The 54,427-nt window shown below is 71.6% G+C and carries 53 protein-coding genes, 1 tRNA gene, 1 pseudogene and 1 riboswitch (2 of these 56 running past the window's edge); of the genes and pseudogenes, 27 read left to right on the top strand and 28 right to left on the bottom strand.

The window, feature by feature from the left end:
- Positions 1-260, top strand: partial view of a DUF2516 family protein gene (locus ACIO3P_RS22290; protein ID WP_329824785.1) — the 3' portion only. It extends 79 nt beyond the left edge of the window; the window shows 260 of its 339 coding nt (coding positions 80-339); its start codon lies off the left edge, out of view; it ends in the stop codon at positions 258-260.
- A 31-nt stretch (positions 261-291) separates the two neighbouring features.
- Here the strand turns inward: ACIO3P_RS22290 and ACIO3P_RS22285 are convergent, their stop codons facing one another.
- The 3 genes from ACIO3P_RS22285 to ACIO3P_RS22275 all read right to left on the bottom strand — a co-directional run bounded on the left by ACIO3P_RS22285 (position 292) and on the right by ACIO3P_RS22275 (position 4,059).
- Complete coding sequence (locus tag ACIO3P_RS22285; RefSeq protein WP_401789433.1) at positions 292-1,761, bottom strand: PP2C family protein-serine/threonine phosphatase; 1,470 nt, start codon at positions 1,759-1,761, stop codon at positions 292-294.
- A gap of 201 nt (positions 1,762-1,962) precedes the next feature.
- Entirely contained in the window at positions 1,963-3,120 is a 1,158-nt protein-coding gene (locus tag ACIO3P_RS22280; protein WP_329824787.1) for an NlpC/P60 family protein, read from the bottom strand.
- Between the two features lie 198 nt (positions 3,121-3,318).
- Positions 3,319-4,059, bottom strand: coding sequence for a class I SAM-dependent methyltransferase (locus ACIO3P_RS22275; RefSeq protein WP_329825107.1), 741 nt, complete (start codon positions 4,057-4,059; stop codon positions 3,319-3,321).
- Between the two features lie 292 nt (positions 4,060-4,351).
- Here ACIO3P_RS22275 and mshA point away from each other — a divergent pair, with 292 nt between their 5' ends.
- Together mshA and ACIO3P_RS22265 are read left to right on the top strand one after the other, a co-directional pair.
- Positions 4,352-5,710: a D-inositol-3-phosphate glycosyltransferase gene (gene mshA / locus ACIO3P_RS22270; RefSeq protein WP_329825108.1), complete on the top strand. Its 1,359-nt coding sequence runs from the start codon at positions 4,352-4,354 to the stop codon at positions 5,708-5,710.
- A gap of 94 nt (positions 5,711-5,804) precedes the next feature.
- Positions 5,805-6,335, top strand: coding sequence for a YbjN domain-containing protein (locus tag ACIO3P_RS22265; protein WP_329824788.1), 531 nt, complete (start codon positions 5,805-5,807; stop codon positions 6,333-6,335).
- 23 nt (positions 6,336-6,358) lie between these two features.
- Here ACIO3P_RS22265 and ACIO3P_RS22260 read toward each other — a convergent pair whose 3' ends face one another.
- Together ACIO3P_RS22260 and ACIO3P_RS22255 are read right to left on the bottom strand one after the other, a co-directional pair.
- Positions 6,359-6,961: a CatB-related O-acetyltransferase gene (locus ACIO3P_RS22260; RefSeq protein WP_329824790.1), complete on the bottom strand. Its 603-nt coding sequence runs from the start codon at positions 6,959-6,961 to the stop codon at positions 6,359-6,361.
- A gap of 123 nt (positions 6,962-7,084) precedes the next feature.
- Positions 7,085-8,545, bottom strand: coding sequence for an MDR family MFS transporter (locus tag ACIO3P_RS22255; protein ID WP_401853214.1), 1,461 nt, complete (start codon positions 8,543-8,545; stop codon positions 7,085-7,087).
- Between the two features lie 225 nt (positions 8,546-8,770).
- Here ACIO3P_RS22255 and ACIO3P_RS22250 point away from each other — a divergent pair, with 225 nt between their 5' ends.
- Positions 8,771-9,532 (top strand): phosphoglyceromutase, encoded by a 762-nt coding sequence (locus ACIO3P_RS22250; protein WP_329824793.1) that lies wholly within the window; start codon positions 8,771-8,773, stop codon positions 9,530-9,532.
- A 225-nt stretch (positions 9,533-9,757) separates the two neighbouring features.
- Entirely contained in the window at positions 9,758-12,010 is a 2,253-nt protein-coding gene (locus tag ACIO3P_RS22245; RefSeq protein ID WP_401853213.1) for an MMPL family transporter, read from the top strand.
- 124 nt (positions 12,011-12,134) lie between these two features.
- On the opposite strand, the gene ACIO3P_RS22240 is transcribed toward ACIO3P_RS22245, so the two are convergent.
- Together ACIO3P_RS22240 and phoU are read right to left on the bottom strand one after the other, a co-directional pair.
- Positions 12,135-12,293 carry a hypothetical protein gene (locus tag ACIO3P_RS22240; protein ID WP_329824795.1) on the bottom strand — a complete coding sequence of 53 codons (159 nt, stop codon included), beginning with the start codon at positions 12,291-12,293 and terminating at the stop codon, positions 12,135-12,137.
- Positions 12,294-12,439: 146 nt separating this feature from the next.
- Positions 12,440-13,120 carry a phosphate signaling complex protein PhoU gene (gene phoU, locus ACIO3P_RS22235; protein WP_401789422.1) on the bottom strand — a complete coding sequence of 227 codons (681 nt, stop codon included), beginning with the start codon at positions 13,118-13,120 and terminating at the stop codon, positions 12,440-12,442.
- 248 nt (positions 13,121-13,368) lie between these two features.
- On the opposite strand from phoU, the gene ACIO3P_RS22230 reads away from it, so the two are divergent.
- Together ACIO3P_RS22230 and ACIO3P_RS22225 are read left to right on the top strand one after the other, a co-directional pair.
- Positions 13,369-14,670 (top strand): ATP-binding protein, encoded by a 1,302-nt coding sequence (locus tag ACIO3P_RS22230; protein WP_329824797.1) that lies wholly within the window; start codon positions 13,369-13,371, stop codon positions 14,668-14,670.
- On the top strand, positions 14,667-15,347 hold the full coding sequence (locus tag ACIO3P_RS22225) for a response regulator transcription factor (RefSeq protein WP_046498012.1): 681 nt from the start codon (positions 14,667-14,669) through the stop codon (positions 15,345-15,347). Before ACIO3P_RS22230 ends, ACIO3P_RS22225 begins: the two co-directional genes overlap by 4 nt.
- 103 nt (positions 15,348-15,450) lie before the next feature.
- On the opposite strand, the gene ACIO3P_RS22220 is transcribed toward ACIO3P_RS22225, so the two are convergent.
- Positions 15,451-16,125 (bottom strand): DUF461 domain-containing protein, encoded by a 675-nt coding sequence (locus ACIO3P_RS22220; protein ID WP_329824798.1) that lies wholly within the window; start codon positions 16,123-16,125, stop codon positions 15,451-15,453.
- A 764-nt stretch (positions 16,126-16,889) separates the two neighbouring features.
- Between ACIO3P_RS22220 and ACIO3P_RS22215 the strand changes: the two genes are divergently transcribed.
- The 7 genes from ACIO3P_RS22215 (at position 16,890) to ACIO3P_RS22185 (ending at position 24,183) form a co-directional block, all read left to right on the top strand.
- Positions 16,890-17,372 carry a CarD family transcriptional regulator gene (locus ACIO3P_RS22215; protein ID WP_003953493.1) on the top strand — a complete coding sequence of 161 codons (483 nt, stop codon included), beginning with the start codon at positions 16,890-16,892 and terminating at the stop codon, positions 17,370-17,372.
- A gap of 446 nt (positions 17,373-17,818) precedes the next feature.
- A complete protein-coding gene (ispD, locus tag ACIO3P_RS22210) occupies positions 17,819-18,565 on the top strand; it encodes a 2-C-methyl-D-erythritol 4-phosphate cytidylyltransferase (protein ID WP_329824836.1) in 747 nt (248 codons plus the stop codon).
- On the top strand, positions 18,555-19,100 hold the full coding sequence (gene ispF / locus ACIO3P_RS22205; protein WP_329824837.1) for a 2-C-methyl-D-erythritol 2,4-cyclodiphosphate synthase: 546 nt from the start codon (positions 18,555-18,557) through the stop codon (positions 19,098-19,100). Before ispD ends, ispF begins: the two co-directional genes overlap by 11 nt.
- 100 nt (positions 19,101-19,200) lie before the next feature.
- Positions 19,201-19,605 (top strand): PPOX class F420-dependent oxidoreductase, encoded by a 405-nt coding sequence (locus tag ACIO3P_RS22200; RefSeq protein ID WP_329824838.1) that lies wholly within the window; start codon positions 19,201-19,203, stop codon positions 19,603-19,605.
- A 151-nt stretch (positions 19,606-19,756) separates the two neighbouring features.
- Positions 19,757-21,157 carry a cysteine--tRNA ligase gene (gene cysS / locus ACIO3P_RS22195; RefSeq protein WP_329824839.1) on the top strand — a complete coding sequence of 467 codons (1,401 nt, stop codon included), beginning with the start codon at positions 19,757-19,759 and terminating at the stop codon, positions 21,155-21,157.
- Positions 21,158-21,283: 126 nt separating this feature from the next.
- On the top strand, positions 21,284-22,234 hold the full coding sequence (gene rlmB / locus ACIO3P_RS22190) for a 23S rRNA (guanosine(2251)-2'-O)-methyltransferase RlmB (RefSeq protein WP_329824840.1): 951 nt from the start codon (positions 21,284-21,286) through the stop codon (positions 22,232-22,234).
- 239 nt (positions 22,235-22,473) lie between these two features.
- Entirely contained in the window at positions 22,474-24,183 is a 1,710-nt protein-coding gene (locus ACIO3P_RS22185; RefSeq protein ID WP_401853210.1) for a DoxX family protein, read from the top strand.
- A gap of 86 nt (positions 24,184-24,269) precedes the next feature.
- Here the strand turns inward: ACIO3P_RS22185 and ACIO3P_RS22180 are convergent, their stop codons facing one another.
- The 3 genes from ACIO3P_RS22180 to ACIO3P_RS22170 all read right to left on the bottom strand — a co-directional run bounded on the left by ACIO3P_RS22180 (position 24,270) and on the right by ACIO3P_RS22170 (position 26,886).
- Positions 24,270-24,986, bottom strand: a complete 717-nt coding sequence (locus ACIO3P_RS22180; RefSeq protein ID WP_329824841.1) for a nucleotidyltransferase family protein — start codon at positions 24,984-24,986, stop codon at positions 24,270-24,272.
- 108 nt (positions 24,987-25,094) lie between these two features.
- Positions 25,095-25,517, bottom strand: a complete 423-nt coding sequence (locus ACIO3P_RS22175) for a hypothetical protein (RefSeq protein ID WP_329824842.1) — start codon at positions 25,515-25,517, stop codon at positions 25,095-25,097.
- A gap of 244 nt (positions 25,518-25,761) precedes the next feature.
- The gene (locus tag ACIO3P_RS22170) at positions 25,762-26,886 is read right to left on the bottom strand and encodes a sn-glycerol-3-phosphate ABC transporter ATP-binding protein UgpC (RefSeq protein WP_329824843.1); all 1,125 of its coding nucleotides are present in this window, start codon (positions 26,884-26,886) and stop codon (positions 25,762-25,764) included.
- Positions 26,887-27,092: 206 nt separating this feature from the next.
- On the opposite strand from ACIO3P_RS22170, the gene ACIO3P_RS22165 reads away from it, so the two are divergent.
- Positions 27,093-27,166 (top strand) — tRNA-Thr (locus tag ACIO3P_RS22165).
- Positions 27,167-27,346: 180 nt separating this feature from the next.
- Here the strand turns inward: ACIO3P_RS22165 and ACIO3P_RS22160 are convergent.
- Entirely contained in the window at positions 27,347-28,369 is a 1,023-nt protein-coding gene (locus tag ACIO3P_RS22160; protein WP_329824857.1) for an ABC transporter permease subunit, read from the bottom strand.
- Positions 28,366-29,370, bottom strand: a complete 1,005-nt coding sequence (locus ACIO3P_RS22155) for an ABC transporter ATP-binding protein (RefSeq protein WP_329824858.1) — start codon at positions 29,368-29,370, stop codon at positions 28,366-28,368. The genes ACIO3P_RS22160 and ACIO3P_RS22155 overlap by 4 nt, the downstream gene beginning before the upstream one ends.
- Positions 29,371-29,671: 301 nt before the next feature.
- Between ACIO3P_RS22155 and ACIO3P_RS22150 the strand changes: the two genes are divergently transcribed.
- The gene (locus ACIO3P_RS22150; RefSeq protein ID WP_401853208.1) at positions 29,672-30,889 is read left to right on the top strand and encodes a sensor histidine kinase; all 1,218 of its coding nucleotides are present in this window, start codon (positions 29,672-29,674) and stop codon (positions 30,887-30,889) included.
- The gene (locus ACIO3P_RS22145; RefSeq protein WP_329824860.1) at positions 30,886-31,542 is read left to right on the top strand and encodes a response regulator transcription factor; all 657 of its coding nucleotides are present in this window, start codon (positions 30,886-30,888) and stop codon (positions 31,540-31,542) included. The genes ACIO3P_RS22150 and ACIO3P_RS22145 overlap by 4 nt, the downstream gene beginning before the upstream one ends.
- Before the next feature lie 118 nt (positions 31,543-31,660).
- On the opposite strand, the gene metE is transcribed toward ACIO3P_RS22145, so the two are convergent.
- Positions 31,661-33,979 (bottom strand): 5-methyltetrahydropteroyltriglutamate--homocysteine S-methyltransferase, encoded by a 2,319-nt coding sequence (gene metE, locus ACIO3P_RS22140; RefSeq protein ID WP_401853206.1) that lies wholly within the window; start codon positions 33,977-33,979, stop codon positions 31,661-31,663.
- A gap of 162 nt (positions 33,980-34,141) precedes the next feature.
- Positions 34,142-34,340, bottom strand: a riboswitch (cobalamin riboswitch).
- Positions 34,341-34,553: 213 nt separating this feature from the next.
- Between metE and ACIO3P_RS22135 the strand changes: the two genes are divergently transcribed.
- On the top strand, positions 34,554-35,204 hold the full coding sequence (locus tag ACIO3P_RS22135) for a hypothetical protein (RefSeq protein WP_401789376.1): 651 nt from the start codon (positions 34,554-34,556) through the stop codon (positions 35,202-35,204).
- Positions 35,205-35,246: 42 nt separating this feature from the next.
- Here ACIO3P_RS22135 and ACIO3P_RS22130 read toward each other — a convergent pair whose 3' ends face one another.
- Together ACIO3P_RS22130 and ACIO3P_RS22125 are read right to left on the bottom strand one after the other, a co-directional pair.
- A complete protein-coding gene (locus tag ACIO3P_RS22130) occupies positions 35,247-36,095 on the bottom strand; it encodes an SAM-dependent methyltransferase (RefSeq protein ID WP_401853262.1) in 849 nt (282 codons plus the stop codon).
- A 71-nt stretch (positions 36,096-36,166) separates the two neighbouring features.
- On the bottom strand, positions 36,167-36,703 hold the full coding sequence (locus ACIO3P_RS22125; RefSeq protein ID WP_329824863.1) for an EF-hand domain-containing protein: 537 nt from the start codon (positions 36,701-36,703) through the stop codon (positions 36,167-36,169).
- Positions 36,704-37,108: 405 nt separating this feature from the next.
- On the opposite strand from ACIO3P_RS22125, the gene ACIO3P_RS22120 reads away from it, so the two are divergent.
- The gene (locus tag ACIO3P_RS22120; protein ID WP_401853204.1) at positions 37,109-37,507 is read left to right on the top strand and encodes a pyridoxamine 5'-phosphate oxidase family protein; all 399 of its coding nucleotides are present in this window, start codon (positions 37,109-37,111) and stop codon (positions 37,505-37,507) included.
- 26 nt (positions 37,508-37,533) lie between these two features.
- Here ACIO3P_RS22120 and ACIO3P_RS22115 read toward each other — a convergent pair whose 3' ends face one another.
- The 4 genes from ACIO3P_RS22115 to ACIO3P_RS22100 form a co-directional block, all read right to left on the bottom strand.
- Positions 37,534-37,977, bottom strand: coding sequence for an ATP-binding protein (locus ACIO3P_RS22115; RefSeq protein WP_401853202.1), 444 nt, complete (start codon positions 37,975-37,977; stop codon positions 37,534-37,536).
- Positions 37,974-38,315 carry a metalloregulator ArsR/SmtB family transcription factor gene (locus ACIO3P_RS22110; protein ID WP_329824866.1) on the bottom strand — a complete coding sequence of 114 codons (342 nt, stop codon included), beginning with the start codon at positions 38,313-38,315 and terminating at the stop codon, positions 37,974-37,976. Before ACIO3P_RS22110 ends, ACIO3P_RS22115 begins: the two co-directional genes overlap by 4 nt.
- A 155-nt stretch (positions 38,316-38,470) precedes the next feature.
- Complete coding sequence (locus ACIO3P_RS22105) at positions 38,471-39,202, bottom strand: response regulator transcription factor (protein ID WP_329824867.1); 732 nt, start codon at positions 39,200-39,202, stop codon at positions 38,471-38,473.
- Between the two features lie 51 nt (positions 39,203-39,253).
- A complete protein-coding gene (locus tag ACIO3P_RS22100; RefSeq protein WP_329824868.1) occupies positions 39,254-39,778 on the bottom strand; it encodes a winged helix DNA-binding protein in 525 nt (174 codons plus the stop codon).
- 177 nt (positions 39,779-39,955) lie between these two features.
- Between ACIO3P_RS22100 and ACIO3P_RS22095 the strand changes: the two genes are divergently transcribed.
- Positions 39,956-41,434 (top strand): MFS transporter, encoded by a 1,479-nt coding sequence (locus tag ACIO3P_RS22095; RefSeq protein ID WP_401853199.1) that lies wholly within the window; start codon positions 39,956-39,958, stop codon positions 41,432-41,434.
- 90 nt (positions 41,435-41,524) lie between these two features.
- The gene (locus ACIO3P_RS22090) at positions 41,525-42,367 is read left to right on the top strand and encodes an SDR family oxidoreductase (RefSeq protein ID WP_401853197.1); all 843 of its coding nucleotides are present in this window, start codon (positions 41,525-41,527) and stop codon (positions 42,365-42,367) included.
- Between the two features lie 69 nt (positions 42,368-42,436).
- Here ACIO3P_RS22090 and ACIO3P_RS22085 read toward each other — a convergent pair whose 3' ends face one another.
- From ACIO3P_RS22085 to ACIO3P_RS22075, 3 genes are all read right to left on the bottom strand, one after another.
- Positions 42,437-42,874 (bottom strand): hypothetical protein, encoded by a 438-nt coding sequence (locus tag ACIO3P_RS22085; RefSeq protein WP_401789361.1) that lies wholly within the window; start codon positions 42,872-42,874, stop codon positions 42,437-42,439.
- A gap of 122 nt (positions 42,875-42,996) precedes the next feature.
- A complete protein-coding gene (locus ACIO3P_RS22080; protein ID WP_329824872.1) occupies positions 42,997-43,626 on the bottom strand; it encodes a helix-turn-helix domain-containing protein in 630 nt (209 codons plus the stop codon).
- Between the two features lie 70 nt (positions 43,627-43,696).
- Positions 43,697-44,371, bottom strand: coding sequence for a rhomboid-like protein (locus tag ACIO3P_RS22075; RefSeq protein ID WP_329824873.1), 675 nt, complete (start codon positions 44,369-44,371; stop codon positions 43,697-43,699).
- Between ACIO3P_RS22075 and ACIO3P_RS22070 the strand changes: the two genes are divergently transcribed.
- Both ACIO3P_RS22070 and ACIO3P_RS22065 read left to right on the top strand, forming a co-directional pair.
- The gene (locus ACIO3P_RS22070; RefSeq protein WP_401853194.1) at positions 44,370-45,305 is read left to right on the top strand and encodes an aminoglycoside phosphotransferase family protein; all 936 of its coding nucleotides are present in this window, start codon (positions 44,370-44,372) and stop codon (positions 45,303-45,305) included. The two genes, ACIO3P_RS22075 and ACIO3P_RS22070, sit on opposite strands and share 2 nt — an antisense overlap.
- Positions 45,306-45,309: 4 nt before the next feature.
- Positions 45,310-45,786 (top strand): GNAT family N-acetyltransferase, encoded by a 477-nt coding sequence (locus tag ACIO3P_RS22065; protein ID WP_329824875.1) that lies wholly within the window; start codon positions 45,310-45,312, stop codon positions 45,784-45,786.
- Between the two features lie 148 nt (positions 45,787-45,934).
- Here ACIO3P_RS22065 and ACIO3P_RS22060 read toward each other — a convergent pair.
- The 3 genes and pseudogenes from ACIO3P_RS22060 to ACIO3P_RS22050 all read right to left on the bottom strand — a co-directional run bounded on the left by ACIO3P_RS22060 (position 45,935) and on the right by ACIO3P_RS22050 (position 49,240).
- Positions 45,935-46,776: pseudogene (locus ACIO3P_RS22060) on the bottom strand (helix-turn-helix domain-containing protein).
- Positions 46,773-47,525, bottom strand: a complete 753-nt coding sequence (locus ACIO3P_RS22055) for a DUF6879 family protein (RefSeq protein WP_401853192.1) — start codon at positions 47,523-47,525, stop codon at positions 46,773-46,775. Before ACIO3P_RS22055 ends, ACIO3P_RS22060 begins: the two are co-directional and overlap by 4 nt.
- Positions 47,526-47,701: 176 nt before the next feature.
- The gene (locus ACIO3P_RS22050; RefSeq protein WP_401853191.1) at positions 47,702-49,240 is read right to left on the bottom strand and encodes an MFS transporter; all 1,539 of its coding nucleotides are present in this window, start codon (positions 49,238-49,240) and stop codon (positions 47,702-47,704) included.
- 334 nt (positions 49,241-49,574) lie between these two features.
- On the opposite strand from ACIO3P_RS22050, the gene ACIO3P_RS22045 reads away from it, so the two are divergent.
- From ACIO3P_RS22045 to ACIO3P_RS22030, 4 genes are all read left to right on the top strand, one after another.
- Entirely contained in the window at positions 49,575-49,784 is a 210-nt protein-coding gene (locus ACIO3P_RS22045; protein WP_401789337.1) for a hypothetical protein, read from the top strand.
- Between the two features lie 78 nt (positions 49,785-49,862).
- Complete coding sequence (locus ACIO3P_RS22040) at positions 49,863-52,067, top strand: MMPL family transporter (RefSeq protein ID WP_401853189.1); 2,205 nt, start codon at positions 49,863-49,865, stop codon at positions 52,065-52,067.
- Between the two features lie 145 nt (positions 52,068-52,212).
- Complete coding sequence (locus tag ACIO3P_RS22035; protein WP_401853187.1) at positions 52,213-53,064, top strand: LysR substrate-binding domain-containing protein; 852 nt, start codon at positions 52,213-52,215, stop codon at positions 53,062-53,064.
- A gap of 134 nt (positions 53,065-53,198) precedes the next feature.
- Positions 53,199-53,534, top strand: a complete 336-nt coding sequence (locus tag ACIO3P_RS22030) for an SCO0607 family lipoprotein (RefSeq protein WP_401853185.1) — start codon at positions 53,199-53,201, stop codon at positions 53,532-53,534.
- Positions 53,535-53,550: 16 nt separating this feature from the next.
- On the opposite strand, the gene ACIO3P_RS22025 is transcribed toward ACIO3P_RS22030, so the two are convergent.
- A complete protein-coding gene (locus ACIO3P_RS22025) occupies positions 53,551-53,742 on the bottom strand; it encodes a hypothetical protein (protein ID WP_329824881.1) in 192 nt (63 codons plus the stop codon).
- 11 nt (positions 53,743-53,753) lie between these two features.
- Positions 53,754-54,427: the 3' portion of a helix-turn-helix transcriptional regulator gene (locus ACIO3P_RS22020; RefSeq protein ID WP_329824882.1), read on the bottom strand. It continues 178 nt past the right edge of the window; the window shows 674 of its 852 coding nt (coding positions 179-852); its start codon lies beyond the right edge, outside the window; it ends in the stop codon at positions 53,754-53,756.

Here is a 54,427-nt window from a genome sequence, read left to right as displayed (position 1 = left end):
TCTCCGCGACGGCCCGTGAGGACGCCTACCGGGCTGCGGACAAGCAGACCAAGAAGTTCTGGCTGATCCTTCTCGGTGTCACGGTCGCCGTGAACCTCTTCGTACCGATGCTGTTCCTCCAGATCGCCGGGCTCGTCGCCACGATCGTCTTCCTGGTCGACGTACGCCCCGCCGTCCAGCAGATCTCCGGTGGCGGCGGCGGTCGGCGCGGCGGTTCCAGCAGCGACGGTCCTTACGGTCCGTACAACGGCGGGCGCTGACCGGCGGAGCCCGGCAGGGGGAGCGCGCGGCTCAGGCGCCGCGGCCCAGCAGCAGGACGGCCACGTCGTCGGTCAGCTCGCCGCCGTTCAGCTCGCGTACCCGTGCGACGGCCGCCGCCAGCAGCTCGTCGCCGCGCAGCCCGGCGTCGAGCTGGGCGTTGATCATCTCGACCATGCCCTCCTCGCCCAGCCGCTGTCTGGTCCCCGGCCCGGCCCGGCCCTCTATCAGGCCGTCCGTGTACATCATCAGATTCCATGATCCGCCCAGCTCCACCTGCCGGCGCGGCCAGCGGGCCCGCGGCAGCAGGCCCAGCGCGGGGCCGCCCTCCTCGTACGGGAGGAGCCGGGCCGCCCGGCCCTTGCGGGTGATGAGCGGCGACGGGTGGCCGGCCAGGCACATCCCGGCGCGCCGTCCGTCCGGGGAGATGTCGACGGTGCAGAGCGTCGCGAAGATCTCCTCGCTCTCCCGCTCGTGCTCCAGGACCTGCTGGAGCGTCGAGAGGAGCTGGTCGCCGCAGAGCCCCGCCAGCGTCAGCGCCCGCCACGCGATCCGCAGCTCCACGCCGAGCGCGGCCTCGTCGGGGCCGTGGCCGCAGACGTCGCCGATCATCGCGTGGACCGTGCCGTCCGGGGTGCGGACCGTGTCGTAGAAGTCCCCGCCCAGCAGCGCGCGGGAGCGGCCGGGGCGGTAGCGGGCCGAGAAGCGCAGGTCGGAGCCCTGGAGCAGGGGAGTGGGCAGCAGACCGCGCTCCAGCCGGGCGTTCTCCTGGGCGCGCAGCCGCGACTCGGTGAGCTGGCGCTGCGCGATGTCCGCGCGTTTGCGCTCGACGGCGTACCGGATGGCGCGGCTCAGCAGCCGTCCGTCCAGTTCGTCGCGGAAGAGGTAGTCCTGCGCGCCGACCCGTACGGCCGCAGCCGCCCGTTCGCCGTCGCCCTCCGCCGCCAGCGCGAGCACGGCGTGGCGCGGGGCGAGCCGCAGGACGTGCTTCAGCGGGCCCAGCCCGTCGCCGTCGGCCGCGCCGGGGAGCGCGAGGTCCACCAGGATGCAGTCGATGTCGTCCGTGAGCAGCCGCTCGGCCTCGGTGAGGTTGCGGGCGCTGCGGATACGGACGTGCGTGCCCGCGCCCTCCGGCAGTTCCGGGGTGGCGAAGGTGCCCGCCGGGTCGTCCTCGATCAGCAGCAGCGTGAGGGCGCCGCTCTTGACGGGCTCCGTGGCGAGTTCCGTGGCGGACTCGGTGACGAGCTCGGCGGCGGCGGTCGGGTCCGCGGCGCCGGTCGGGCCGGCCGTGACGGCGGCGGTGGTCGTGGTGCCCGTGCCGGCGGCTGCGGAACCTGTGCGCTGCCGCGGTACGGGTGCAGGTGCGGGTACGGACATCGGTCTGGGTTTCCTTCCCTCCCCCCGAGGGCACGATGGAGCGACGATCGACGCCCCACCAGACGGGGACCATAGCGGTAGCCGCCGCCCCAGCGGAATGGCGTACGGACCGGACCACACCGTCATATGCCGCTTCCCGTAACGCATCCGGCGCGATTCGGGGCCCTGCGCCCATGACAAACATCACGTACGTATGCGCGTGTCATCCCGGATAAACATGGAACGCGTCACACAAGCCTCATTCGTGACGCCACCGGCGCCACCGGCCCGGGCCGCCTCCCGCGCCGCCGTCCTGGCCACCGCTTCCGGCCGGGAACCGCCGCGGTCCTATTGGTCCGGCCGGACCACCCCGAGTATGCGCATCGACCCCGCGCCCGTGACCGTCACGTTCCGCCCCGGCCGCGGCGCGTGCACGATCTTGCCGTCGCCTATGTACATCCCGACATGGCTCGCGTCCTGGTGGTAGATGATCAGATCGCCGGGCCGCATCTCCTTGACGCCGACGCGGGGCAGCAGCCGCCACTGCTCCTGCGAGGTGCGCGGGATGGGCCGTCCGGCCGCCGCCCACGCCTGCGAGGTCAGCCCGGAGCAGTCGTACGAGGACGGGCCCTCCGCGCCCCAGACGTACGGCTTGCCCGTCTGCGCCGTCGCGAACGCGAGCGCCTTCCTGCCCTGCGCGCTCGCCGTCCGGTTGATCTCCTGGAGCGCGCCGGAGCCGAGCCACGCCGTCTGCGCGGTGAGCGCGGCGTCCTTCTCCAACTGGGTCAGTTGGGCACGGTCCTTCTCCGCCAGGCTCGATTCCAGCTTCTCGGCGGCGGAGATCTGCTTCGTGATCTCCTTCTTCGCCTTCTCCTTCTTGGCGCGGTTGGCCTCCAGCTCCTGCCACCGCGTCCCCGCGTCCGCGGTGTAGGTCTTCAAGTCCTCCTGCGCCCTGGTGAGTTCGGCGATGAGGGCCCGCGTGGCCTTCTGGCCCTCCCGGGCCCGCCCCACGCCGTCCAGGAAGAGCTGAGGATCGCCGGTGAGCATCAACTCCGCCTCCTGCGGCAGCCCGCCACCCCGGTACTGCGCCCGCGCGGTGGCGCCGGCCTGCTTCTTGAGGGCGTCGAGCCGCACCTGCCCCTCGACGATGTCCTGCGTCAACCCGACGACTTCCGCCGACTGCTTCTTCGCGCGCTCGTCGGCGAGGTTGTACGCGTCGGTGGCGGAGGCGGCCTTCCGGTACAGGGCCTCTATCTCCTTGCGCACCTCGTCCAGGGAGGTCGCCGCCTCACCCGACGCGGCGATGTCCGACGGCGTGACGCCCGGGGGGAGTTCGACCGGCGGCGGCGCGACGGCGGGCGGTGAAGCGGTCGGCGCAGGGCCGGGGCCGGGGGGCGGTGCGGGCGCCGCGTACGCCTGGCCCAGCAGGCCGGATCCCGGCGCGGACAGCACGGCGAGCGCGCAGACCAGGGTGAGCGCGGCAGAGGCACAGCGGCGTCGGTTCACAAGCTCCCCCTCCGGACCGACCACACGGCGGACCCTCCTGACGTACCGTCAGTAACGTCCCGTCACAGGCGAGAGCGTGTCATGTCCGCCGTCGGAACGACAGAGGTCCACCTCTCCGCAGGTGAGACGAACGGGCCCGCACAGTCGTTCCCCAGGTCTCTCTTCCGTTCCCCGGGCCCCTTCCGTGGTCCCAGGGACTCACCGCGCTCCCGTTCCCGAACCCGGCGCGAGCGCCGCCCACTCCACCGTCACCTCGCCCTGCCGCCACCGGCGCGCGTCGTCCGCGAGCGGCCAGTCGGCCGACAGCTCCCGTACGGATCTGATCCAGCGCTGCCGCGCACCCAGCGAGGCGTACGGGGCCGCCGCGGCCCACGCCCGGTCGAAGTCGCGCAGGAACGCGTGGACCGGCTCGCCCGGCACATTGCGGTGGATCAGCGCCTTCGGCAGCCGCTCCGCGAGATCGGAGGGGCGGCCGAGCGAACCGAGCCGCGTCGCGAACGTGACCGTACGCGGCCCCTCAGGACCGAGCGCCACCCACACATGCCGCCGCCCGATCTCGTCACACGTCCCCTCCACCAGCAGTCCGCCCGGCGCGAGGCGCGCGCACAGCCGCGCCCAGACCGCGGCGACCTCGGCCTCGTCGTACTGCCGCAGCACGTTCGCCGCCCGGATCAGCACCGGCCGGCGGCCGTCGGGGAGCGGCACCTCGAAGCCGCCGTGCCGGAAGCGGAGTCCGTCCCGTTCGTACGGGAGCGCCGCGGCGACCCGCGCCGGCTCGATCTCGATCCCGGTGACCTCGGTGCGCGGATCCGCCGTACGCAGCCGCCGCAGCAGCTCGACGGCGGTCCACGGGGCGGCCCCGTACCCCAGGTCCACCACCACGGGATCGGCCGAACGGCGCAGCGCGGGGCCGTGGACGGCGGCGATCCAGCGGTCCATGCGGCGCAGCCGGTTCTGGTGGGTGGTGCCACGGGTCACCGCGCCCACCGGCCGTGTCGTCGTACGCGTACGAGCCGTACCAGCCGTCCGCGCCGAAGGGGAAAGGTGCTGCGCCATACGGGTGAGCGTATCCAGATCGGGCACGGGCGCGCGGGTTGAGCCGTTGTCGGTAATGATTTGGCAAAACGGAAATGAAGGGGGTGCGTTCCACTGTTGAGGGCCATCGGAGGGGTCCCCACACCCTCATTTCGTCATGCTTCCCGGCATGCCTTCCTGCGAGAGGACCGTGGACGTGAGCCAGTACGTGTCCCGTATCGCCGGCACTTTCGCAGGTCCGCCCAGGCCGCCCCGGCTACGGCGCCTCCCAGGAGCGCACCGCAGACCGCGCCGGATAGCCATGCTCAGCGTCCACACCTCCCCGCTGCACCAGCCGGGGACGGGCGACGCGGGCGGGATGAACGTCTACATCGTCGAGCTGGCGAAGCGCCTCGCCGCGATCGACATCGAGGTGGAGATCTTCACGCGCGCCACGACCGGTGGTCTGGAGGCCGCGGTGGAGCTGGCGCCCGGCGTGCTCGTACGCCATGTGGACGCCGGCCCGTACGAGGGCCTGGCCAAGGAGGAGCTGCCCGCGCAGCTCTGTGCCTTCACCCACGGCGTGATGCAGGCGTGGGCGGGCCAGCGCCCCGGTTATTACGACCTGGTCCACTCGCACTACTGGCTCTCCGGCCATGTCGGCTGGCTGGCCTCCGAGCGCTGGGGCGTCCCGCTGGTCCACGCCATGCACACGATGGCGAAGGTGAAGAACGCCGCGCTGGCGGAGGGCGACCGGCCCGAGCCCGCGGCCCGGGTCATCGGCGAGACCCAGATAGTGCGCGCCGCCGACCGCCTGATCGCCAACACGGCGGAGGAGGCCGACGACCTCGTCCGGTTCTACGAGGCGGAGCCGGACAAGGCCGCGATCGTCCACCCCGGGGTGAATCTGGAGTGTTTCTGTCCCGGGGACGGCCGCGCCGCCGCCCGTGCCCGGCTGGGGCTTCCCCAGGACGCGTTCATCCCGCTCTTCGCCGGCCGTATCCAGCCGCTGAAGGCCCCCGATGTGCTGCTGCGCGCCGTGGCCGTCCTCCTGGAACGGGACCCCTCGCTCCGCGGCAAGCTGGTCGTGCCGGTCGTCGGCGGCCCGAGCGGCAGCGGTCTGGCCAAGCCGGAAGGGCTCCAGAAACTGGCGGCGCGCCTCGGCGTCGCCGATGTCGTACGGTTCCGGCCGCCGGTCGGTCAGGCCAGGCTCGCGGACTGGTTCCGGGCGGCCTCGGTGCTGGTCATGCCCTCGTACAGCGAGTCCTTCGGCCTGGTCGCCATAGAGGCCCAGGCGGCGGGCACCCCGGTGGTGGCCGCCGCGGTGGGCGGGCTCCCGGTGGCGGTACGGGACGGGGAGACCGGCTTCCTGGTCCCGGGCCACGAACCGGCGTCGTACGCGACGGCCCTGCGGCGCTTCCTCGACGACCCGGGGCTGGTCGACCGGATGGGCGCGGCGGCGGCGCGCCACGCCCAGTCCTTCGGCTGGGACACCGCGGCGGCGGCGACGGCGGACGTCTACACGGCGGCGGTCCAGGACCACCGGCGCCGCGGCCGCCCCCAGCACCACGGCTGACCCGTCCGCCACCTGCACCACGGCTGACCTGTCTGCCACCTGCACCACGGCTGATCCATCGGTGCGGTCCCGGCCCGTGTCGTAGGCTCGGGCCATGGCTGACGTCGATGTCGTACAGCGGACCGCGCGGACCGGGCGGGTCATCGAACAGGCGCTGAAAGGCGCCGAGCTGGAGTGGGAGAGCCCGGAGCCCGGCTCGTACGTCGTCACCCTCCCCGGCACCCGCAAGCTCTCCACGACCTGCTCGCTCCGCGTCGGCCGGCACGCGCTCTCCGTCAACGCGTTCGTGATCCGTCACCCCGACGAGAACGAGCAGGGCGTCCACCGCTGGCTGCTGGAGCGCAATCTCAAGCTGTACGGGGTGAGTTACGCGGTCGACGCCCTCGGCGACATCTACCTCGCGGGCAAGCTCCCGCTGGCGGCCGTCACCGAGGACGAGATCGACCGGCTGCTCGGCTCGGTGCTGGAGGCGGCGGACGGTTCCTTCAACACCCTGCTGGAGCTGGGGTTCGCGAGCGCGATCCGCAAGGAGCACGCGTGGCGGGTATCGCGCGGCGAGTCCACGCGGAACCTGGACGCGTTCGCGCATCTGACCCGGCGCGGCGAGGCGGCCGACCCCGCCTGAGGCCGCGGGCGCGCATCAGGCCGTCACTCGGGGGCCACCGCCGCCAGATCGTCCACGCTTCCGGACATGATCGTGCGCGCATGCTCGGTGATGTGCTCGACCGGCCAGTCCCACCAGGCGAGCGCGAGCAGACGGGCGATGTCCGGTTCGCTGAACCGCTTCCGGATGAGCTTCGCCGGGTTGCCGCCGACGATGCCGTAGTCCGGTACGTCGTCGACGACCACGGCACCCGAGGCGATGATCGCCCCGTTCCCGATCCGGACACCGGGCATCACCGTCGTGCCGTAGCCGAACCAGACGTCATGGCCGACCACGGTGTCGCCCCGGCCGGGCAGCCCGGTGATCAGGTCGAAGTGGTCGGACCAGGACCCGCCCATGATGGGGAACGGGAACGTCGAGGGGCCGTCCATCCGGTGGTTGGCGCCGTTCATGATGAACCGCACGCCCTCGCCCAGCGCGCAGAACTTCCCGATGACGAGTTCTTCCGGACCGTAGTGGTAGAGCACGTTCCGGGTCTCGAAGGCGGTGGGGTCGTCCGGGTCGTCGTAGTACGAGAACTCCCCGACCTTGATCAGTGGGGAGGTCACCAGCGGCTTGAGCAGGACGAGACGCGGCTGTCCCGGCATCGGGTGGAGCACTGTCGGATCGGCGGGACCAGCGGGACCAGCGGGAACAGCGGGAACAGGGGGAACAGCGGGAACAGGTGGGACAGGAGGAACAGGGGGCACGGCGAACCGTTCTCCTCGCGGTCAGAGGTCCGGGTTGGCCGCCATGATCGCAGGCGCCTCGTCCGCCCGGCCACGCGTTTTCGGCGGGTCCGCGACCACGCCCACGCCCGCGTCCTTCTCCGAGCCCGCGCCCTTCTCCGGGCCCTCGCAGACCTCCGGGGCCTTGTTGATTTCCGGGTCCGACGGGTCCGACAGCTCCGACGGGCCCGACAGGCCCGACAGCTCCGACGGGTCCGACAGCCCCCGTACCAGCAGCCAGTAGCCGAGCCCGGCCGCCGTCCCCAGCACCGCGCACGCGCCCCACAGCCAGTTCGCGCCGAACCGGTCGATCACGAAGCCCGACATCAGCGGGGCCACCAGCGCCGCCGCCGACCAGGACATCGTGTACATGCCCTGGTAGCGGCCCCGGCCGTGGAGCGGGGAGAGCCGGACGACCAGCCCCGTCTGGGTGGGCGCGTTGACGATCTCGGCCAGGGTCCAGACGGCGACCGTCAGCGCGTACACGCCGAGCGACCCGGCGAACGCCGTCAGCCCGAAGCCGTACCCCGCCAGGATCGACGAGCCGATCAGGAGATGGCGCGGGTCGCGGTGCTGGATGAAGCGGGTGACCGGGATCTGGAGGACGACGATCAGCGCGCCGTTGACCGCGATCGCCACGCCGTAGTCGGCGCTGTCGAACCCGTCGGCGCCCATCGCCACCGGCAGCCCCACGTACCCCTGCTGGAAGATCAGCGCGACCACGAAGGACAGCCCGACGACGCTCATGAAACGGCCGTCCCGCAGAACCGCCCCCAGCCCCGCCTCGGCACCCGCGTCCGCGCTGGAGCTCGCGGACGCCGGCCCCGTACGCGCGGGCCGGGACTCCGGCAGCTTCAGGAAGACCACCACCGCGCAGACCAGCGTCAGCGCGGCCTCACCCAGGAAGCCCGCGAGATAGCTGTACTGCGCGATGAACCCGGCGCCCGCCGCCGAGACCGCGAAGCCCAGATTGATCGCCCAGAAGTTCAGGGAGAACGCCCGCAGCCGGTCCTCGGGCCGCACGATGTCCGCGATCATCGCCTGTACAGCGGGCCGCGACGCGTTCGAGGCCATCCCGACCAGGAACGCCACCGCCGCGATCGCCACCGGGTCCCGCATGAAACCGAGCAGCGCGACCGACGCCGCCGTCGACACCTGCGCGACCAGCAGCGTCGGCCGCCGCCCCAGCCGGTCGGTCAGCACCCCGGCGCCGAGCGAGGAGACCACCCCGCCGAGCCCGTGGAGCGAGGCCACCAGTCCCGCGTACGAGGCGGAGTAGCCGCGGTCCAGGGTCAGATAGAGCGCCATGAAGGTGGCGACGAACGCCCCGAGCCGGTTGACCAGAGTGCTCGTCCACAGCCACCAGAACTCCCGGGGCAGCCCCGAGACGCTTTCGCGCACCGCGCGCCGCAGCGCGGCGACCCGGACGGCGATCGTGGTCGTGACCGACGTCGAAACGGACATACGGATCCCCCGGGCAGCGGTGTGAGGTGTGAGGTGCGGTGTGTGACGTCAGCGGCGCGACCGGCCGGCACCACGACGACCAGGCGAATCTATGGACGAACGCCCCCGCTCCGCCACCGGATTGACGCCATCCGTCAATCGTCGGAGCCGTCGCCGCAAACCACCGGCTCCAGGGGGTGAGGTGTCCCCCGGAGCGCCTGCGACGGGTCCATTAGGCTTTGGCCCATGGCCGACGCACCGTACAAGCTGATCCTCCTCCGCCACGGCGAGAGCGAATGGAACGCGAAGAACCTGTTCACCGGCTGGGTGGACGTCAACCTCACCGACAAGGGCGAGAAGGAAGCCGTCCGCGGCGGCGAGCTGCTCAAGGACGCCGGCCTGCTGCCCGACGTGCTGCACACCTCCCTCCAGAAGCGCGCCATCCGCACCGCGCAGCTCGCGCTGGAGTCCGCGGACCGCCACTGGATCCCCGTCCACCGCTCCTGGCGCCTGAACGAGCGCCACTACGGTGCGCTCCAGGGCAAGGACAAGGCGCAGACGCTCGCGGAGTTCGGCGAGGAGCAGTTCATGCTCTGGCGCCGTTCGTACGACACCCCGCCGCCCGCGCTGGAGGACGGCACGGAGTTCTCGCAGAGCGACGACGCGCGCTACGCCACGATCCCCAGCGAGCTGCGCCCGCGCACGGAGTGCCTCAAGGACGTCGTGGAGCGGATGCTCCCGTACTGGTACGACGCGATCGTCCCGGACCTGCTCACCGGCCGTACGGTCCTGATCGCCGCCCACGGCAACAGCCTGCGCGCGCTGGTCAAGCACCTCGACGGGGTCTCGGACGCCGACATCGCGGGCCTGAACATCCCGACCGGCATCCCGCTCGTCTACGAACTGGACGCCGACTTCCACCCGGTCACCCCGGGCGGCACCTACCTGGACGCGGACGCGGCGGCTGCCGCCATCGAGGCCGTGAAGAACCAGGGCAAGAAGAAGTAGGGCCGCACAGAACCCCGCTCGCCCGCTCGCCCGCTCGCAGAGGCCCCCTACCGGCGATTCCTTCGCCGGTAGGGGGCCTTTCGCGTGCCCGGGGCGGCCTCCCTCACCAATCTGGTTAGAGGTTGTCACGAAGGTTATTGACACTCCATCGGGCGATGCGTTACAACTTCTAACGAACCCGATAGCAGGTAACCAGTCGTGGGTCGCACCCCTAGGAGAACGCTCGTGTTTGAACGCTTGGCCGAACTGGGGATCCGCCGGTCCCGGCTGGTCCTCGTCATCACCGTCGTGGTCGTGGCCCTCATGGGCGTACTGGGAGCCGGCGCGTTCGGCACGTTGCTCGGGGGCGGCTTCGACGACCCCGCCTCGCAGTCCAGCCGGGCCGCGAAGGTCATCGACGAGAAGTTCGGCGGGGAGACCAACCTGGTCCTGCTGGTGAGCGCCCCCGAAGGCCGCGTCGACACCCCCGCCGTCACCCGGAGCGCCGAGGCCCTGGTGGCCGAGCTCAAGGAGGAGGAGACGCTCACCAACGTCGTCTCGTTCTGGGACACGGACAGCCCCGACCTCCGCTCCCGGGACGGCCGTGAGGCCATGGTGCTCGCCCATGTGACAGGCGACGAGACGGAGCAGCGGGAGAACGCCCGGAAGATCCTCGACACTTACGCCGGCACCGACAGCTACACCGGCACCGACACGGGCACCGGCACCGGCGAGGGCGCACTCACCGTCGAGGCCGGCGGCGGCGCCGCCGTGGGCAGCGATCTGTCGAAGCAGGTCGTCGACGATCTGGTCCTGGCCGAGATCATCGCCATACCGCTCACCCTCGTGCTGCTCCTGTTCGTCTTCGGCAGTGTGGTCGCGGCCCTGCTGCCGCTGGCCATCGCCGTCATCGCCGTCATCGGCTCGTTCGCGCAGCTCTTCCTCCTCGGCAGCGTCACCGACGTCGCCGACACCGCGACCAACCTCACCACCGCCCTGGGTCTCGGACTGGGCATCGACTACGCCCTGCTGATGACCAGCCGCTTCCGGGAGCAGCTCGCGGCGGGGGCGAGTGTGGACGACGCCGTGCGGCGCACGGTGAGCACCGCGGGCCGCACCGTCGCGTTCTCCGCCGCGACCGTGGCCGCCGCGCTCGCGGCACTGCTGGTCTTCCCGCAGTACTTCCTGCGCTCGTTCGGCTTCGCCGGGGTCGGGGTCGTCGCCATCGCCGCCCTCGCCACCCTGTTGGTGATGCCCGCCCTGCTGGCCGTCCTGGGCCACCGGGTCAACAGCGGGCGGCTGCCGTGGGCGAAGCCGGGGCGCTCCGGTGCCCGGCCGCCGATGTGGGGGCGGCTGGCCCGTACGGTCATGCGGCGGCCCGTGCTCACCGCGCTCCCCGTACTCGCCGTACTGCTGGTGGCGGCGAGCCCGCTGCTGGGTATCACCTTCGGCACCCCGGACGAACGCGTCCTGCCCGAGAACGCCGCCAGTCGCCAGGTCTCCACGGCCCTGCGGGAGAACTTCGACGGCAGCGAGGACGCGGCCCTCCACATCGTCATCGACACGTCCGTGGACAGGGCGCCGCTGGAGTCGTACGCCGTCGCACTGTCCGGGATCGAGGACGTCGTACGCGTCGAGACCAGCACGGGAACCTATGCGGAGGGGCGGTCCACCGGCACCGGCCCCGGCCCCGGCAACGCCGCCCTCGGCCGGCCCGACGCGCAGCGCATCAGTGTGGTGAGCTCCCTGACACCGAAGTCGGACGCGGCCCAGAACCTGGTCGGGGAGGTACGGGCGCTCACCCCGCCCGCCGGGACGCACCCCCTGGTGGGCGGGACCGACGCCGTACTGGTCGACACCAAGGACTCCATCGCCGACCGGCTCCCGATCGCCGTGGCCCTGATCGCCCTCACCACCTTCGTCCTGCTCTTCCTGTTCACCGGCAGCGTCGTGCAGCCGCTGCGCGCACTGGCCCTCAACGTGATCAGCCTGGCGGCCACCCTCGGCGTCATGACCTGGATCTTCCAGGACGGCAACCTCTCCTCCGTGTTCGGCTTCACGGCGCAGCCGATGGAGGTGTCGATGACCGTGCTGATGTTCTGCATCGCCTTCGGTCTCTCGATGGACTACGAGGTGTTCGTCACCAGCCGGATCAAGGAACTCCACGATCTGGGCGCCGGCAACGAGACCGCGGTGGCCGACGGCCTCGGCCACACCGGACGTATCGTCAGCGCGGCGGCCTTCCTCCTCGCGGTGAGCTTCTTCGCCTTCGGCACCGCGAAGATCAGCTTCATGCAGATGTTCGGACTGGGCAGCGGGCTGGCCATCCTCATCGACGCCCTCGCCGTACGCGGTGTACTCGTCCCCGCCGCGATGCGCCTGCTCGGCCGCTCGGCCTGGTACGCGCCCGGTTTCCTGCGCAGGTTCCACGACCGGTTCGGCCTCAGCGAGGGCGGCCCGGAACCCATGGCGGCCAAGGAGCCCGCACTGACGAAGTGAGCCGGGGAAGGCCGGAGGGCCCCGTCCGGCGGAACGTGGTCACACGTTCTGTCCGGACGGGGCCCTCCGTATACGCATGCGCATATGCGTGCTCAGCAGGACAGCAGGACAGCGGGACAGCAGGTCAGCCGCAGCCCCCGCCGCACTGGCACGAGCCGCCCGACTGGCAGCCGCAGCCGCAGCCGGAGCCGCAGCCGCACGCGCCGAGCAGGGGCAGACGGACGACGGGGGCAGGGGCCGCCGGGGCCTCCTGCCGGGGGGCGGTCGTAGGGGAATCGGCCATGGGATCCTCCTCAAGGCGTGCACGGATGTCGCCTTCGCCATTGCATGCCTGCCGGAGCCGGGGCAACAACGGCGCATGTGCGGCGCATCCGCGCAAGCGCGGCGGTTCGCGCCCCTTCCGCGCTCCCCTGCATCACCTCTGCACGACTACGCGCCCTCGACCGGGATGTCCGCCGGCTGGATCTCGTCCGCGTGCTCGCCCGTCACCAGGTAGACGACCCGCTTGGCGACCGACACCGCGTGGTCGGCGAACCGCTCGTAGTAGCGGCCGAGCAGCGTCACGTCCACCGCCGTCTCGATGCCGTGCTTCCAGCGGTCGTCCATCAGGTGCTGGAAGAGCGTGCGGTGCAGCAGGTCCATCTCGTCGTCGTCCTGTTCGAGCTGGAGCGCCAGCTCGACGTCCTTGGTCACGATGACCTCGGCGGCCTTCGCCATCAGGCGCTGGGCGAGCTGCCCCATCTCCAGCAGCGTCGCGTGCAGGTCACGCGGTACGGGCGACTGCGGGAAACGCAGCCTGGCCTGCTTGGCCACGTGCTGGGCCAGGTCGCCGGCGCGCTCCAGGTCGGCGCTCATCCGCAGCGACGTGACCACGATCCGCAGATCCGTCGCCACCGGCTGCTGCCGCGCCAGCAGCGCGATGGCACGCGCCTCCAGCTCGTGCTGGAGTGTGTCGACCTTGTCGTCCGCCGCGATCACACTCTCGGCGAGCTTCAGATCCGCGTCGAGCATGGCGGTGGTGGCACGCCCTATGGCGGAACCGACCAGCCGGGCCATCTCGACCAGGTCTTCGCCTATCGAGTCCAGTTCCTCGTGGTACGCGTCCCGCATGGGGTTTGTCCCTCTCTCGACGTACTTGTCCGACATTCTTGTCGCGTTCTTGCCGGCGGCAGGGCCGGGGGCCGAGGCCAGGAGCCAGGGGGCCGGGGCCTACGCTCCCACGTTCTGTCCGTTACGCGTCCGGCTCCTCCCTCCCAAATGAACCGGCACTTTCCCCTCGGTGAACTCTGGGCGACGAGTGTTCGAGGAGACACCCTGATGGCTGGGAGCATGTCAGTGGCCGCGCATAACCTGGACACATGGACGTGAACGCGGCGGTCGCCGCATTGGCAGCGATCGCCGGGGTGTGCACCGGCGTGATCGCCATGCTGGCGTTTCGCTGGAGCGAACGCGACCAGGCAAGACCTACACGCACCTCACTGCACACGGATGCCGTACTGCCCCCGGGCGTGGACACCGTGCTCTCGGTGCTGCGCTCCTCGGCCGTCGTGCTCGACGAGAGCGACTCCGTCGTCAAGGCCAGCTCCGCGGCGTACGCGCTCGGCCTGGTCAGGGGCGGCAAGCTCGCCGTCGATCCCATGCTGGTCATGGCCCGCGACACCCGCAGGGACGGCGAGATACGGCAGGTGGAGCTGGACCTCCCCCGGAGGGGTACGGGCCGGGGCGACGCCCTCGCCGTCTCCGCCCGGGTCGCCCCGCTCGGCTCCCGTCTCGTCCTCCTCCTGGTCGAGGACCTCACGGAAGCCCGCCGTATCGAAGCGGTACGGCGCGACTTCGTGGCGAACGTCAGCCATGAGCTGAAGACCCCGACGGGCGCGCTCTCCCTGCTCTCCGAGGCCGTCATGGACGCCTCGGACGACCCCGAGGCGGTCACCCGGTTCGCCGGCCGGATGCAGATCGAGGCGACGCGCCTCACCAATCTGGTCCAGGAGCTGATCGACCTCTCCCGGGTGCAGAACGACGACCCGCTGGAGGACTCGGAGTCCGTACGGGTGGACGAGCTGGTCGCCGAGGCCATCGACCGGTCCCGGCAGCCCGCGTCCACGAAACAGATCACCATGGCCTCGGGCGGCACGGCTGACCTGCGCGTATGGGGAAACCGCGGTCAGCTCGCCGCCGCCCTCGGCAACCTCGTCGAGAACGCGGTCAACTACTCACCGGCCCGCACCCGCGTCGGCATCGCCGCGCACCGCGTCTCCGCCACCGGCGGGGATCTGATCGAGATAGCCGTGACCGATCAGGGCATAGGTATCTCCGAGAAGGACCGCGAGCGGGTCTTCGAGCGCTTCTACCGCGTCGACCCGGCCCGCTCCCGGGCCACCGGTGGTACGGGCCTCGGCCTCGCCATCGTCAAGCATGTGGCCGCCTCGCACGGCGGGGAGGTCACGGTGTGGAGCTCGGAGGGTCAGGGCTCCACCTTCACCCTGAGGCTGCCCGAGGCGGGCGCCGCACGGGATCGCACACCCATCACCGGGCAGGACGAAGACGACCACGCCCCCTATGACACCGACAGCGGTACGGACGACACCGCCACAGACACCAGCCGCAGCCTTCGGCTGGATTCCCCGACCGTGATACCTGCCCCGGAGGTCCTCCCGTGACCCGAGTGCTCGTCGTCGAGGATGAGGAATCCTTCAGCGACGCCCTTTCCTACATGCTCCGCAAGGAAGGCTTCGAGGTCGCGATCGCGACCACCGGGCCCGCGGGGCTCGACGAGTTCGAACGCAACGGCGCCGACCTCGTCCTCCTCGATCTGATGCTGCCCGGTCTGCCGGGCACCGAGGTCTGCCGCCAGCTCCGCGGCAGGTCGAACGTCCCGGTGATCATGGTGACCGCCAAGGACAGCGAGATCGACAAGGTGGTCGGCCTGGAAATAGGGGCCGACGACTACGTGACCAAGCCCTTCTCCTCGCGGGAGCTGGTCGCGCGCATCCGCGCGGTCCTGCGCCGCCGCGGCGAGCCGGAGGAGGTCACCCCGGCGGCCCTGGAGGCCGGTCCGGTCCGGATGGACGTGGACCGCCATGTCGTCACGGTCTCCGGCGGCAAGGTCGACCTCCCGCTCAAGGAGTTCGACCTGCTGGAGATGCTGCTGCGCAACGCGGGCCGGGTGCTGACCCGTATGCAGCTCATCGACCGGGTCTGGGGCGCGGACTACGTGGGCGACACCAAGACCCTCGACGTCCACGTCAAGCGCCTGCGCGCCAAGATCGAACCGGACCCGGGGGCGCCGCGCTACCTGGTGACGGTACGAGGTCTGGGCTACAAGTTCGAGCCGTAGGCCGGCGTGCCGTGAAACGGCGGACAGCGACGATACGGCGTTGGCGCCGGCCCGGAACCCCGGGCCGGCGCCAACGCCGTATCCGTACTGCCGAGCCCGTGCCTCAGTGGGCCGTACCCGTGTCCGTGCTCGTGTCCGTCTCCGCGTCGGCCGAGGTGGAGTTCGACGGGGTTCCCGGAGCTTCCTCGCCCGCCGCACCGGCGCCGGACGTCTGCTCGGCCGACGGGCTGCCGCTGGGGGTGCCCCCGGGCGTCGCGGACGGGGCGGAGCTGGGGCCGACGCCCTTGAAGTAGCTGTCCGACGGGAAGACGAACGCGCGCAGTGCGACCTCGCCGGTCTTGCTGAACGAGAACACGACCTTCTGCGCGTCGCCGTTCTTCGCGGCCTCGCGGCCGTTCTCGACCACCGCCGAGGCGTTGCCCGCGCCGCCGAGCTGGACCGAGCCGAGCCCCGGGACGGTGATCGGCCCGGAGCCCTTGGCGGGCGCGAGCTTCACCGTGGCGCTGGTGCCCGGGAGCTTCACCGAGTCGAGGGTCTGCGCGCTCGTGTCGTTGTTGAAGACGGTGCCGGTGACGACCGCGGGACCCTCGGCGTCGGCCTCGGGCTGGGTGACCACCGTGATGTTCTGGAGGGTGATCTTGTCGACGGACGTGGCGGCGTTGTCCGGCTTGACGCCGAGTGTCTGCGCGTTGTTGCCGGCGCCGCACGCGGTGAGCGAGGCAAGCGAGAACACGAGGGCAGAAGCGGCGAGGGTGCCGCGTCGAAGGCTGCGGCTCACGGCGGCGGCATCTCCTAGGACGTACGGACGGAGGGCTGTGGGCAATGTGGTGCTGCGGTGGTGCGGGTGGAACGGGTACTGCGGTCATACGGGTACTGCGGTGATACGGGTGCTGCGGTGGAACGAGTGCTGCGGTGATACGGGTGCGAGCAGCGAGCCGAGAACCTCAAGGCGGGTCATAGGCGCACCTACGCCCTCAGGTTACCGAGCCGCCCTCGCCGCCCCGCACCCGACCCGCCTCCCGGCACCGTCCGTCCGTTCCGCCGTCGGCCGCGGGTTCCGCCCCCGTCCCCGTCGATGATCGACTGACGGCTGATCTTCCTCTCGATTCGCACGCCGTTCACATAAATCCGGTGATCAATTATCCGGGCCGTCCCCGCATTCCTTACGAATACCGTGGCAGGCGCGACCGTGATCGAATTCGGATTCCCGCGCACTTCCGTCGTACTTCTGTCGTACCCCCGCCACACTTCCGTTCGTACGGGTGACCGACAGTCGAACGCGGTACGGGAAGTTCCGCCGCCCGAATCCGGCAAAACGGGACGTTAGTCCTCCGCTGAGGGGGTCGGGCCGCACGTAACGTGGGCGTTTCCGGGCGCCCGTGCAGCGGCTCCGACCTGCGAATACCCCCTTCCGGAAGCCGCTCGCAGCACGTTCCTGGCACCGTTGTCAAGCCCCGAGATGCGCCCTGACCTGCGAAAACGCCATTCAGAAGAAGCCATTCTCGTGTTACCCTGGATAGCCACGGAAGGGGTACCTGTCACATGACGTTCAAGGTTGGCGACACCGTGGTCTATCCCCATCACGGGGCCGCGCTGATCGAGGCCATCGAAACTCGCCAGATCAAAGGCGTGGACAAGACCTACTTGGTGCTCAAGGTCGCCCAGGGCGACTTGACGGTGCGTGTACCGGCGGACAATGCGGAGTTCGTCGGCGTGCGCGATGTGGTCGGTCAGGACGGGCTGGACCGGGTCTTCGAGGTGCTCAGGGCGCCGTACGCGGAAGAGCCGACGAACTGGTCCCGTCGCTACAAGGCAAATCTCGAGAAGCTCGCCTCCGGCGACGTCATCAAGGTCGCCGAAGTGGTCCGCGACCTGTGGCGCCGGGAGCGCGAGCGCGGACTCTCCGCGGGTGAGAAGCGCATGCTCGCCAAGGCGCGGCAGATTCTTGTCAGCGAGCTGGCTCTCGCGGAGAACACGAATGAAGACAAGGCCGAGGCTCTGCTCGACGAGGTCCTCGCGTCCTGAACTGCGTGTCCTGAACTGAACGCGACGCACGCACACGCGCGATGTGAAGTGAAGCAGTGAATGCCGTGCAGTGATTGCCGTGGTGCCCGTTGGCCGGTTTTTGGGGGAAAGCCGAGTCGTCGGGCACTGCGGCATGTTCACGTCCGGCATGTTCGTGTTCGTTTCGTGGCACGCTCATGCCCACGTTTTCACGCTTCATGCCCTCGTCTTCATACCCACGCGCCCCCGGATGTGTGGATGTCGCGTCGCGCTTCGTGCGCGGCGCGTCGTGCGTTCGTACGTCCGACGCCGAGGCCCTCGGGTGGCCGGTGCGGCGATCGCCCCGACCCTGGTCACGGAAGGGTCCGGTCAAGGCGTCGCGCCCGGCTCGCTGAGCCCCTACCCATGTCGGCCGCGGAAACAAACCTGCCGGAACAAAGCCAGAACAAACCGCCGGAGTGCATGCGATGTCTGAGGAACCCCGCTCCCACCGCACCGCCGCGGTGATCCCCGCCGCAGGCCGGGGCGTACGGCTCGGTCCAGGCGCCCCCAAGGCGCTGCGCGCGCTGGGCGGCACACCGATGCTGATCCACGCCGTCCGCGCGATGGCCGCCTCGCGCGCCGTCTCGCTCGTCGTCGTGGTCGCCCCGCCGGACGGCGCGCCCGAGGTGAAGAACCTCCTCGACGCGCACGCCCTGCCCGAGCGCACCGACTACCTCGTCGTGCCCGGCGGCGAGACCCGCCAGGAGTCCGTACGGCTCGGCATCGACGCCCTGCCCGAGGCCGTCACCAGCGTCCTCGTCCATGACGCGGCCCGCCCGCTGGTCCCGGTCGAGACCGTGGACGCTGTCGTCGAGGCCGTACGGGACGGTGCGCCCGCCGTCGTCCCCGCGCTGCCCCTCGCCGACACCGTCAAGCAGGTCGAGCCCCGGGAGAAGGGCGAGCCGGAACCGGTCGTCGCCACGCCCGAGCGGGCCCTGCTGCGCGCCGTACAGACCCCGCAGGGCTTCGACCGCGCCACGCTGGAGCGCGCGCACCGGACGGTGGCGCAGGTGGGTGAGGGCGCGACGGACTGCGCCGGTATGGTCGAGCGGCTCGGCGCGCCCGTGGTGGTCGTGCCAGGACACGAGGAGGCGTTCAAGGTGACCAGGCCGCTGGATCTGGTGCTGGCCGAGGCGGTTCTCGCCCGGAGGAGGCTCACCGATGGCTTCTGAGCGCCCTGAATCCGAGCGCCCTGAAGAGGCCCACCCCGCGCCGATGGCGCCGCTGCCGCAGGTGGGCATCGGCACCGACATCCACGCCTTCGAGGAGGGCCGCGAGCTGTGGTGCGCGGGCCTGCTCTGGGAGGGCGAGGGGTCCGGGCTGGCCGGCCACTCCGACGCGGACGTGGTCGCGCACGCGGCCTGCAACGCGCTCTTCTCCGCCGCCGGCCTCGGCGACCTCGGCGCGCACTTCGGCACCGGACGCCCCGAGTGGTCCGGCGCCCCCGGCGTCACCCTCCTCAAGGAGGCGGCCCGGATCGTCCGCGCGGAGGGCTTCGCGATCGGCAACGTCGCCGTCCAGGTCGTCGGGAAGCGGCCGAAGATCGGCAAGCGCCGGGACGAGGCGCAGAAGGTGCTCTCCGAGGCGGTCGGCGCGCCGGTCGCGGTCTCCGCGGCCACCTCCGACGGGCTCGGCTTCACGGGGCGCGGCGAGGGGCTGGCGGCGATCGCCACGGCGCTGGTGGTCCGTACGGCCCCGGCGGGCTGAGCCGCGGTACCGAACCGCGCGAAATACCGGCGGGAGCGAGCGGATCGGGCGATCATCGTCCGGTATTCATCAACCGTTCGGCAGCAGCAGGAAGGCAGTCATGACAGCCGCACTCTCCGACGACCTCAAGCAGCTCCTCGACACCCCCGTCTTCGTCAACATCGCCACCATCCAGCCCGACGGAAGCCCGCAGGTTTCACCTGTATGGGTGAAGCGGGACGGGGACGACGTACTGATCTCCACCACGGTCGACCGCCAGAAGGAGAAGAACCTGCGCCGTGACCCCCGGGTCACCGTCGTGGTGCAGCCCGCCGACGCCCCGTACACCTACGCGGAGATCCGGGGCACGGCGGCGCTCACCACCGAGGGCGGCCAGGAGCTGATCGACGAGCTGGCCCTGAAGTACACGGGCAAGCGGTACGCCGAATTCAACCCGAGCGCCGGGGACGACAACGAGCGGGTCGTCGTCCGCATCACGCCCCGCAAGGTCGTCGGCAGGCTCTGAACCGCCGCGGCGCCCGTCCCGGCCCCGGGCCGGGACGGGCGCCGCGCCAGGTGACCGCGAGACGTCACCAGGGGCCGTCAATGTCACGCTTCGGTGTCCCCGTGGCCCAAAGGGTCGCGGGGCACTGCCCCGGGCGCACTACCCTTGTCGCGTGACTATTCGGCTGTACGACACCGGCGCCCGGCAGATCCGTGACTTCACCCCGCTCGTCCCGGGCTGCGTCTCGATCTACCTGTGTGGCGCCACCGTGCAGGCCGCACCGCACATCGGGCACATCCGGTCGGGACTGAACTTCGACATCATGCGCCGCTGGTTCGAGCACCGCGGCTACGACGTGACGTTCATCCGCAACGTCACGGACATCGACGACAAGATCATCGCCAAGTCGGCCGACCAGGGCCGCCCGTGGTGGTCCATCGGCTACGAGAACGAGCGCGCCTTCAACTCCGGTTACGACGTGCTCGGCTGCCTGCCGCCCACGTACGAGCCGCGCGCCACCGGCCACATCACCGAGATGATCGAGATGATGCGCGGCCTGATCGAGCGCGGCCACGCGTACGAGGCCGACGGCAACGTCTACTTCGACGTCCGGTCCTTCCCCGGCTATCTGGAGCTGTCCAACCAGGAGCTGGACGATCTGCGCCAGCCGTCCGGCGAGGGCGAGACCGGCAAGCGCGACCAGCGCGACTTCGCGATGTGGAAGGCCGTCAAACCCGGCGAGCCCTCCTGGGAGACGCCCTGGGGCCGTGGCCGTCCGGGCTGGCACCTGGAGTGCTCGGCGATGGCCCACAAGTACCTGGGCTCCGCCTTCGACATCCACGGCGGCGGCCTCGACCTGATCTTCCCGCACCACGAGAACGAGATCGCGCAGGCCAAGGGGTACGGCGACGAGTTCGCGAAGTACTGGGTGCACAACGCGTGGGTCACCATGAGCGGCGAGAAGATGTCCAAGTCGCTCGGCAACTCGGTGCTGGTCTCCGAGATGGTCAAGCACTGGCGCCCCATCGTGCTCCGCTACTACCTCGGCACCCCGCACTACCGCTCGATGATCGAGTACAGCGAGGAGGCACTGCGCGAGGCCGAGTCCGCGTTCGCGCGGATCGAGGGCTTCGTGCAGCGGGTCACCGAGAAAGCGGGGAAGACCGTCGCCCCCGCGGACGAGGTGCCGCCCGCCTTCGCCGAGGCCATGGACGACGACCTGGGCGTCCCGCAGGCCCTCGCGATCGTCCACACCACCGTCCGCCAGGGCAACTCCGCGCTCGCCGCCGACGACAAGGAAGCGGCCGTCGCCCGGCTCGCGGAGGTACGCGCCATGCTCGGCGTCCTCGGCCTGGACCCGCTCGACCCGCACTGGGCCGGCGAGACCGACCGCGGCGCGGATCTGCACGGCGTCGTGGACACGCTCGTACGGCTCGTGCTGGAGCAGCGCGAGGCGGCGCGGGGCCGCAAGGACTGGGGTACGGCGGACGGGATCCGGGATCAGCTCCAGCAGACCGGACTGGTCATCGAGGACGGGCCCTCGGGTCCGCGGTGGACTCTGGGACCGCGCTGACCTGCTGAAGTGTGCCGCCCGGTGGCCCGGGCGGCACACTTACGTACCCTGACATAAAACGTATGAACGCCGCGTGAACGAAGGCGCCGCGTAGCCGCGTAACGAAAGCAATGAAACAGGTAGGTCATGGCCGGGAACAGCCAGCGCAGGAACCGCCGTACGTCCAACAAGAAGGGCGCGCAGGTCGGCAGCGGTGGCAAGCGACGCCGCGGCCTGGAAGGGAAGGGCCCGACACCGCCCGCGTCCGCGCGCAAGGGCCATGTCCAGAACCGCGTCGCCAACGCCAAGGCCAAGCAGACGGCCCGCCGTCAGGTCGTCCGGCGCGGCGGCAAGGGCACCAGCGAGATGGTCGTCGGCCGTAACCCGGTCTTCGAGGCGCTGCGCGACGGCGTGCCCGCCTCGATGCTCTACGTACAGCAGTTCATCGACAACGACGAGCGCGTCCGCGAGGCGCTCCAGCTCGCGGCGGACCGCGGCGGCATCCACCTCATGGAGGCCCCCAAGCCCGAGCTGGACCGGATGACGAACGGCCTCAACCACCAGGGGCTCGTCCTCCAGGTCCCGCCGTACGAGTACGCGCACCCGGACGACCTGTCCGCCGCCGCCTTCGACGAGGGCGAGGACCCGCTGATCGTGGCGCTCGACGGGGTGACGGACCCGCGCAACCTGGGCGCCGTCGTCCGCTCCGTCTCCGCCTTCGGCGGCCACGGCGTCGTCGTACCGGAGCGGCGCGCCGCCGGGATGACCGCCGGTGCCTGGAAGTCCTCGGCGGGTACGGCGGCCCGCACGCCGGTCGCCCGCTGCACCAACCTCACCCGCACGCTGGAGGCGTACCAGAAGGCCGGTCTCACGGTCGTCGGTCTCGCCGCGGACGGCGAGGCGGAGGTCGGCGACCTCGCGGCGCTGAGCGGCCCGGTCGTGATCGTGATCGGCAGCGAGGGCAAGGGCCTGTCCCGGCTGGTCGGGGAGACCTGCGACATCCGCGTACGGATCCCGATGCCGGGCGGCGCTGAGTCGCTGAACGCGGGCGTCGCGGCGGGTGTGGTGCTGTACGAGGCATCGCGGCACCGCGCCTGACACGGGTCACGGGGGAGGGGCGGAGGCATCACGGGGCGGTCGGGGGCACCCTCGTACCGCCTCCTGACCGCTCCCGTACCGCTCCCGTACCGCCCTCGTGCCGCCCCTGAACGGGCCCTCCGTCCGCCCCCTTGTCCGCCCCCGTACCGTCCCCCGAACGGCCCTGCTTGATGATCTTGACGGGTCTCGGACACATAGGCGCGTCAAGGCAGTGTCCTAAACACAAGTCACTCGGTTAGATGAGTGTGGACACCAGAACGCCCCGGCCCGGGTTCGACGATCAGCCCCCGCTGAGCATGCTCAAGGTGGACTGCGATCCCGCGCAGGTCATCGTGAACCACGCCAGCTTCCGGGTGAAGCTCGCAACGCCTCAGCGCCCCAGCCCCCTGCGCATCCCCGCCATGACCGGCGCGGCGGTCGCCGCCGGCGGCAGGGCGCCACGGAGGCGGGCGCCCGTCGTCTGGAGCGGGAAGTCGGCGCCGGGCGACCCCGGGGCCGGCGGGCTCCTCCAGGCGGTACGGAACTCCGCCCTGGTACCGGCGGGCAAGGCCCACGGGCCGGGAAGACGTTACGAGGCCGGCGCCACCCAGGTCATCCCCAGGCCGGGACCGGGCACCGACACCGAGACGACGATGCCGACCCCCCTCGTCGGCGGCCCCCGTACGGAGGCCACGCCGCTGCTGCCGCCCATGCGCCAGGCGGTCGGCGCGTACGACCTGCCCGAGCAGGGCAGGGGCGCGTACGGCGGCCGGGACGTGGACGACCCCGGCACCGACTTCGACGACGACCTCGACCTCGGGTACGACCCCGACGAGCGCCCGCGCCTCCAGCGCCACGGCAACGACTCCGTCCGGCACGCCTACTACCCCGGCCGCCGGATGAACCTCGGCGTGGTGCTGCTCCCGCTCCGCGTCTTCCTCGGCTTCATCTCCATCTACGCGGGCATGGGCAAGCTCTGCGACCCCGTCTACTTCGACGGCGGCGAGCGCGGCTCCATGGTCAAGTGGCTCAGCTCGCTGCACCCGTGGGCGCTGGCGGAACCCCTGCGGGAGTTCGCGCTCTCGCACCCGGTCGGCGCGGGCCTCAGCGTCGCCTTCCTCCAGATCGTCGTCGGCGTCCTGACCGTCCTCGGCCTCTGGCAGCGGGTCGCCGCCTCCGTCGGGACGCTGCTGTCGGCGGCGCTGCTGCTGACGGTGAGCTGGCGGACCGTACCGGCGTACGACGCGCCCGACATCATCTATCTGGCCGCCTGGTCCCCGCTGATCATCGCGGGCGCGCCCGTCTACTCCGTCGACGGACGGCTCGCGAGCGAGGCGTGGCGCACGCTCGGACCGCGCTCCGAACTCTGGGACCTGCGACGGCGCGTGCTGCGCAGGGGCACGATCGTGGCGAGCGTCGTCATCGGGCTGACGCTGCTGACCGGCTCGGTGCTCGGCGGGGCCGTGCGCTCCTCCGACCTGGTGCGGGTGCCGGGGCCGGGCGTCGACCCGGTCAACCAGCTTCCCGGCATGCCGCTCCCGCAGCGGCAGCGCGGTGCTTCGGGCGGCGCGTCCGGCTCGCCGGACAGCGGGGGCGCCACCAGCGGTACGTCGTCGGCGCCGTCCGCGACCCGCTCGGGCAGCCCGTCGGCACGGGAGTCGGCGCCGGGCGCCGGTACGACGCCGGAGAGCGGCGGCGCGACCACCGGAGCCGGTACGGGCACGGGCACCGGGCAGACGGGGCAGCAACAGCAGCAGCCCAGCCAGCCCCAGGGCACCGTCCAGCAGCCGCCCCGGACGGTCGAGCAGGCCCCGCCGCCCTCCAGCAGCCAGGGACCGTCCTCCACGGGCGGTACGGGCGACGGGAGCGGCGGGGGAGGCGGCGACGGGGGCGCGCCCGCCACCGGCTCGTCCGGGGGCTCCTCAGGGGGCGGCGGAAACCGTAACCCCATCGGCGGACTCCTCGGCTGACGCCACCGCCACGCCCGCTCCCCGACGAGGGGGCGGCCACCCGGACACCGGGATGGCCGCCCCCTCATCTCGTTGTGCTCGCTCGCTCAGCGGGCCCCGCCGGCCAGCTCCTTCGCGGCCTCCGTGAGGTCCTTCGCGGTGTCGATGGCGCGCCAGTACGCCCCGTGGGGCAGCGGGAAGCCCGCGAGACGGCGCTCCCGGGCCAGCCGGGGGAAGGTGGTCCGCTCATGGTCGCCGCGGTCCGGCAGCAGCTCGTGGAAGCCCGCGGAGAACACGTACACGCCCGCGTTGATCAGATACGGCGAGGGCGGGGACTCGATGAAGTCGAGGACATGGCCGAACTCGTCGGTCTCGACGGCTCCCCAGGGGATCCGCGGCCGGGCGAGCGCGAGAGTGGCGGTCGCGTCGCGCTCGAAGTGGAAGGCGGCCATCTCGCGCAGCGAGAAGCGCGTCCAGATGTCGCCGTTGGTGGCGTACCAGGGCTGCCCGGGATCCGGCAGCCCGGCCGCGGCGTGCTTGAGGCCGCCGCCGCGCCCCAGGGGCTCCTCCTCCACCACGGTGGTGACACGCAGGGGGAGATCGGCCGAGTCCAGCCACTCCTGGAGGACCTCGGCGAGATGGCCGCACGAGACGACGGCGTCGGTCACGCCCTCGGCGGCGAGCCAGGCGAGCTGATGGCCGATGATCGGGGTCCCGGTTCCGGGGATCTCGACCATCGGCTTGGGGCGGTCGTCGGTGTACGGCCGCAGCCGCGACCCCTGGCCGCCCGCGAGCACCACGGCCTGTGTCGGATACGTATGCATGCCGTGAACGATAGGCGGGGCGGTCAGGCGGCTCGCGGCCAGGGAGCGGGCGGTCCGGGTACGGGGCGAACGAGGCGGACGGCGCCCGGGCGTCCGCGGTCCGGGGGATCAGCTCCCCGTGGCCTGCTCGGAGACGCCGTACGCGAAGGACGTGTCGCACACGGGACGGGAGAACGACTGCGCGCGGGCCGGGCCGTACGTGGCGACCGCGGCGCGTCCGAGGGCGCGGGCGATCGACACACAGTGCCGCGCGAGCGAGGGGCGCTCCTCGACCTGCCGCTGAAGGTGCGTCAGGGCGATCCCCGGATCCTTCTCCTGGAGCTCCACGAGGAGCTGGTCGCGCAGAACGTCCTGGGGGGTACGGGACTTGGCCCGGACCGAGGCGGTGTCCGAGGAGGCCGTCAGGACCTGCGACTCGGTGGTGCTGGTCGCCCACGGAACACGGGCGACCGCGAGGGTCCCGGAGAGCACCAGGACGACGGGCAGTACGAATGCGAGAGTTCGGCCGATACGGCGGGCTGTGTGGGTCACGCAGGCGAGCGTAGCGGTCAGTGATGATTTGGCGACATTTAGTCACTCGCTTGAGGGATGGTTCGATAGGTTTTTTCGAATCGGAGGTTGACGGGCGTCATCCGAAATGGCCCCTATGGAACGGTATTTGCGACAGGCCGACAGAATACGCCGACGGCCCCGCACCGGAGTACGGGGCCGTGCGGACGAATTCGGGCCGGAGGCCGGCGCGGGCGCGCCGAACTCCGCCCTTCGCGGTACGGGATCAGTCGGTGAGGCGCTCGCCCGTGGAGGTCGAGAAGACGTGCGTCTCGCCCGCGCGCGGCACGACGTGCAGCTTGGCGCCCTTGTCCGGCACGGCACGGCCGTTGACGCGGACGACGACCTCCTTGGACTCGCCGCCGACCTCGGCGGTGCCGTACACGTAACCGTCGGCGCCCAGCTCCTCGACGACGTTGACGGTCACGGCGAGACCGGCCGGGGCGTCCTTCGAGAGCGCGCCCGCGGTGCCGCCCTCCTCGACGATGTCGAAGTGCTCGGGACGGACGCCGACCGTGACGGTCTTGTCGCCCTTCTCCGACGCGGCGGAGAGCGCCTCGCGGGAGACCGGCACGACGCTGTTGCCGAACTTCACACCGCCGTCGGTGATCGGCACCTCGACCAGGTTCATGGCGGGGGAGCCGATGAAGCCGGCGACGAAGAGGTTGTTGGGCCGGTCGTACATGTTGCGCGGCGAGTCGACCTGCTGGAGCAGCCCGTCCTTGAGGACCGCCACCCGGTCGCCCATGGTCATGGCCTCGACCTGGTCGTGGGTCACGTACACGGTGGTGATGCCGAGGCGCCGCTGGAGCGAGGCGATCTGCGTACGGGTGGAGACACGGAGCTTGGCGTCGAGGTTCGACAGCGGCTCGTCCATGAGGAACACCTGCGGCTCCCGCACGATGGCCCGCCCCATCGCGACACGCTGCCGCTGACCACCGGAGAGCGCCTTCGGCTTGCGGTCCAGGTACTCGGAGAGGTCGAGGATCTTCGCGGCCTCCTCGACCTTCTTGCGGATGTCCGCCTTGTTCACACCGGCGATCTTGAGCGCGAAGCCCATGTTGTCGGCGACGGACATGTGCGGGTAGAGCGCGTAGTTCTGGAACACCATCGCGATGTCGCGGTCCTTGGGCGGCAGGTGCGTGACATCGCGCTCGCCGATACGGATGGCGCCGCCGTTGACGTCCTCCAGACCCGCGAGCATGCGCAGGGAGGTCGACTTGCCGCAACCGGAGGGACCGACGAGGACGAGGAACTCGCCATCCTCGATCTCGATCTCCAACTGGTCCACGGCGGGCTTCGTGGAGCCCGGGTAGACGCGGGTTGCCTTGTCGAACGAGACAGTAGCCATGGCGATGTGTCCCCTCACCGGCAGGAACGTGCCGGACGATCCGAGTAAAGGAATGGGTCCCCCGCCGAAGGAGGCGGAAGATGGGTCTAGTCCACCTGGGTGAACTTCCCGGTGACGCTACCCGCCGCCCGGCGATCTGTCAGTACTCCTGCACGCGGTAAATTCCGGCGGGCGGGTGATCGGGTCCGGTTACACTTCTCGAACGCGCCTCCTTAGCTCAGTTGGCCAGAGCAACGCACTTGTAATGCGTAGGTCGTCGGTTCGAATCCGACAGGGGGCTCCGAGGAAGCCCAGGTCGGACGCTGTCCGACCTGGGCTTCTCGCTGTGCTGCGGCCCGGGTGCGACGCCGGGGGAGGGGGCAGGCGCCGTGGGGTCCGTGGGGCTCGTGGGCTCCCGGTCTCCGTGGGTTCCGTGGGGTCCCGTGCGCTCCCGGTCCCCGTGGGCCCCGGTCCCCCTGGGTCACAGGAGGCGCTTGCGGCCCCAGGTGAGGATGAAGGCGACGACGGCGGCCGTGATCGTGAGCATGAGGCCCGCCCCGAGCCACTGCATCGTCTGCATCTGGGTGACCGGAAGGTAGTCGATGGACCAGCCGATGACGTCCTTGGACTGCAGGCAGGCGGCGTGTGCCCGGTCGTTCTCGATCTTGTCGAGGCAGGTCATCCAGTCCAGGCGGTCGCCGGAGCCGGTGAGGAAGTAGGTGCCCTGTCCCTGCTGTTCCGCCTCGGCGGGCAGCTCCGGCGGTACCTGCCCGGGGCCGACGCCCTGGTCGGTGCTGATCGACATGACGTGTCCCAGGCTCCGCCAGACCTCGCTCCAGAGGAACTCCATCGCCACGACGATGCCGAGCGTGACCACCATCGAGACCAGCGTGCGGCGCAGGAGCAGGCCGACCGCCACGCCCACGGTGAACGTGAGCAGGGCGTAGGCCACCGGTACGACCCCCGTGACACTGAAGAGGGAGGTCCAATTGAGGCCCTCGGAAAGTCCCTTGACCGGGCCCCACCACCGGGTGAGGACGGCGGTGAGCACGCCGGTCGACAGGGCGAGCATCACGGCGGGAACGGCGAGTTTCGTGGTGAGCCACCGCAGTCGGCTGACGGACTGCGAGGTCACCAGCTTGGCGGTGCCGGACTCCAGGTCGCCCGCGATGAGCGGAGCCCCGAGGAGGACGCCGGCCAGGACGGGGATGTAGCCGAGGTAGCTCCCGATGCTCAGCAGACGGTCGACGTGGGTCTCGAACTCGGCCGACAGGCCGCCGGACCTCCGTGCGGTCGGCTCCTGGGTGCCGAGGAAGTCCATCATCTGCCCGCGCAGGTAGAGCATGGCGGCCACGCCGACGAGGGTGGCGGCGGTGATCGTCCAGAACGCGGCGCGGTGCTGGCGCCAGACGAGCCAGACCGTACCGCCGAGCCGGGGCATCACGTGCTTCCGGGTGGGTCCGGCGGGTGCCGCGTGGGCCGGTTCGCGGGTGAGCGTGGTCATGCGGTCACAGCCTTCGTACGGTCGTGGGTGAGGATGTCGTGGATGTCGCCGACCTGGGCGCTGGGGGCGATCAGCGCGGGCGCTTCGGGGGACCGCAGATAGGCGAGCAGCAGCTCTTCCAGGGTGGGCGGCTCGGCCGGCCCGCCGTACTCGATCGGTGCGCCGAGACGTACCAGGAGGCCCGGCCGGCCCTCGCCGGCGCGGGAGTCGACGACCGTGTGCGGGGCGACGGCGGGGTGCGAGCCGTCCGCCGGGGCGGCGAACAGGGCGTGTGCGGCGCGCAGTTCGTTCACCTCGCCCGCGAGGCGCAGCCCGCCGTTCGCGATGACGAGGAGGTAGTCGCAGATGTACTCCAGCTCGGCGAGCATGTGCGAGGACACCAGCACCGTCGTGCCGTGCTGCGCGGCCTCCGCCTTCAGCGTGTCCATCAGTTCGCGGCGGACCAGCGGGTCCAGATCGGACATCGGCTCGTCGAGGATGAGCAGGTCGGGGCGCTTCCCGAAGGCCAGGGCGAAGGCGACGCGGGTGCGCTGCCCGCCGGACAGGGTGCCGACCTTCGCCTCCAGCGGCACCTGGCCGGCGCGGACGATGCCCTCGGCGACCGCCTGGTCCCAGCGGGGGTTGAGTTCGCTGCCCAGCCGCAGGGTCTCGGCCACGGTGAAGCGCCGGAACAGCGGCTTCTCCTGGGTCAGGAACGCGGTGCGCAGGACCGACTCCATCGACCCGGGTGCCGTGCCGAACACCCGCAGGGCGCCGGTCGTCGGCCGGATCATGTTCGTGGCCAGGCCCATCAGGGTGCTCTTGCCGGCGCCGTTGGGGCCGACGAGGCCGCAGACCCGCCCGGCAGGCAGCCGGAAGGAGACGTTCCGCAGCGCCCAGCCGCGCCGGTACTTCTTGCCGAGCCCCTGAGCCTCGATCGCTGACTCGCCGGAGCCGGCGCCGACGCCGACGGGGCGCGCGAACTCCGTTCCGCTTCCGTGGTGCGTCACCGCGTGGTCCATGTGGGGCTCCTGTGCGTGGGGGAGGGGGGAGGGGAGGGAGAGGAGGGAGAGGGAGGGGGATGACGGGGGAGTGAGAGGGGGGCTGCCTGCGCGGGCTCCGGTGCCTCCGGCGTCCCCGCCCGGGTGGCGTCGGCCGTGGTCATGACATGCTCCTTATGCAATGAATGGCGAACGCCGCCCGGTGGAACCACTCTCCTCGGCCGCGTCCCGCGGCGGATCGGGCGAAAGGCAGATCATGCGTGGCCGGCTGCGACTTTCGGCCGGTCGGCGAGAGAGACGACGGTGGACGACGGTGAGAGAGATGGCACGGGCGGCGTACGGAGCGACCGCGGCCACCAGGGGCGAGGGGCGTTCACTGCCCCTGCCCGTCGCGGGGTGGCTGCTGGTGGTCGCGGGCCTGGTCGGCCTCGTCCTGCTGGACTGCGTGGGGGATTTCTACTGGCTCGGCGACAGCAGCCTCACCCAGGTGGGCCTCGCCAAGCTCGGCAGCGCCCTGCTGGCCCTCGCCGGCGTCGTGGTGTCGCCGCGGCTCGACGGCCGGGCGCTGTCGGTGGCCGCCGGCGCACTCGCGTTCGTGTCGCTGTGCGTCTCGGTCCTGCTGCGCGTGGAGCTGTCGATCAGCTCGCTGGCGTACGGATTCGCCGAACCGGCCGCACTGGCGTCGCTCCTGCTGCTCGTCGCCTGGCGGGGGAAGCCGTCATGGGCGGCGTTGGCCGTCCCCCTGCTGTGCGCGGCGATCGTACTGCGGCCGGTGTCGATCAATATGCGGCAGTCCACCACCATCCTGGCGCTGCTCTTCGCCCTGGGAGCGGTCACGGCGCTGAGTGTCGGCCTCGTGATGCGCCTGCTCCTGGCGGACCGGCGGCGGCAGGCGGCGGCGCTCAGGCTGGAGCAGCGTACGGAGTTCGCCAGGGACCTGCACGACTTCGTCGCCCACCACGTGACCGGCATCGTCGTCCAGGCGCAGGGGGCCCAGGCGATGGCGGGCCGGCGGCCCGAACTGGTGCCGCCCGCGCTGGAACGGATCGAACAGGCGGGTTCGGAGGCGCTGACCTCCATGCGGCACATGGTGGGGATGCTGCGCGACGCCGACGGGGAGGTGGCGCTGACACCGCTGGCGGGCATCGGTGAAGTGCGTTCGCTGGTCGAGGAGTTCTCGGCCGTCGGCGGCGCCCGGGCCCGGCTCGATCTGGAGGGGAGCTTCGACGACCTGCCCGTGGAAGTGACCACCACCGCACACCGGGTGGTGATGGAGGCCCTCACCAACGTACGTAAGCACGCCCACGGCTGCACCGAGGTACGGGTACGCGTGGACCGCTCGGGCAACCAGGTCACCGTACGGGTCGGCGACGACGGGCAGCCGCGCCACGTCTCCCACGGTGGCTTCGGGCTGAAGGGGCTGGCCGAGCGGGTGGGCCTGGTCGGCGGAAGCGTCCAGGCGGGGCCGGTGGCGGGTGACGGCGGCTGGGCTGTCGAGGCGAGGCTCCCGGTGTCCACGGCCGGGGCGATGGTCTCGTGACGATCCGTGTGCTGATCGCCGACGACCAGGCGATGGTCCGTGCCGGGTTCACGATGATCCTCGCCGCCGAGGACGACATCGAGGTCGTCGGGGAGGCCAAGGACGGGGTGCACGCGGTGGAACTCGCCGAGCGCCACCGGCCCGACGTGGTGCTGATGGACATCCGCATGCCCCGCATGGACGGGCTGGAGGCGCTGCGCAGGCTGACCCGCCCCGGCACGGTGAACCCGCCGAAGGTCGTCGTGGTCACGACGTTCGACGACGACGAGTACGTCCAGCGCGCCCTGAGCGAAGGCGCCTCCGGCTTCCTGATCAAGGACTCGGGGCCGGCCCTGCTGGTCGAGGCCATCAGGGCGGCGGCCTCCGGCGAGGCGCTGGTGAGCCCGGCCATCACCGTACGGTTGCTGCGGCGCGTCAACAACGCGGCGCCCGCCCCTCGGGAGCCGCACACCGCGCTCTCCGAGCGGGAGAAGGACCTGGTGCGTCTGGTGGCCAGAGGGCTGACCAACGCGGAGATCGCCGCCGAACTGACCATCTCGGTGGGCACGGTGAAGACCCATCTCGGCAACGTGCAGGTCAAACTGTCCGCCCGTAACCGCGTGGAGATCGCCGCCTGGGCCTGGGAATCCGGCCTGGTCGACGGGCGGCGCTGAGAGGCAAGCGGAAAGCGGAAAAGGCAGAAAGCGGAAAAGGTAGAAAGCGGGAAAAGCGGAAAGCGGAAAGCGGGGGCCGGGGCGTGCGTACGCGTCCCGGCCCCCGCGGGTCTCTCCGTCAGGACGTGGGCAGTTCGCCCCGGACCGTGCGGGCCGCGGTGACCAGGTTCTCCAGGGACGCCCTGGTCTCGGGCCAGCCGCGGGTCTTCAGGCCGCAGTCGGGGTTGACCCACAGGCGTTCGGCGGGGATGGCCTCCAGGCCCTCGCGGAGCAGGGCGGCGGCCTCGTCAGCGCCGGGGACGCGCGGGGAGTGGATGTCGTACACGCCGGGGCCCGCCTCGCGGGGGTAGCCGTGGGCGGCGAGTTCGCGGGCGACCTGCATGTGGGAGCGGGCCGCTTCCAGGCTGATGACGTCGGCGTCGAGGTCGTCGATGGCCTGGACGATGTCGCCGAACTCGGCGTAGCACATGTGGGTGTGGATCTGGGTGTCCGGGCGTACGCCGCTGGTGGTGAGGCGGAACGACTCGGTGGCCCAGTCCAGGTACGCGGCGCGGTCGGCGGCGCGCAGCGGCAGCGTTTCGCGGAGGGCGGGTTCGTCGACCTGGATGACCGAGGTGCCGCCCGCTTCCAGGTCGGTGACTTCGTCGCGCAGGGCGAGGGCGACCTGGCGGGCGGTGTCGCCGAGCGGCTGGTCGTCGCGGACGAAGGACCAGGCGAGCATGGTGACGGGCCCGGTCAGCATGCCCTTGACGGGGCGGTCGGTGAGGGACTGGGCGTACGAGGTCCAGCGCACCGTCATCGGTTCGGGGCGCGAGATGTCGCCGGCCAGCACCGGCGGGCGGACGTAGCGGGTGCCGTAGGACTGCACCCAGCCGTGCCGGGTGGCGAGGTAGCCGGTGAGCTGTTCGGCGAAGTACTGCACCATGTCGTTGCGTTCGGGCTCGCCGTGGACCAGGACGTCGATCCCGGTCTTCTCCTGGAAGGAGATGACCTCGCCGATCTCGGCGCTGATGCGCTCCTCGTAACCGGCCGTGTCGATCCGGCCCGCGCGCAGGTCGGCGCGGGCGGTGCGCAACTCGTCGGTCTGCGGGAACGAACCGATGGTCGTCGTCGGCAGCAGCGGCAGCGCGAGGTGCGCGCGCTGGGCGGCGGCGCGCTCGCTGTACGGCTGCGAGCGGCGGCCGTCGGCGTCGGTGACGGCGGCGGTCCTGGCCCGTACGGCCGGGTCGTGGGTGAGCGCCGAGTCCGTACGGGAGGCGAGGTCGGCACGGTTGGCGGCGATCTCCGCGGCGATGGCGCCGGTGCCCCGGGCCAGCCCCTTGGCCAGGGTGACGATCTCGGCGCTCTTCTGCCGGGCGAAGGCGAGCCAGCGCAGGACCCCCGGGTCGATGTCGCGTTCGGCCGCGGTGTCGAGCGGTACGTGCAGCAGGGAGCAGGACGCGGCCACGTCGACCCGGTCGGCCAGGCCGAGGAGCGTCCCCAGGGTGGCGAGGGACTTCTCGTAGTCGTTGATCCAGATGTTGCGGCCGTTGACGACGCCCGCGACGAGCCGCTTGCCGGGGAGTCCGCCGGCGGCGGCGAGGTCGTCGAGGTTGGCGGCGCCGGCGTCGGTGAAGTCCAGCGCCAGCCCCTCGACGGGGGCCTTCGCCAGGACGGGCAGGGCGTCGCCGAGCCGGTCGAAGTAGGAGGCGACCAGGAGCTTGGGCCGGTCGGTCGCCCCGCCGAGGTCGCGGTAGGCGCGGGCGGCGGCGTTCAGCTCGGCGCGCGTACGGTCCTGGACGAGCGCGGGCTCGTCGAGCTGCACCCACTCGGCGCCGGCGGCGCGCAGGTCGGCGAGGACCTCGGCGTAGACGGGCAGCAGCCGGTCGAGCAGGGTCAGTGGCTCGAAGTCGGCGGCCACCCCGGGGGCGGGCTTGGAGAGCAGGAGATACGTGACGGGGCCGACGAGGACCGGGCGGGCGGTGTGCCCGAGCGTGAGGGCCTGCGTCAGCTCGGCGACCTGCCGGGTGGAGTCGGCGGTGAAGACGGTGTCGGGGCCGAGCTCGGGGACGAGGTAGTGGTAGTTCGTGTCGAACCACTTCGTCATCTCCAGCGGCGCCACGTCCTGGGTGCCGCGGGCCATCGCGAAGTATCCGTCGAGCGGGTCGGCCGTGACGGCGGCCCGGTGCCGCTCGGGTACGGCGCCGACCATGACGCTGGTGTCCAGGACGTGGTCGTAGTACGAGAAGTCGCCGGTCGGCACCTCGTGGACGCCGGCGTCGGCCATCTGCCGCCAGTTCGCCCGGCGCAGGCCGGCCGCCGTCTCCCGGAGGGCGTCCGCGGTGACGCGGCCCTTCCAGTACCCCTCGACGGCCTTCTTCAGTTCCCGGTTCGGGCCCTGGCGGGGGTAGCCGTACACGGTGGCTCGTGCTGCCGCGGCTGCGGACTTCGGTGTCACGGAAATCTCCTTCGCGAGATGACTCCTGAACATCCCGGGGACGGGACGCGGGCGCGAAGGGGTGACGGGACCCGACGGTCGGTGCGGCGCCTCGGGCGCGCTCGTCCGTCCGGTATGTACGCCGACCCGCCCACGAGGTCACCGGGATATCCGTACGCGAACGGTCGCGTACGGGCAACGGGCAGGTCTTCGGACTCGCGGGCACATCTGCCGAGGCAGACACCTACTGGCCGTCGCTTCCCGGATCCGTGCGGATCCAGTGCGTATGACGGCGGTCGTTCCCGCTCACCGCTGCGGGGCAGTCCCGGATTCCCACCGGGTTCCCTCTTACGACGCGTCTGCCTGGAGGGCAGGGCGAACCAGCTACGCCCGCCACGATAGAGCGTGGACGCCTCCGTGGACCAACCTTGGCCGAACTTGTTCACATTCCGGAAGGTGACAGAAGGCGATAGAAGGTGACAGGGGGCGCGGGGTCGTGTCGCGGAACGGGCCGGAGCGCAGCAAGGTGGAGGAGACCGGCGGTCCGGAGGAACCGGACGCAGGAGAAGGAACGGGCGAAGGAGGGGGCACCGGCGTGACGACCGGCAGTGGGTCCGGGCGGCGGGGCGCCCGTCTGCTCGACAGCCCGGTCATCGGGCTGCTCCCGTGGATCATCTTCGCCGTGGTGGTGGGGCCGGGCCGGTTCGAGCTGGGGGTCGGGCTGTCGCTCGCCTGCGCGCTGGCCGTGGTGGCCGCCGGGCGGATCTGGCGTCCGCACAGCTCGTGGAAGCTCCTGGAACTCTGTGACGTGGTCTTCTTCGCGGTGCTCGCCGTCGTCGGGGCGCTCGCCGCCGACGGCACCAGCCGCTGGCTGGAGACCTACGCGGGGGAGATCGCCAATATCGCGCTGGTGCTCATCGCGTTCGGCTCCATGGCCTTCCGGGCGCCCTTCACCCTCCCGTACGCGCGCGAGCAGGTGCCCCGTAGCCGCTGGGACTCGCCGCTCTTCCTGCGCACCAACTACGTGGTCACCGGGGTGTGGGGTGCGGCGTTCCTGGTGGGAGCCGTCGCGGGCGGCTACGCCGACCTGGTGCAGCACGACCCGGACAACATCTGGACCGGGTGGATCATCCAGATCGCGGCGATCGTCGCGGCCCTGCGCTTCACCCGCTGGTACCCCGCCCGGGTGAGAGCCCGCGCCGCCGCCGGGAACGCCGCGTCCCCGCCGCCGGACGGGGAGCCGTGAGCGCCGCCGCCGCCCGCTGGACGGCTCCGACCTGCGGGGATGTCATCCGTTCCCGGGCTGTGGGGCGGGCGTCTCCGCGAAGATCCAGCGGTTGGCCGCCAGCGGGTCGTCCGGTTCGGGGAAGGGGCCGTGGTCGTGGAGGCGGGTGAAGTCGTACGGGGAGCGGACCGAGACCGACCAGCCCCGCCGGGCGAGTTCGGCGGCCGACGCGGGGCGCGGCTCCGGGTCGAAGAGGGCCGGCAGGTCGAGGCCGATCTGCTCCCGCGCCGTGGTGTAGAGGGGGTGGGCGCGCACCTTCGCCCCCTCCACCTCCTTGATCTCGTACGCCAGCGTGCTCCCGGCCGTGCTCAGCTCGGCCACCGTCGCGATGAGATGCCGCTCGGCCGCCGCCGGGAGGTAGAGCAGCAGCCCCTCGGCGAGCCAGGCGGTCGGTACGGCCGGGTCGAACCCCGCGGCGAGCAGCGCGTCGCGCCAGTCGAAGCGGAGGTCGGCCGCGAGCGGTCTGCGGTCGGCCGTGGGGACGGCCCCCGACCGGTCGAGCACCGCCTGTTTGAAGGCGAGCATCTCCGCGGTGTCGACCTCGTGGATCACGCAGCCGGGCGGCCAGCCGAGCCGGAACGCCCGGGAGTCCAGGCCCGCGCCCAGCAGCACCACCTGGCGCACGCCCGTCTCCACCGTACGGAGCAGATGGTCGTCCAGGACCCGGGTGCGTACGGCGAAGTAGCGGCCGAGCCGTTCCCAGAACGGGTTCGTGCGGCCCCCGGGGATCTGGTCCGCCCGGACCGGCCAGCCGGCCGAGGCCGGTGCCGCCCGGACGAAGTGCTCCGCGAACTCGTCCCGCGCCAGAGGGGCCGGACGGTGGGTCTCGATGGCCCGCGCGGCGGCCACCATGAGGGCGGTCAGGCCCACGCCGCCCGCCGCGTCGGGGTCCCGCTCCGGGGCCGTGCCGTCGAGGGGCAGGGTCACAGGGCCACGCCCGCGGTCAGGTGGTCCCCGGCGATGCCGGCCTTCTCGGGGCGGTAGTACTCCCTGATGGCCTCCGCCCAGGCGTCCACCGCGACGCGGTCGTCGTCCGTGGGCCCCAGGGCTTCGAACAGGGCCTCGATGTTGGCCTGTTGGAAGCCGACGGCCGTCAGCACGGCCACGAAGACGGGGCGCGCGACGAGTCCGTCCTCCTCCGGCGAGCCGAGCGCGCTCATCGCGCGGGCGAACACGTCGCTCGCCGCGTCGAACCGCGCCGGATTCAGCACACAGGCGGTGAACTCCTCCTGGCTGATCCGTCCGTCGCCGTCGGCGTCCAGCTCGGTGACGAGCGTCGTCCAGAACCGGCGGAAGGCGTCGAGCATCGCCTGTTTTCTGGCGTCACCGGCCGTGGGCACCGCCGCGACGACGCGGCTCCCCATCAGCTCGAAGTCGCCGGCCTCCAGCAGGCCGTTCCCGTCGGCGTCGAACAGGGAGAAGACGAGCTGGACACGGTTGGTCGCCTCGACGGTACGCATGGCGCTCACCTCTGCTTTCCGGGCTTCCGGGTCTTCCGGGGCTTCTGGGTCTTCCGGGTTCTCTGGGATTCGGCCGCTGTCCCCTCACTATCCGGTCGGCGTGGGGGCGGCGGTCCGGAAAGCCCGTCGCGTGCACACGAACGAGGGCAATTCGCGGGCCGGTGCATGAAAGGCCGCGGTCCTGGAAAGCGAAGGCGTTCCGCCGGTCCGGCCGCGCTCCGTACCGTGGACATCCTCGTGGGCTTCTCGTCCGGCCGCGCTCCTTCCCCGTCCTTCCCCGTCCGTCCCCGTCCTTCCCCGTCCGTCCCCGGCCGGTTCTCCGCACGTAGCATCGGGTGGGCGGGCCGCCCGCTCCGCCGGGGGACGGACACGTCCCCTCTCCGCCCGTCCCGGAAGACGTCCCCCATGGCATCACGCACCCTGCTCGCGGACCCGGCCTTTCTCGCGTTCTGGGAGGAGCGCCATGTGTGCCTGCTCGCCACCCGCCGCCCCGACGGCACCCCGCACCTGGTGCCCGTCGGGGTGACCTACGATCCGGAGGCCGGTATCGCCCGCGTCATCACCGGCGGTGCGACGGCGAAGGCCCGGAACGTTCTCGCGGCGGGACCTGACGCGTTCGTCGCGGTCAGCCAGTTCGACGGAGCCCGGTGGGCCACGCTCGAAGGGACCGCCGTGGTCAACCGCGACCCGGAAGCGGTCGCCGAGGCGGAACGGCGCTACACCCGGCGCTACAAGCCGCCCCGCGTCAACCCGGAGCGGGTGGCGATCGAGATCACCGTGACCCGGGCCATGGGCAGGGTCTGAGGCTTCCTGGGCCGGGGCGACAGGGCCTAGAGCGGGAGCGTGATGCAGATGCTCTTGCCTCCGCCGTCCCCGTCCTGGCGTACGACCGCGGAGCCCGCGAGGCTGGACGTGAGTTCGACGACGGTGGCCAGCCCTTTGCACGCGGCGCCGGAACCCAGGTCCGTGCCGGGGGCCGGGGTGCGGAGGGTGGGCTGGTAGGGGTGGCGGTCGTGGACGGCGAACACGAGGGTGTCGTGGCCGGCCGCGTAGCTGACGGTGAGGCTGGGGGAGACGGACGCGGCGTGTCTGACGCTGTTGGTGACCAGTTCGCTCAGGATCAGCAGGGCCGGGTCGACGGCGGGATGGTGCGGGCTGATGCCCCACTCGGCCAGCAACTGCTGGGTGGTCTCGCGTGCCGTCCGTACGGCCCCGGGCTTGGCGGGGAGCGTCAGCACATGGCGGTGGGGCAGCGGGGCGATGCGCCGGGTCATCGCGCGGAGACCTCGGAGTCCCGCAGTTCCTCCAGGAGTTGGTGCTGACCGGCCAGCATCTCGGTCAGGATCCGCCGCGCGGCCCGCAGCAGCTCCGCGACGTCCCCGCCCGCCAGTTCGTAGACGACGGTCGGGCCCTCGCGGCTGGAGGTGACGATCCCGGAGCGGCGCAGCACGGCCAGTTGCTGGGAGAGCGCGGAGGGCTCGATCTCGATCTCGGCGAGCAGGTCCCGTACGGGCATCGGGCCGTCCTGGAGCAGCTCCAGTACCCGGATGCGCACCGGATGCCCCAGCATCCGGAAGAACTCCGCCTTCGCCTGATACAGCGGAACCCCCACGAAACCCTCGCTCTCCCTCTCGCCGCACCGCCCCCACGCCGGGGCGCACGGCCCGTACAGCATCTAGGCAATTGCAGAAGTTTGCAATTCCTGGGGAGATGGAACGGCCGTGCGATCCGCGCGGGGTGGGCCGGGCCTGCCGTACGGGGGAAGGCTCAGTGGCTGGGGCAGCCGAGCCAGTAGCCGAAGCCCCGGTGGGTGTGGACCAGCGCGGGCTCCTCCTGGTCCACCTTCTGGCGCAGGCGGGAGACGAGCTTCTCGATCGCCTGCCCGGCGCGGAACTCGCCCCAGACGTGCCGGCTGATCTGTTCCTTCGACAGCACGCGTTCCGCGTTGGCCATCAGATGGTGCAGCAGCCGGTATTCGGCCGGGGTGAGGCCGAGCGGGCGGGGCCCGCGCCGCGCCCGGCAGGTGGTGTCGTCCAGGACCAGGTCGCCGTAGCAGGGCGGCCCGGCCGGCCGCCCCGCGGGGCCCGGGCCGGGGCGGCGGGCGCCCAGCAGGGCCTGGGCCCTGGCCAGCACCTCGGCGATCCGTACGGGCTTGGTGACGTAGTCCTCGGCCCCGGGGCTGAGTTCGGGGGCGAGGCGGGGGAGGGCGTCGCACGCGGCCAGGAAGAGCAGCGGGGGCCGGTCAGCCGGGACGACGCGGCGGCCCCGGGCGAAGGCCGCCAGGTCCGGCAGGGTGGCGTCCCAGACGACCAGGTCGAACCGGTGCTGCGAGATCCGCATCATCCCCTCGGCGCCGGTGCCCGCCATGCCGACCCGGTAGCCCGCCAACTCCAGGGTGGTGGTGAGTAGTTCGTTGATACCGGGGTCGTCGGCGACGACCAGGACGTGCTGTCCGTCACCACGGCGCGGCGACAGCTTCTCGTTGAGGCTGCTCTGCATGACAAAACCGTTCGTCATAAGGACCGGTCCGCGCGGGGCGCGGCTCCGCCGTCAGGCGGAGGGCCGTACATCGACACTGTTCTCGGAGCGGGCGGTGAAGTCCTCGGCCAGGCGGCGGAAGAGCGCGGCGAACTCCCGCAGTTCCTCGGGCGACCAGTCGGCCAGAGCCTCCTCCACGCTCCGGCGGCTCACCTCCCGTACGCGGTCGACGGCGGCCAGTCCGGCGTCCGTGAGCCGGACGCGCTGCGCGCGGCGGTCGTCCGGGTCGGGGGCGCGGGCCACATAGCCGTGCTGCTCCAAGTGGCGCAACTGCCGGGCGACATGGGACGCCTCCACGGACAGCCGGACCGCCAGTGTTCCGGGGCGCGGGGCCGCCTCGCAGTCGCGTGCGGCGAGGCGCCGCAGGATCGCCACGGCGGCCCGGTCGAGCGGGAGCCCGGTCACGGTCTTCAGATGCTCGTGGTGCCGGGCCCGGCCCGCCAGGTACGTGAGGCGGGAGAGACTCCGTTCGATCTCGTTCAGATCCGTCGGGGCGGGCTCGGGGGCCGGTGCCGCCGGGGGCGGGGGTGTGGGCATGGGACCACCGTAGAGCTGCTTGCCTAAGTTAAGCAAGAGTTTGAAGATTGCCTGACTCAAGTAAGGCGGGCCCTTCGTCGGTATCCGGTCACGGTTGGGTAAAGTTGCTTAAGTCAATCAATCGGAATATGGTTGCGTGAGTCAAGTACACCTGAGGGTTCCCACGGAGGCACTTCCATGTCCGACACTCCGCCCACTCCCGCCCGGCACGCCGCCGGGGGCTCCGCCCCGCCGAGGGCGAACGCCGTGGTGGCGGTCCTGGCCTTCGCCGGGATCGTCGTCTCGCTGATGCAGACCCTGGTGATCCCGATCGTCCCGGAGCTGCCGAAGTACCTCGACGCCTCGCCGTCGAACACCGCGTGGGCGGTCACCGCCACCCTGCTCGCCGCCGCCGTCGCCACCCCGGTCGCCGGGCGCATCGGCGACATGTACGGCAAGCGCCGCATGCTGCTGGTCAGCATCGCCCTGCTGGTGACCGGGTCGGTCGTCTGCGCGCTCAGCGACTCCCTGGTCCCGATGATCGTCGGACGTGTCCTCCAGGGGCTGGCCGGCGCCGTCATCCCGCTCGGCATCAGCATCATGCGGGACGTCCTGCCCGCCGAGCGGCTCGCCGGGGCGACCGCGTTGATGAGCGCCTCGCTCGGGGTGGGCGGCGCGCTCGGCCTGCCCTCCGCCGCCCTCATAGCCGACAAGTTCAACTGGCACGTGCTGTTCTGGACCTCGGCGGTCCTCGGCGCCGCCGCCGCCGTTCTCGTCATGGTGCTCGTGCCCGAGTCGAAGGTGCGCACCGGCGGCCGGTTCGACCTGGTCGGCTCCCTCGGTCTGGCGACCGGCCTGGTCTCCCTGCTGCTGGCCATCTCCAAGGGCGGTGACTGGGGCTGGACCAGCGGCACCGTCCTCGGTCTGTTCGCCCTCGCGGCCGCCGTCCTGGTGGCGTGGGGCTTCTTCGAACTGCGGACCGCGCAGCCGCTGGTGGACCTGCGGACCACCGCCCGCCGTCAGGTGCTCTTCACCAACCTGGCCTCGGTGGCGCTCGGCTTCTCGATGTTCGCCATGTCCCTGGTCCTCCCGCAGCTCCTCCAGCTCCCCGAGGTCACCGGCTACGGCCTGGGCAAGTCGATGCTCTACACCGGCCTGGTCCTCGCCCCGCAGGGCCTGGTCATGATGGCGACGGCCCCGCTCTCCGCGGCCATCTCCAAGAGCAAGGGCCCGAAGGTCACCCTGATGATCGGCGCGCTCGTCGTCGCGACCGGGTACGTCCTCAACATCCTGCTGATGTCCGAGGTGTGGCACCTCATCCTGGCCTCCTGCGTCATCGGCGCGGGTGTCGGCTTCGCGTACGGGGCGATGCCCGCCCTGATCATGGGCGCCGTGCCCGCGTCCGAGACGGCCGCCGCCAACAGCCTCAACGCGCTGATGCGGTCCATCGGTACGTCGTTCGCCAGCGCCGTCGCCGGTGTGGTCCTCGCCCAGATGACCATCACCTTCGGCACCACCGCGCTGCCCTCGCAGGACGGCTTCAGGGCGGTCATGGCCACCGGTGCAGGGGCCGCGCTCCTCGCCTTCGTCCTCTGCCTCTTCCTCCCGCGCCACCGCCCGGCCGCCGTACCGGCGACCCCGGAGGTCACGGGCGTCCTTGACCTGAAGCAGGCTTGAGGTCCTAGCGTCGGACCGTACCGATCAACCACGGACGGCCGACGGCCGGCGGCCAGGGGGCCGGCGGCCCGGCAGGCAAGGAGCGGACCCATGATCCTCGTGACCGGCGCCACCGGGAACATCGGCGGCGCCCTCGTCCGGGAACTCCTGGCGGCGGGCGCGGGTCCCCTGCGGGGGCTCACCCGTGATCCCGTACGGGCACGGGCGACCGGGTTCCCGGACGGCGCCGAGGCGGTCCACGGCGACCTCGCCAGGGCGGCGTCGCTGCGCCCCGCGCTGGACGGGGTGCGCGCGCTGTTCCTGGTGTCCCGCGTCGGACCCGACGCGGAGATCCTGGCGGCGGCCCGGGAGGCGGGTGTGGAGCGGGTGGTGCTGGTGTCGTCCCTCACCGCCCTGACCCACCCGCACCTGGGCCCCGCGGGCGAGAATCTGGCCGTCGAGCGGTCGCTCCGGGACAGCGGCATGGCGTGGACCATCCTGCGGCCGACGCAGTTCGCCTCGAACACCCTGCTGTGGGCCGACACGATCCGCGCGCGCGAAACGGTCCGCGTGCCCTACGCGGACATCGGCCTGCCCACCATCCACCCGGCGGACATCGCGTCGGTGGCCGGCGCCGCGCTGACCGGCGCCGGGCATGAGGGGCGTACGTACGAACTGACCGGGCCGGCGCGGATCACGCCCCGGCAGCAGATCGGGGCCATCGCCGCGGCCCTCGGCCGGGACGTGGCGTGCGCGGAGACCGACCGGCGGGAGGCGCACGGCCGGTTGGCCGCGCTCCTCGGCGACGAGGCGGCGGACGCGGTGCTCGACGTGACGGGCGGCGACGTCAACGACGAACTGCTGAGGGTGCGCGACACCGTCGAGCGGATCACCGGGGCCCCCGCCAGGACGTTCCGGCAGTGGGCCGGGGAGAACGCCGCCGCCTTCCGCTGAGACCGGGACCTCTACCGGCAGCCCCGGCCGTCAGCCCTGACCGTCAGCCCTGACCGTCAGATCAGACTGTCAGATCAGGCCGGCGATGCTCGGCGGTGCGAAGAGGTGGCGGGCCCGGTGCTCCAGCATGAGCACGGCGGGGAAGTGCTTGGCCTTGACGTCCGACACACAGCGGTCGCAGCTCTCGTCCACCGCAGGGACGTCCTCGGCGTGGTCGGTGGCGATGTGCCGCGCGAGCCGGATCTGCGTGGTCACCACGGTGTCCATGGGGTCGTAGTCGATGCCGGGATCGCCCGCCACCCGCGCCGCGTCCACCACCTCGGGGGCCCGTTTCATCGCCTTGTACAGCACGGTGCACTCCGTGCACCCCCACATCCAGGACGGGGGGAGCGGCCAGTCCTCGGCAGAGGACTCGTCCTTGAGGGATTCGGTGGCCTTGAGGGATTCGGCCTGGAGAGGGTCCTGCTCGGAAGGTTCGTCCTTGGAGTGCTCGTCCTTGGATGCCATGTCAGGAACCGTAGCGACAGGAATGGGACGCAGCCAGCAGATCGGCCGAATCTCCCGTATCGGCGGCATCCCCTGGTCAGGCGGACAGCCCGCGCGGCGTCAGGCGGACAGGGCACCCGGTGTCACGCGGGCAGCCCGCGCATCGCGATCCGTACCGCTTCGAGCAGGGTTTCCACCAGGTCGGCGTGGCGCTCCTCCGGGGGCGTCCACGCGTACGCGCGCAGGGCGAGCTGGAGCGCGGAGAGCAGCATGCCCGCCTGCACCGTGGCGTCCATGCCGGGTTCCGAGCGGCCGGACCGGGCGGCGATCGCGCGCGCGACGAGCGGCAGCGCCGCGAAGCTCTCCCGTATCCACAAGGTGTGCAGGCTCGGCTCCTCGCGGGTGAGCCGCAGCGCGTCGAGAATGGCGCGCAGGGTCTCCTCGCCGGAGGGGCCCGTCGGGGTCAGCCAGTCCTCGCCGTCGAACGCGTCGAAGGCGTCGATCAGGGGGTGGTCCGGCGGCCAGGTGTCGAGGCGCCGGGCGATCCGCTCCGTGGCGAAGGAGTACAGCGGCGTGACGCACTCCTCCTTGGACGGGAAGTGGCTCCACAGCGTGCTGGCCGGGATGCCGGCCGCGTCGGCGATGTCGGCGAGGGAGGTGCGCTCCACGCCCCTGGCCAGGAACAGCCCGGTGGCGGCGCGGGCGATGTCCAGCCGGTGCCCGGCCCGTACCGGCGCCGTCTGCTGGACCGTCGCTGTCCGACCCGCGTTCATGCTCACACTCCATCGTCCGGGAACCACGGGGTCAGCGTAGTCGGACCGCCATGACCAGGTCCGTTCCGGGTTACGGACCGGACGCGGCACGGGTGTTACGCCGGGCGGCGCCGCTCCTCGTGGCCGCCTCCCGGGTCAGCGGACGGCACGCGAGACCGATGAGCACGGCCGCGAAGTGCCCCAGGTCGGTGAAGGTGCGCCCGACGATCAGCGGTGTGCCGAAGAAGATCAGCACCACGGCGAGATACGGCAGGTGCCAGGGGCGCGGAATCCGGTACGTGAGCACGGCGATCACCCCCGCGAGCGCGTAACTGACTCCGACGTCCAGGGTGTTGACGGCGGACTGCGGCGCGTGCCCGTGATGGACGGCCCAGCCGAGCACCCCTTCGCTGACCAGCGTCGCGCCGACATGGGCGAGAACGACGACGCCGAGCCAGCGCGCCGTCCCGAGCCACCGCTCGGCCGGGGCGTGGAACACCGTGTAGAGCACGGCGTACGGGAGCCACGTACCGCCGTCGATCCAGAACGCGCTGGCGATGAGGACCCGGACGGGGTCGGTGGACAGTTCGTGGATGTTGGTCGAGCGCTGGCGGAGGAAGGTCTCCTCGAAACCCGGCGACATCCGGTGCAGCGCGACGGTCGTGACGAAGAGCGCGGCCAGCCAGAGGTAGGTGCCCGGAGCACGCGTGACCCAGGCGCGGACCGGTTGGACCGGGACGCGGACCGTGTGAAGGATGCGGCGCATGGGGCGATTCACCCACGGTCCTAGGATCGGGGGCGTGATTGACATTCCGGAGGAGTTCGCGGAAACACAGTCGAGGGAGGGCGGGGCGGCGGGCCGGGCGTTCCTCGCGGCCCTTCCTTCCATGGCCGCCGACCTGCTCGCGCGCTGGGAGCTGCGGGTCAACGGCCCTTCCCTGACCGGCAGATGCGCGCTGGTGCTGCCGGTGGAGGACGCCGACGGCACGCCCGCGATGCTCAAACTCCAGCCGGTGGACGACGAGACGGCCGGGGAGCCGGTGGCGCTGCGCGCCTGGGGCGGCGACGGCGCCGTACGACTGCTGCGGTACGACGGTACGACGGGCGCCCTGCTGCTGGAGCGGCTGCGCACCGGCGACCTCGACGCGCTGGAGCCGCGCGCGGCCCTGCCGGTCATCGCCGGGCTGCTGGCACGGCTCGCCGCGACGCCCGCCCCGCCGGAGCTGCGCCGCCTCGGGGACATCGCCGCGCGGATGCTCGACGACACCCCGGCCCTGGCGGCGACCCTGCCCGCCGGGCCCGGCCGGCGGCTGCTGCTGGACTGCGCGGCGGCGGTACGGGAGGTCGCGGCCGAGCCCGGCGACCGGCTGCTCCACTGGGACCTGCACTTCGAGAACGTCCTCGCCGCGGACCGGGAGCCCTGGCTGGCGATCGACCCGAAGCCGCTGGCGGGCGACCCGGGCTTCGAGCTGATGCCCGCGCTCCGCAACCGCTTCGACCCGGACGACACGCTCTGGCGCTTCGACCTGATGACGGAGACGCTGGGCCTGGACCGCGCACGTGCCACGGCCTGGACGCTGGGGCGCGTGCTCCAGAACCTGCTGTGGCGGCTGGAGGAGGGGGACACGGAGCTGGACCCCGTACAGGTGTCCATCGCTCGGGCACTGCTGGCGCGCGGGACGGGGCGGACGGCAAGCTGAGCCCATGATCCGTACCGCCACACCCGCAGACGTACCGGTGATCCACGCGATGGTCCGGGAGCTCGCGGAGTACGAGAAAGCCCTGCACGAGGTGCGCACGACCGAGGAGCAGCTCCACGAGGCGCTGTTCGGCGAGCGGCCCGCCGCGTTCGCCCACCTCGCGGAGACGGAGGACGGCGAACCGGCCGGGTTCGCACTCTGGTTCCTCAACTTCTCCACCTGGCGCGGGGTGCACGGGATCTACCTGGAGGACCTGTACGTACGCCCCGACCGCCGGGGCGGCGGCCACGGCAAGGCGCTGCTGGGCGAGCTGGCCCGGATCTGCGTGGAGCGCGGCTACGAGCGCCTGGAGTGGTCCGTCCTCGACTGGAACGAGCCGTCGATCGCCTTCTACCGGTCGCTGGGGGCGCTCCCGCAGGACGAGTGGACGGTGTTCCGGCTGACGGACGACGCCCTCCACCGGCTGGGGGCAGGCGGGTAGGGCGTTACAGGGTTCTGACCGCGCCGCCGCCGACGCCCGCCGCCGACGCCCGCCCGGGCACCCTGGGGCGGGCGTGGTGGCCCGGTGCTGCTCGGCGGCCTTGATTCGCCTTGATTCGAGCGGCGCCGGGGCTTCTTCGGGGTGATTCTCAGATGAGGTCGAGTGCCCGCCGGGCGCGTGTGATCACGCGATGGGCTTCAGCCCCGTAGACGGCGGAGTCGGCGAGTGTCTGCCAGACCCGCTGGTACACGCCGAGGGTCGCGGAGTCGTCCAACCACAGCTCCGCGTGCCAGTCCTCGGCAATGGCCAGGCGGTCGTCGTACAGCCAGAACGCATTGGCCGGCGGGAGCTTGAGAGGGGCGCCCAGCGGGACGATTCCCAGGGCGACGGTGTCGAGCCCCAGTACACCCATGAGCCGGTCGAGTTGGGCAGCCAGTACGGGCGGCGGGCAGACCAGGGCGTGGAGAGCGGCTTCCCACATGATGATGTGGAAGGTCTTCCCCGGCTCGTAGAGCATTTCCTGGCGCTTTACGCGGGCCCGTACAGCCTCCTCCCCGTCCCGGACGGACTGGTGGAGGCCGGCGTACTGGCTGAACACGTGGCGGGCGTAGTCGGGTGTCTGGAGCATCCCGACCACCATGGAGCCCTGCCAGGCCCGGAGCGTGTGAGATCGCGCGTACTCGGCGGTGAGTGCGTCCTGGACAGGCTTGTGCCCGGCAGCCAGCCGGCGCCGCCAGGAGCGGGATCGGGACTCCAGCGTCCGTAGGCGGGCGATCAGTTCATCGGCGGCGTCCGGATGCCCTGTTGCCTGTGCCCATGCCCGGAGGTCCTCGGCTGTGGCGGTCTGGCGCCCCGTCTCCAGTTTGCTGACCTTGGACTGGGGCCAGTGCAGCACCGTAGCCAGTTCGCGCCCCGTGAGCTGCGAGCGGCGCGCAGCTCACGGAGCCGCGCGCCGAGGGCCACCCGGGCCTGTTGGAAGTCGGTGCTCACTCGGTGGAAGGTACCTGGCCCTCGAACTGGTCGTGGGCGACCGCGTGGTGCCAAGCGGCATCGCGTACCTGACAGGCGCGCAGGACCTCCACAGGGTCCGTGATCAGTTCGACGCCGGTCATCCGGTCGTCACCGTCGAAGTGAAGTCGTGCGACGACGCGCGAATCGAACAGCCAGAAGTCCTCTGCGGGGAGCCTCAGCCGCTCGGCGTCGCTCCGCCACAGGTTCCGGATGTCCTCTCCTACGGCCCTGTTGCGGCGGGCGTTGTCCAGGAGGTACCGCTGGCCCAAGGTCGGTGGGTCGTCCACGACGCGTACGCGCTCGAACCGCTTTCCGAGTGCGGACTGTTCGCGCCGGGACACACACCACGGGTCGTCCAGGTCCCACCCGGCATCCTCACCCCGGGCGAACCGGGTGTACGTATCGGTCTCCTCGTCCGACGCGTACCGGCGGCGGGTCTCCAGCCGCCAGGCGGTGTGCTCGAAGGTACGGAACATGCCGCCGAACTCATCGAAGCTGATCACCGTAGGCACCCTGTCGACGTCTCGTGGGGCGAAGTCGGCCAGGAGCGCGCGCGGCACCACCACGAACCCCTCCCCGGGCTTGACGTTGCGAAGTTGGGTCACGTCGTCAGGGTCGGTCACCGCGTCTCCTTGGACCAGGACCTCACCCGTGTCCAGGTCTTCGTAGAGCGTCGGACAGCCGTCGTTGCCGGAGTTGGCGCCGATGAAGCGAAGTCGCCTTGCCAACGTCGTTCCCCTCTCGCCCGAATGACCCGATGGGGCCGCCTTCAGGATCGAGCCGCCGATGGCGTTCTGTCCGCCGTGATTCTCGAATATTCCGATATTCCGAATCGCACGCGCTCGGACGCGGCGACGCACCCGCGCGCGGCTGACTCACCCGAGCGCGGTGACTCACCCGGCGCTCAGGTGGCGGCCTGCTCCCTCTGCGCCTCCCGCTGGCGCGGTGAGCGGGCCGTGACCAGCACCATCGCGAGGATCGCCGCCACCACCAGGATGAGCGCCGCCCAGCCGATGGCCACGGTGAAGCCGTGGACCGTAGCCGTGTTGACGAGCGCGGTCTTCTCCGACGGGGTGAGCCCGCCCTGGCGCGCCGCCGCCGCGAGGCGGCCCGTCAGATAGGCGGTGGTGCTGGTCGTCGCGACGGTGTTGAGCAGGGACGTACCGATGGAGCCGCCGACCTGCTGCGCCGTGTTGACGGTCGCGGAGGTCACCCCGGCGTCCTTCGGCGCGACCCCGCCCGTGGCGACCGACATGACGGGCAGGAACGTCAGCCCCATGCCGAGACCGAGCATCAGCGTGCCGGGCAGGATGTGGCCCGCGTAGCTGGAGTGGGTGTCGATGAAGGTGAGGCTGAACAGCCCGCCCGCCGCGAGCAGCAGCCCGGGGCCCATGAGCAGGCGCGGCGGTACGAAGTGCAGCAGCCGGGCGGCGATCTGCGTCGAACCGATGATGATCATCGCGCACATCGGGAGGAAGGCCAGGCCGGTCCTGAGCGGCGAGTAGCCCAGGATGTTCTGGAGGAAGAACGTCATGAACAGGAACAGCCCGAACATGCCGATCGTCGTCAGGCACATCGTGAGGACGGAGCCGCCCCGGTTGCGGTTGTTGATGATGTGCGGCGGCAGCAGCGGGCTCGGCGCGCGCGTCTGCCACCAGGCGAACACGGTCAGCAGCACCACGGCGCCGCACAGCAGGCCGAGGACCAGCGGTGAGGACCAGCCGGAGGACTCGGCCTCGCTGAAGCCGTAGACGAGGGCGACGAGCCCGCCGCAGCCGAGGACGACGCCCGGGATGTCGAGGCGGGACTCCTTGTGCCCGGCCCGGTCGTGCAGCAGCGTGAACGCGCCGAAGACGGCGAGCGCGGCGATCGGCACGTTCACGTACAGACACCAGCGCCAGGACAGGAACTCGGTGAGGATGCCGCCGAGCAGCAGCCCGATGGCCGCCCCGCCGCCCGCGATGGCGCTGTAGATCCCGAACGCCTTCGCACGCTCCCTGCCGTCGCTGAACGTCGTGGTGAGCAGGGAGAGCGCGGAGGGCGCGAGGACCGCCGCGAACATGCCCTGGAGGGCGCGGGCCGCGAAGAGCATGGGCGGGCTCTGGGAGGCGCCGCCCAGCGCGGAGGCGGCGGCGAAGCCGATGAGGCCGACGATGAAGGTGCGCTTGCGGCCGACGAGGTCGGCGATCCGGCCGCCGAGCAGCAGCAGCCCGCCGAAGGCGAGGGTGTACGCGGTGATCACCCACTGCCTGTTCCCGTTGGTCAGCCCCAGCTCGCGCTGGGCTGAGGGCAGGGCGATGTTCACGATGGTGGCGTCGAGCACGACCATGAGCTGCGCCATCGCGATGACGGCGAGGCCCCACCAGCGATGGGCCTCGGGGTCGGTGTCGGAGGTACCGGGCCGTGCGCCGGGTGCCGCGCCGAGTGTCGCCGGGTCGCTCATCGGTTCTTCCCTCGCAGTGGCTCCGTGGTGGCTCCGTGGTGGCTCGGCAGGGGCTCGGTAGTGGCTCCGTAGGGGATCGGCAGGCGCGCGGACCTCAGGCGCGTGGACCTCTGGACAGGACACCACGAATGGGGCGTATCCGCCTCTCGTGCCCCCGGTCGTGCCCCCGGTCGTGCCCTCGCGTATCGGGCCGTGGTGTACCCCGCTACACCACCGGTTCGGGAGTGGACCACCTCGTCCGGGCGCGGGCGCGCCGGGAGGGTTGAAGCCAGAAGGTCACCGCTCCGGAACAGCCGTTCCCGGACCCCCGCTCCCGAACCCCCAAGGAAACGTCATGAAGGCGCTGCTCTCCTCCCGTCCCGTCCTCTGGTTCCTGTTCCTCTTCAACCTGGTCGTCGCCGTGATCGCGCCCTTCGTCCTGGACGGCGCACAGGGCGTCGCGACGGCCGTCGGCATGGCCGCCGTCTCGCTCGGGGCGCGGATCGGCCTGCTCCGGGACGACGCGCGCCGACGCCCGGCGGCGGCTCAGCGGCACCCGGCCTGACGATCCCCGACGGTCCGGTCGCGGCAACACCTCCCCGTCCCCGCCCTCCCTCGAACCGAACGCTGGAGATCTCTCCCCGTGGCCGCTTTCCTCCACCGACTGGGCCGGCTGGCCTTCCGGCGACGCTGGTACGTCACCCTGCTGTGGGTGGCCGTCCTGGCCGCCGTCGGCTTCGGCGCCGCCAAGGCGCCCGCCGCCGCCGACGAGGCGAACACCATGCCGGGGATCGAGTCCCAGAAGGCGTTCGACCTGATGGAACAGCGCTTCCCCGGGGCCTCGGCCGACGGGGCGACCGCCCGTATCGTCTTCGTCGCCCCGGACGGGCAGAAGATCACCGCCGCCGCGCACCGGGCCGCCGTCGACCGGCTGGTGGCCGAGGCGGCCGACGGACCGCAGGTCGCCGGTGCGGTGAGCCCGTACGAGGCCGGCGCGGTGAGCGAGGACGCGACGACCGCGTACGCCACCGTCACCTACAAGGTGACGGCCGGCGACCTGACCGACACCACCAAGGGCGACCTGGAGACGGCGATAGGCCAGGCCCGGGACGCGGGCCTGACCGTCGAGACCGGCGGCGACGCGCTGGCGAGCCAGCCTTCCGCGGGCGGCTCGGCCGAGGCGATCGGCATCGCCATCGCCGCCGTGGTCATGCTGATCACCTTCGGTTCGCTGGCCGCCGCCGGGCTGCCGCTGCTCACGGCGGTCCTCGGCGTCGGGGTCAGCATGGCGTCGATCCTCGCCCTGGGCAGTACGTTCGGACTGACCGCCACCACCGGCACCCTGGCCTCCATGCTCGGCCTGGCGTGCGGCATCGACTACGCCCTGTTCATCGTCTCCCGCTACCGCGAGGAACGGGCCAAGGGGCACGCGCCCCAGGAGGCGGCCGGGCTGGCCGCCGGGACCGCCGGATCCGCGGTCGTCTTCGCCGGGCTGACCGTCGTCATCGCGCTCGCCGGGCTGTCGGTGGTCGGCATCCCGATGCTGACCAAGATGGGGCTGGCCGCCGCGGGCGGGGTCACCGTCTGCGTCCTCGTCGCGCTGACCCTGGTCCCGGCCCTCCTCGGCTTCTGGCCGAACGCCGTCCTGTCCCGCCGTGCCCGCAAGCACGGCCACGCGAAGGAGGGCGGGGAGCGCAACGGCGGCAGCCGCTGGGCCCGGTTCGTCCTGCGCCGGCCCCTGCCCGTACTGCTCGTCTCGGTCGCCGGTCTCGGCGCGCTGGCCGTACCGGTCATGGACCTCCAACTGGGCATGCCCGGTGCCGAGTCCAAGCCCGTCTCGACCACCGAGCGCCGCGCGTACGACGACCTCGCCGAGGGGTTCGGCCCCGGCTTCAACGGTCCGCTGACCATCGTCGTGGACGCCAGGGGCGCCGACGCCCCGAAGGACGCCGTCACCACCATCGAGCGGCGGATCAAGGCCACGGAGGGTGTCGTGTCGGTCTCCCCGGCGCGGTTCAACGCCGAGGGCGACACCGCGGTCTTCTCCGCCGTACCGGCCACCGCGCCGACCGACGAGCGGACCAAGGACCTCGTCAGGACGATCAGGGCCGAGCGCCCCGCGAGCGAGTCGGCGACCGGCGCGACCTTCGAGGTCACCGGCAGCACGGCGATGAACATCGACATCGCCGGGAAGGTCCAGGACGCGCTGGTCCCGTATCTGATCGTCGTCGTGGGCCTCGCCGTCCTGCTGCTGATGGTGGTCTTCCGGTCCGTGCTCGTCCCGATCAAGGCGGCCCTCGGCTTCCTCCTCTCGGTGCTCGCGTCGCTGGGCACCGTCATCGCGGTCTTCCAGTGGGGCTGGGGCGCCGAGCTGCTGGGCGTCGAGTCGACGGGCCCGATCATGAGCCTGATGCCGATCTTCCTGGTGGGCATCGTGTTCGGACTCGCCATGGATTACGAGGTGTTCCTCGTCGCCCGGATGCGGGAGGCGTACGTCCACGGGGACGGTCCCGGCCAGGCGGTCGTCACCGGGTTCCGGCACAGCGCCCGTGTGGTGGTGGCAGCGGCGCTGATCATGATGGCGGTGTTCTCCGGGTTCGTCGGCGCCGGTGAGTCCATGATCAAGATGATCGGCTTCGGGCTGGCCGTCGCCGTCCTGCTCGACGCGTTCGTCGTCCGCATGGCCCTCGTACCGGCCGTACTCGCCCTCCTCGGCAGGGCCGCCTGGTGGATGCCCCGCCGGCTCGACCGGATCCTGCCCCGCGTGGACGTCGAGGGCGAAGCCCTCACCCGCGACCCGGCCCCCGTCCCCCCGGCCCCGGCCGACCGCGACCCGGCCCGCGTCTGACCCTCCCTCCATCCCCTTGACCGGGGTCGCCGAAAGCGGCGGCGGCCCCGTCGCGCCGTACCCCGTGGGGACGGGGGAACGGCGCGATCCCGGCCCGGCGGCCGGACCCTGCCCAGGGTCCGGCCGCCGGGTATCTTCGCCGGTCATGGACCTACGCACGCTGCGCTACTTCGTGGCCGTCGCCGAGGAACTCCACTTCGGCCGCGCCGCCGCCCGGCTGCACATGAGCCAGCCGCCGCTGAGCCGGGCGGTCAAACACCTGGAGACCGGCCTCGGCGCCACCCTGCTGCACCGCTCGCCCACGGGCGTCACGCTCACCCCGGCCGGTGCGGTGCTGCTGGACGAGGCGCGCACCCTGCTCGACCGGGCCGACGGGCTACGCGTACGGGTCGCGGCGGCGGCCGGCGCCGCGACCATCACCGTCGGCATCCTGGGCGACGGCACCGACCGGGGCGCGACCCGGCTCGCCGCCGCGTACCGCCGACAGCACCCGGGCGTCGAGGTCCGCGTCCGCGAGACCGACCTGACCGACCCGACCTGCGGACTGCGCGCCGGACTGGTCGATGTCGCCCTGACCCGCGCCCCCTTCGACACGGCCGGCCTGACCGTACGCGAACTGCGTGCCGACCCGGTGGGTACGGTGCTGCGCGCCGACGACCCGCTGGCCCGCCACGACCACCTGAAGCTGGCGGACCTCGCCGACCGGCGCTGGTTCCGCTTCCCTGACGGCACCGACCCGCTCTGGCAGGCGTACTGGCACGGCGGCGAGCCCCGCGAGGGCCCGGTGGTGCGCGGCGTCCAGGAGTGCGTCCAGGCCGTGCTGTGGAACAGCACGGTCGGCATGACGCCGCTCGGACACGACCACCCGGCGGAACTGGCCGTGGTCGAACTGATCGACATGGCGCCGAGCCGCGTGGTGGCCGCGTGGAACGAGGGCGACCCGAACCCACTGATCCGCTCGTTCGTCCACCTCGCGACGACCGCCTACCGCGTCTGACCGCCGTGCGGCTCCGCCTCGGGCTGCCGGTCGATGTGGCCGCGCCCGCACATCAGTTGAGTACGTGTACTCACGCCTGCGTGCGGGCCGTCGCGCAGGATGGTCCGCACAGACCCGAATCGAAGGAGCCACCCATGCGTGCCACCGCCGGATTCCGTACCTCCTCCCTCGTACGCGGCAGGCGCATGCTGCGATCGGCGGCCGGCCTGGCCCTGGCCTGCGCGGCCGTCGCGACGCTCACCAGTTGCTCGATGGAGGACGCGAGTTGCGGTGGCGGCGAGTACGGGGTGATCACGGTGGGCAGCACCGGCCAGGCGTGCGTGCCCAAGGGCGAGGAACCCCCGAAGGGGTACACCCGCTTCCCGGAGGGCAAGGAGCCGGAGCACGTCGGCGACAAGTGGGACGTCTACTGGGAGACCCACACCGTCGACGAGAAGGGCAACATCATCGACGCCCCCGACGACAAGTGACGATCGCCTCGGCCTGCTAGAGCAGGTGGTCGGCTTTGCCGGCTTTGATGTCGCGGATGAGGGTGGCGAGGGCTTCGCGGGTGTCGGTGAGGTAGGTGTCCTCTTGGCCTGCGACTGCTATGTAGGCGTTGCCGTCGGGGTCGGTGCCGATGCGGAAGCAGTTGTTGCCCGCGCCGCAGAACGGGTCTTCCCAGGTGATCTTGGGCATGGCTGAGGTCCTTACAGTTCGCGGATGATGCTGTGGATGACGTCTCGGGAAGCAGGCGTGGACAGACACGCCTCGTCCATCCAGTCCAAGTGTGCTCGGTACTTGGACAGTTGTTCTGCGGTGTGCATGAAATCCGGGCCGTGCGCCGAATCGAGCTGCACGGTGTCGAGTTGGGGGACGGCCCCCTCGGCATAGAGAAGGGCGTGTCCGGCGCCGGGGAAGCTGCCGAGTTCGATAGGCACTATGCGGACGGTGACGTTGTCCCGCTCGCTCGCTTCGACCAGAGTGCTGAGCTGCTTCTTGGTCGTGTCACGGCCCCCGAAGCGCATCCGCAGGGCGGCCTCGTGCACGTAACCCGTGTAACCGGCGGGCTGCTCGCGGGTGAGTACACGCTGGCGGTCCATCCGATGGGCCACATGCAGTTCGACTTCGAGACGCGAGAAGGCGGGAAGCACTGCGGAAAAGACGCTGCGGGCGTAGTCCTCGGTCTGGAGCAGACCAGGGATGTGAACCGTCTGGATGGTCTGGATCCGGGTTGAGTGCCATTCCAGTTCGGCGATGTCCATGAACCCGGGTGACAGCTTCTTCCGGTACTCGTCCCACCAGTTCCGCTGGTGGATCGTGCCGAGTTCCACGAGGGCGTCCACGTAACGCTCGTCCGTGCAGCCGCAGTGGGCGGCCAGTG

Source organism: Streptomyces sp. NPDC087310 (assembly GCF_044744405.1).
Classification (GTDB): Bacteria; Actinomycetota; Actinomycetes; order Streptomycetales; family Streptomycetaceae; genus Streptomyces.
This window is presented reverse-complemented; position numbering and strand designations above follow the sequence as displayed.

What these genes read in the sequence shown, in the direction of transcription:
- ACIO3P_RS22285 (WP_401789433.1), bottom strand. Translation starts at nt 1,761, where the DNA reads ATGACGGTGTGGTCCGGTCCGTACGCCATTCCGCTGGGGCGGCGGCTA.
- ACIO3P_RS22275 (WP_329825107.1), bottom strand. Translation starts at nt 4,059, where the DNA reads ATGGACCGCTGGATCGCCGCCGTCCACGGCCCCGCGCTGCGCCGTTCG.
- ACIO3P_RS22265 (WP_329824788.1), top strand. Translation starts at nt 5,805, where the DNA reads ATGGCTGACGTCGATGTCGTACAGCGGACCGCGCGGACCGGGCGGGTC.
- ACIO3P_RS22260 (WP_329824790.1), bottom strand. Translation starts at nt 6,961, where the DNA reads ATGCCGGGACAGCCGCGTCTCGTCCTGCTCAAGCCGCTGGTGACCTCC.
- ACIO3P_RS22255 (WP_401853214.1), bottom strand. Translation starts at nt 8,545, where the DNA reads ATGTCCGTTTCGACGTCGGTCACGACCACGATCGCCGTCCGGGTCGCC.
- ACIO3P_RS22250 (WP_329824793.1), top strand. Translation starts at nt 8,771, where the DNA reads ATGGCCGACGCACCGTACAAGCTGATCCTCCTCCGCCACGGCGAGAGC.
- ACIO3P_RS22240 (WP_329824795.1), bottom strand. Translation starts at nt 12,293, where the DNA reads ATGGCCGATTCCCCTACGACCGCCCCCCGGCAGGAGGCCCCGGCGGCC.
- phoU (WP_401789422.1), bottom strand. Translation starts at nt 13,120, where the DNA reads ATGCGGGACGCGTACCACGAGGAACTGGACTCGATAGGCGAAGACCTG.
- ACIO3P_RS22230 (WP_329824797.1), top strand. Translation starts at nt 13,369, where the DNA reads ATGGACGTGAACGCGGCGGTCGCCGCATTGGCAGCGATCGCCGGGGTG.
- ACIO3P_RS22215 (WP_003953493.1), top strand. Translation starts at nt 16,890, where the DNA reads ATGACGTTCAAGGTTGGCGACACCGTGGTCTATCCCCATCACGGGGCC.
- ispD (WP_329824836.1), top strand. Translation starts at nt 17,819, where the DNA reads ATGTCTGAGGAACCCCGCTCCCACCGCACCGCCGCGGTGATCCCCGCC.
- ispF (WP_329824837.1), top strand. Translation starts at nt 18,555, where the DNA reads ATGGCTTCTGAGCGCCCTGAATCCGAGCGCCCTGAAGAGGCCCACCCC.
- ACIO3P_RS22200 (WP_329824838.1), top strand. Translation starts at nt 19,201, where the DNA reads ATGACAGCCGCACTCTCCGACGACCTCAAGCAGCTCCTCGACACCCCC.
- rlmB (WP_329824840.1), top strand. Translation starts at nt 21,284, where the DNA reads ATGGCCGGGAACAGCCAGCGCAGGAACCGCCGTACGTCCAACAAGAAG.
- ACIO3P_RS22185 (WP_401853210.1), top strand. Translation starts at nt 22,474, where the DNA reads ATGAGTGTGGACACCAGAACGCCCCGGCCCGGGTTCGACGATCAGCCC.
- ACIO3P_RS22180 (WP_329824841.1), bottom strand. Translation starts at nt 24,986, where the DNA reads ATGCATACGTATCCGACACAGGCCGTGGTGCTCGCGGGCGGCCAGGGG.
- ACIO3P_RS22170 (WP_329824843.1), bottom strand. Translation starts at nt 26,886, where the DNA reads ATGGCTACTGTCTCGTTCGACAAGGCAACCCGCGTCTACCCGGGCTCC.
- ACIO3P_RS22160 (WP_329824857.1), bottom strand. Translation starts at nt 28,369, where the DNA reads ATGACCACGCTCACCCGCGAACCGGCCCACGCGGCACCCGCCGGACCC.
- ACIO3P_RS22155 (WP_329824858.1), bottom strand. Translation starts at nt 29,370, where the DNA reads ATGGACCACGCGGTGACGCACCACGGAAGCGGAACGGAGTTCGCGCGC.
- ACIO3P_RS22150 (WP_401853208.1), top strand. Translation starts at nt 29,672, where the DNA reads ATGGCACGGGCGGCGTACGGAGCGACCGCGGCCACCAGGGGCGAGGGG.
- ACIO3P_RS22130 (WP_401853262.1), bottom strand. Translation starts at nt 36,095, where the DNA reads ATGGTGGCCGCCGCGCGGGCCATCGAGACCCACCGTCCGGCCCCTCTG.
- ACIO3P_RS22125 (WP_329824863.1), bottom strand. Translation starts at nt 36,703, where the DNA reads ATGCGTACCGTCGAGGCGACCAACCGTGTCCAGCTCGTCTTCTCCCTG.
- ACIO3P_RS22120 (WP_401853204.1), top strand. Translation starts at nt 37,109, where the DNA reads ATGGCATCACGCACCCTGCTCGCGGACCCGGCCTTTCTCGCGTTCTGG.
- ACIO3P_RS22115 (WP_401853202.1), bottom strand. Translation starts at nt 37,977, where the DNA reads ATGACCCGGCGCATCGCCCCGCTGCCCCACCGCCATGTGCTGACGCTC.
- ACIO3P_RS22105 (WP_329824867.1), bottom strand. Translation starts at nt 39,202, where the DNA reads ATGCAGAGCAGCCTCAACGAGAAGCTGTCGCCGCGCCGTGGTGACGGA.
- ACIO3P_RS22100 (WP_329824868.1), bottom strand. Translation starts at nt 39,778, where the DNA reads ATGCCCACACCCCCGCCCCCGGCGGCACCGGCCCCCGAGCCCGCCCCG.
- ACIO3P_RS22095 (WP_401853199.1), top strand. Translation starts at nt 39,956, where the DNA reads ATGTCCGACACTCCGCCCACTCCCGCCCGGCACGCCGCCGGGGGCTCC.
- ACIO3P_RS22090 (WP_401853197.1), top strand. Translation starts at nt 41,525, where the DNA reads ATGATCCTCGTGACCGGCGCCACCGGGAACATCGGCGGCGCCCTCGTC.
- ACIO3P_RS22085 (WP_401789361.1), bottom strand. Translation starts at nt 42,874, where the DNA reads ATGGCATCCAAGGACGAGCACTCCAAGGACGAACCTTCCGAGCAGGAC.
- ACIO3P_RS22080 (WP_329824872.1), bottom strand. Translation starts at nt 43,626, where the DNA reads ATGAACGCGGGTCGGACAGCGACGGTCCAGCAGACGGCGCCGGTACGG.
- ACIO3P_RS22070 (WP_401853194.1), top strand. Translation starts at nt 44,370, where the DNA reads ATGGGGCGATTCACCCACGGTCCTAGGATCGGGGGCGTGATTGACATT.
- ACIO3P_RS22075 (WP_329824873.1), bottom strand. Translation starts at nt 44,371, where the DNA reads ATGCGCCGCATCCTTCACACGGTCCGCGTCCCGGTCCAACCGGTCCGC.
- ACIO3P_RS22065 (WP_329824875.1), top strand. Translation starts at nt 45,310, where the DNA reads ATGATCCGTACCGCCACACCCGCAGACGTACCGGTGATCCACGCGATG.
- ACIO3P_RS22050 (WP_401853191.1), bottom strand. Translation starts at nt 49,240, where the DNA reads ATGAGCGACCCGGCGACACTCGGCGCGGCACCCGGCGCACGGCCCGGT.
- ACIO3P_RS22045 (WP_401789337.1), top strand. Translation starts at nt 49,575, where the DNA reads ATGAAGGCGCTGCTCTCCTCCCGTCCCGTCCTCTGGTTCCTGTTCCTC.
- ACIO3P_RS22035 (WP_401853187.1), top strand. Translation starts at nt 52,213, where the DNA reads ATGGACCTACGCACGCTGCGCTACTTCGTGGCCGTCGCCGAGGAACTC.
- ACIO3P_RS22030 (WP_401853185.1), top strand. Translation starts at nt 53,199, where the DNA reads ATGCGTGCCACCGCCGGATTCCGTACCTCCTCCCTCGTACGCGGCAGG.
- ACIO3P_RS22025 (WP_329824881.1), bottom strand. Translation starts at nt 53,742, where the DNA reads ATGCCCAAGATCACCTGGGAAGACCCGTTCTGCGGCGCGGGCAACAAC.